This is a genomic window from Bacillus sp. FSL W8-0645 (genome assembly GCF_038007905.1).
In the GTDB taxonomy this organism is placed as follows: Bacteria; Bacillota; Bacilli; order Bacillales; family Bacillaceae; genus Bacillus; species Bacillus pumilus.
The window spans coordinates 57,672-115,342 of the sequence record NZ_JBBOYC010000001.1 but is presented as its reverse complement, the minus strand read 5'-3'; the positions used below and the strand labels follow the sequence as shown (position 1 = coordinate 115,342).

The following is a 57,671-nucleotide window of genomic DNA, read 5'->3' as shown; positions in this document are numbered from 1 at the left end:
AAGTGTTAACGCAACAACTTGATCAAGATCAAGTGCTTTCACGTATTGGTTATTCACCCATTTTAGTTTATGCATATCGAATAGAGCTGGTGACTTAGAAAGTCGGTTTACATCGAAAATGTCGATGAATTGCTCTTTTGTAAACAGTTCTTCTTCGCCCACTGGAGACCATCCAAGTAGTGCAATGAAGTTGAACAGGGCTTCTGGTAAATAGCCCAAGTTTTTATATTGCTCGATGAATTGAATAATGGATTCATCACGCTTGCTTAATTTCTTGCGGTTCTCGTTCACAATCAGCGTCATATGTCCGAATAGCGGAACATCCCAGCCAAATGCATTGAAGATCATGATTTGTTTAGGCGTATTCGAAATGTGATCCTCTCCGCGGAGAATGTGAGTCATTTTCATCAAATAATCATCCACTGCTACAGCGAAGTTATAAGTTGGCGTACCATCTTTCTTCACAATGACAAAGTCACCGATGCCGTCTGTCTCAAATGAAATATCGCCTTTGACCATGTCGTCAAATTTGATGATTTCTCCTTTTGGCACTCGGAAGCGGATGCTTGGCTCTCTTCCTTCAGCAATCAGCTTGTCCTCTTCTTCTTTTGATAAATGACTGCATTTACCAGAATATCGAGGCATTTCACTGCGGGCGATTTGTGCTTCACGCTCTTCCTCTAGCTCTTCAGCCGTACAATAGCACTTATACGCCAAGTCCTTCTCTAGCAGCTCGTCATAATACTTTTTATAAATATCATTACGCTCTGATTGTCTGTAAGGGCCGTAGCCGCCATCTTTATCAATGCTCTCATCCCACTCAATACCGAGCCATTGCAGGTGGCGAAGCTGGCTTTCTTCTCCGCCTTCTACATTACGCTTTTGATCCGTATCTTCGATTCGAATAATAAATTTGCCGCCTTGACTGCGTGCGAACAAATAGTTGAAAAGAGCCGTTCTAGCATTCCCAATATGTAAATGACCAGTTGGACTCGGTGCATAACGAACACGCACTTCATTTCCCATGAGTTTAACTTCCTTTCATCTGCATCATGTTGTCTGACACCAATTTTTTATAAACGTATTTTATCATCAAATCCCATTCTCATCAAAATGAGTTTTACTTTTTCTGAAGAAGCACCGTTGCCTGAGAGGCAATTCCTTCGCCTCTTCCTGTAAATCCGAGTTTCTCTGTCGTTGTTGCTTTCACATTCACCTGTGTGACATCTGCCTCAAGCGCTTCAGCAATCTTCTCACACATTGGTTGAATGTAAGGTGCCATTTTGGGCTTTTGCGCCATGATGGTGCAATCAATATTCACAAGTGTGTAGCCTTTTTCCTTTACTAGTGCCCACACATGCTGCAGTAATTTAAAAGAATCCGCATCCTTAAACTCAGGATCTGTGTCTGGGAAATGTCTGCCGATATCTCCTTCAGCAATCGCACCTAGGCAGGCATCTGCCACTGTGTGAAGCAGTACATCAGCGTCTGAATGCCCAAGCAGCCCCTTTTCATAAGGGATGGTGACCCCGCCGATAATCAAAGGTCTCCCCTCTGTTAATTGATGTACATCAAAGCCTTGTCCTATTCTCAACATGATCTAGTACCCTCTTTCCGCATCCATAATTGCCTTGGCAACCAATAAATCATCCGGTGTCGTCAGCTTAATATTGGTGTAATCTCCTTGGACAATATACACGTTTTCACCATGTAATTGTTCCACAAGACTGGCGTCGTCTGTTCCAAGGAAACCGGTCCGCTCTGCATATTCATGCGCCTCTTTTAAAATAGAATGACGAAAAGCTTGTGGGGTCTGGACTGCCCACAAGCTCTGACGTTCAATGGTTTGTTCCACTTTGCCTTCTTGAACGCGTTTGATTGTGTCTTTCACTGGTACCGCTACAACTGCGGAGCCTTTTTCAATCGCTGCTTTAACGAGCAAGTCAATCTGTGTATGCTTAATAAAAGGCCTTGCCCCATCATGAACAAGCACGATGTCCGCATCTTTCACAGCCTTTAATCCTTCGTATACACTTTGCTGACGTTCTTCACCGCCAGTGACAAGTGAAACAGGCGTTTGAAAAGCGTGTACCTTGAGTAGCCTTTCAAAGTCTTGACGCTCCTCTTCATTGATCGCTAGGATCATGCGTTTGCATTGCGAATGAGCGTCAAATACCTTTAGTGTATGAATAATGACCGGCATTCTTTTCAGCTCAATAAAAAGCTTATTGCGGCCGGCCTTCATTCGTTTCCCCTGCCCCGCAGCCGGAATAACTACTTCATAATACATGTTCGTTCTCCCTTTAGAGCGCCTTCTCCAGAAGTTTTGGCTTCGCAAAAATCATTCTTCCAGCAGCAGTCTGCAGCACACTTGTGACGAGCACATCGATGTCTTTTCCAATGTAATTGCGTCCTTCTTCGACCACAATCATCGTACCGTCATCTAAGTAAGCAACACCTTGGTTATGCTCTTTCCCATCTTTAATGACCTGTACCTTCATTTCTTCCCCAGGCAGCACAACCGGTTTCACCGCATTGGCTAGATCATTGATGTTTAACACTGCTACTTTTTGAAGTTCGCATACTTTATTTAAATTAAAATCATTTGTCACAACAACACCTGAAGTTAATTTAGCGAGCTTCACAAGCTTGCTATCAACCTCTTGAATGTCTTCAAAGTCACCTTCGTAAATTTCAACTTTGATATCTAATTCTTTTTGAATACGATTTAAAATATCAAGACCTCTTCGGCCTCTATTTCTCTTTAATACATCAGAAGAGTCTGCAATATGCTGTAATTCCTCGAGCACAAATTGAGGAATGACCATGACACCTTCTAAGAATCCAGTTTGACAAATATCTGCGATTCTTCCATCAATGATAACACTTGTGTCTAAAATTTTCAGCTTTTTATCTTCTATTTCAGGTTCATCATCGGCTGCTCCTTTTTTCTTGGTGACCTTTGCAGATCGGGAGAACAGCCCCATCATTTCATCCTTCTTTTTAAACCCTACCTGAAATCCAAGGTATCCTAAAAAGAAAGCCAGGAAAATCGGAATAATAGTACCAAAAATATGATATGGGATATTGTTTAGCGGGATCACGTTTACAATAAGATATGCTAGAATAAGTCCAAATACTAATCCGAAACTTCCAGAAATAAGATCAGGAAGAGGCGCCTTTAATAGAGAATCCTCGATCCATTTCACCCAATTAACCACATAGCCTGTGCACCATTTGCCGATGATAAAGAACACAGCGGCTCCTATTAGTGCTGAAGAGTAAGCATTTGTTATAAAAGGTATGTCCTTTACATTTAACAGCAGAAATAACTCTGGAATGATAAAAATCCCTACAACTGCACCAAAAATGATAAAAAACGCCTGAACCATTCTTTTTAACATACCTTCACCTCCTTTATTTTTCATCTGTCAATCCACCCTCACCTGACATTGATATATGTTTAAGTTTCCTATCATGATCAATAGAAAACAAAAGCATCATTAACATACCCATATTCATCCATTTTTAACCGTGTTTAGAGAAAATTTCTCTTCTTACAGCTGTCGGTCGATATAATGTTTTTCTTGCAGCCTCTTTAATCCTTTTTTTATCTTTTTCGCTCTTACTTCTCCAATTCCTTCTACTTCATCCAAATCTTGTACATCCGCTTCCATAATTCGATCTAACACACCGAACGCTTCAACCACGTTTTCGACGATTGGCATAGGCAATCTAGGGATTTTGTGAAGCAATCTATAGCCTCTTGTGTACACATATTCGTCAATATTTGTAGAAACTGGATAGCCAAGTAACTTGTACAGAATAGAGTCATCTAAAAGCTCAAAGCTAGACATATCTTGGAGCTGTTTAAGCAGAACATACGGATCTTTAATTTTTTCTTTCACGTAATCTTTAATAAATAAAGCCGCTTCATGCTCCATATCTGTAATCAATTCATTGACTTGCAGACGGATCAAATGTCCTTCTGTTCCGAGCTCTTTGATATACATATTGATTTCATTTTTGATTCTAAGCACCATCTCGTAACGATGCAGCACGGATAATACATCACCAAAGGTCACAAGCTCTTCAAATTCTAGGGCGCTTAGCGCAGAAATAGCGTGATCTAAAATGGTTTTATATTTCTCAAGTGTTTGTATGGCTTGGTTGGCCTTCGTTAAAATAAAGCCAATATCTTTCAGCGTGTAACGACGATTCCCTTGGTATAAGGTAATGACATTCCTCCGTTCAGAAATCGCAATGATTAAGCAACCTGTCTGCTTCGCTACACGTTCAGCAGTACGGTGCCTCATGCCCGTTTCCGATGAATGGATGGTTGCATCTGGCATGAGCTGTGTATTCGCATACAAGATCTTTTGACCAGAATCGCTTAAAATAATGGCCCCATCCATTTTCGCCAATTCATATAAGTGTGCTGGAGAGAAGGCAGAATTAATGTGAAATCCTCCATCGACAACACTCTTTACTTTGTCGTTATAACCAACAACAATAAGCCCGCCAGTATTGGCCCTCAGGACATTTTCGATCCCAGCCCGAAGAGGTGTCCCTGGTGCCACAAACTGTACGATATCTAAGAGATCGAGTTCTTTCGCTCCTTTTTTCTCTTTTTCCATTTCTATGATCCCCCTAGTGAAATTCGAAGTGCCTCCGCTACATTTTCTACACCGACTAACTCAATCCCTCTCGGCTTTTTCCATCCATCTATATTCGCCTGAGGAATAAACATTCGCTTAAATCCTAGTTTCGCAGCTTCCTGCACACGCTGTTCAATTCTTGATACTCTTCTGACTTCTCCCGTCAAACCGACCTCTCCTATAAAGCAATCCGCTTGATGCGGCGCTGCGTCTTTAAAGCTCGATGCAATGCTGACCGCAATGGCCAAGTCAATTGCTGGTTCGTCAAGCTTCACACCGCCTGCGACCTTTAAATACGCATCCTGGTTTTGCAGCAGTAGTCCAACACGTTTTTCTAAAACCGCCATGAGTAGTGACACTCGATTATGATCAAGACCAGTGGCCATTCTACGCGGATTTCCGAAGCTTGTCGGTGAAATTAATGCTTGTATCTCGACAAGAACAGGTCTTGTTCCTTCCATTGAGGCAACAACACACGAACCAGATACACCTGCCGAACGTTCTTCTAAGAAAATTTCGGATGGGTTTAATACTTCCGTGAGCCCTTCCTCTCTCATTTCAAAAATCCCTAGTTCATTCGTCGAACCAAATCGGTTTTTCACTGCACGCAAGATACGAAACGTATGGTGACGCTCGCCTTCAAAATAAAGAACCGTGTCCACCATATGCTCTAAAAGGCGTGGACCTGCGATCGAGCCTTCTTTGGTCACGTGACCAACGATAAATATTGGAATACCATTTGTCTTGGCAATCTTCATCAGCTGTGCTGTACATTCTCTCACTTGAGATACAGACCCAGGAGCTGACGTAATATCGCTTTGATAAACGGTTTGAATCGAATCCACCACGACAAAAGCGGGTTTCATCTCTTGTATAGCAGACGTTATATACTCCATATCGGTTTCAGCCAAAACATGTAAAGAGGTGCTTTTTATGCCAAGGCGGTCCGCTCTTAGCTTCGTTTGTTTAATGGACTCCTCACCAGATATGTATAATACATTCTGATTTTTGTCTGAGAGCTGTGCTGATACTTGTAATAATAATGTGGACTTCCCAATCCCAGGATCTCCGCCAATGAGAACAAGAGAGCCTTTGACAATTCCACTTCCTAATACTCGGTTAAATTCTTCTAAATTCGTTTTGATTCGGGGTTCATCAGATGTTTCAATTGCAGATATAGGTGAAGGTTTTTGAATGGTTTGAACAGAATGATTAAAAGCACTTCGACGGTTTGCCGGCTCTTTGCGAACGACCTCTTCTGTCATACTGTTCCACGTGCCGCAGCCTGGACATTTCCCCATCCATTTGGCTGACTCATAACCACACGATTGGCATATAAATTTTGATTTTGTCTTAGCCATAGATTGAAGAATACAACTCCTTATACTGGTCAGAAAATAAGTAAAGGGAGGCATACACCTGACTGGTATGCCTCACACTTTTTTCTTACTATATTAGTTCGTAGCAGCCGTCGTTTTTACGACAATTTCTCCATCTTCCACATCTAATACGATATGTTGACCTTTTTCAATATTACCCTTAAGAAGCTCCTCAGAAAGTCGATCCTCCACATGCTTTTGAATCGCTCTTCTTAACGGACGCGCACCGTACTCAAGGTCTACACCTTCGTCGGCAATCTTCGCTTTTGCTGCTTCTGTCAATTCAATTGAAAGGTCTTGTTCTTTTAATCGTTTCGTCAATTGATCAGACATGAGAGAAACGATCTCTTTTAAATGTTTCTTTTCAAGTGAATGGAAGACAATGATTTCATCAATACGGTTGATGAATTCTGGTCTAAACGCACGTTTCAACTCGCCCATCACTTTGCCTTTCATATCTTTGTAATTTTGACCTTCATCCTGCACGTTAAAGCCAACATATTTATTTCGCTTCAGTTCACTAGCTCCAACGTTGGATGTCATGATCAAAATCGTATTTCTAAAGTCAACGGTACGCCCTTTAGAATCAGTCAGACGACCATCCTCTAACACTTGCAGTAAGATGTTGAATACATCTGGATGCGCCTTTTCAATCTCGTCTAAAAGCACAACAGAATAAGGTTTTCTTCTCACTTTTTCAGTCAGTTGTCCGCCTTCTTCATAGCCAACATACCCTGGAGGTGACCCAACAAGTCTAGATGTAGAGTGTTTCTCCATGTATTCAGACATATCGATACGGATCATCGCTTCTTCATCACCGAAAATAGACTCTGCGAGTGCTCTTGCAAGCTCCGTTTTACCAACCCCTGTTGGGCCTAAGAAGATAAATGAGCCGATTGGACGTTTTGGATCTTTTAGACCAGCACGCGCACGTCTCACAGCTTTTGCTACAGCGACAACCGCTTCATCCTGCCCGATTACACGAGAATGGAGTAATTGTTCCATATTCAGAAGCTTATCTGTTTCTGTTTGGGCAATTTTTGAAACAGGCACTCCCGTCCAGCTAGAGACAACCATTGCGATATCATCAACTGATACCTCTGAATTCTCCTGTCCTTGCTTTTCTTTCCAAGATTTCTTGGTGACTTCTACTTTTTCACGTAAACGCTGCTCTGTATCGCGAAGAGAAGCTGCTTTTTCAAATTCTTGACTTTGAACAGCCGCATCCTTTTCTTTGCGTACTTCATCTAGCTTTTGCTCTAGTTCTTTTAGGTTAGGCGGTGTTGTGAAAGAACGTAAGCGGACTTTCGAACCTGCTTCATCAATTAAATCAATCGCCTTATCTGGAAGGAAACGATCAGAAATATAACGGTCAGACAGCTTCACCGCCGCCTCAATCGCTTCATCTGTGATGGACACACGGTGATGTGCCTCATAACGATCTCTAAGACCTCTTAAGATTTGAATACTTTCATCAACAGATGGCTGATCTACTTGAATTGGCTGGAAACGTCGTTCAAGCGCAGCATCCTTTTCAATATATTTACGGTACTCATCTAACGTTGTCGCCCCGATACATTGAAGTTCTCCACGTGCTAAGGATGGTTTGAGAATGTTAGATGCGTCAATCGCACCCTCTGCTCCACCAGCACCAATCAGTGTATGAAGCTCATCAATGAAGAGAATGATATTTCCTGCCTGACGAATTTCGTCCATGACTTTTTTCAAACGATCCTCAAATTCACCACGATATTTCGTACCCGCTACAACGGTTCCCATATCAAGTGTCATCACTCGTTTATCGCGCAGGATTTCAGGCACTTCATTATGAATAATTTGCTGTGCAAGACCTTCAGCGATGGCTGTTTTACCAACACCAGGCTCACCAATTAGCACAGGGTTATTTTTTGTTCTTCTGCTTAGTACCTCAATGACACGCTGAATTTCTTTGCTTCGTCCAATGACTGGGTCCAAGCTGTCTTCTTTCGCAATAGCTGTTAAATCTCTTGCCAAGCTATCTAATGTTGGTGTATTTGCATTGCTATTAGAACCAGCGGCAGATGCACCTGTTTCATTGCTGCCAAGCAGCTGCAGGACTTGCTGACGTGCTTTATTTAAGCTCACTCCGAGGTTATTTAAAACGCGGGCAGCTACACCCTCTCCCTCGCGAATAAGACCTAATAGAATATGTTCTGTCCCTACATAGGAATGACCTAGCTTTCTTGCTTCATCCATTGAAAGCTCCGTGACCTTCTTCGCTCTAGGCGTATAATGAGGAATAGCTTGAGACACCTCTTGCCCTCTTCCAATCAAGCTTTCGACTTCTTTTTGGATTTTATCTGAAACAAGGCCCAGTGCTTCTAACGCTTTTGCGGCGATGCCCTCACCCTCACGTACTAGACCAAGTAAAATGTGTTCAGTACCAATGTTCTTATGGCCTAGGCGAATGGCTTCTTCTTGTGCAAGTGCTAATACCTTTTGAGCTCTTTCAGTGAATCTTCCAAACATCATATCGTTTCATCCTCCTGTCCATTCCTATGCATTTCTAAACGCAGCCTTTCTCTAATAATCGCTGCTCGTTTTATATCTCGTTCATTTGGCTCCAAAGCTCCTCCAGAATATTGTTGAAGAAAGCCAGGCTGTGTCAAAATCATGAGTTCATTCAGTATATTACTTGAAAGCCCCTTAATGATACCTAAATCAATTCCAAGGCGCACATCTGACAAACACTTAGCTGTTTCCTTTGATTCAATCATGCGACAATTGGACAAAATCCCTAACGAACGGTACACTCTGTCCTCAAGTTCAATTTTAGATGTTTGATATAACGCTTTTCTTGCAGATCGCTCTTGTTCAATGAGCTGAGCGGTCACACTATTTAAATCATCTACAATATCCTCTTCTGATTGACCAAGTGTCATTTGATTTGAAATTTGAAAGATGTTCCCTATTGCTTCGCTGCCTTCACCATAAATTCCTCTGACGACAAGACCTAATTGATTAATCGCCGGAATTATTCGGTTCATTTGTCTTGTGAGGGCTAAAGCTGGTAAATGCATCATGACCGAAGCCCTAATACCTGTACCTACATTGGTTGGACAGCTTGTTAAGTATCCTCTTTTTTCAGAAAACGCATAATCCACTTGCTCTTCAATCCAGTCATCTACCTGGTTAGCCGCTTTCAGTGCATTGGCTAGTTGGAATCCTGGGAATAAGCATTGGATCCGAATATGGTCTTCTTCATTCAGCATCACACTGATTTCTTCATTTTCAGAAAGCAAACAACCACCAAATCTTGATTCTGCTAAGTTTGGGCTGATTAAATGCTTTTCAACAAGTACTCTCTTTGCTAAAGGCTGCGTTTCATTCATTCGAATCAGAACAAAGTTTCCGATGTCCTTCACTTCCTGGCTAGCAAACTTTTGCTCGAATTGCTTGAGAACAGCTTCAGCCTCTTCCTGAGAAAACTGAGTTGGGAAACGAACATGCTCTAGGTTTCGTGCTAGCCTGATTCGACTGCTTAGAACAATGTCACTTTCTGGTCCTTTTTGTTTCATCCATTGACTTAAAGCGTCTTGAATAAAATGCTGGAGCGACATGTTGTTAATCTCCCTCCCTCTGCTGAGATTGTTCATGCTCTAATGCACGAATTTGATCTCGAACTTCCGCTGCTTTTTCAAACTCTTCTTGTTCAATTAACTGCTTCAGTTCTTGCTGCATCAACTCAAGTTTCCGGCGCACATGAAGACTGCCGGCAATCCGTTTAGGCACTTTTCCATGATGGACTGTATTTCCACTATGGACTTTCCTTAAAACAGGGTTCAGATACTGATCAAATGAACGGTAGCATTCTGCACAGCCAAAACGGCCTGTTTTTCTGAATTGTTGAAAGGTTAAGCCACACTTAGGACATTGATCCACTTCTCTTGCTTCTTGAAAAATAGATGATCCCTTATTCGCACTTGTGGTAAAGCTAGGATCAATATTCAATAAACCCGATAATAAGTTGTGAATCGAGAAACCTTGGTTTCCACTCATAGCATATGAATCACTGTTTTCTTTTGCACATTGTTCACATATGTGCATTTCCTGTTTTTCTCCATTTATAACTTTCGTAAAGTGAAAAGTGGCTGGTCTCTCATTGCATTCTTGACAAATCAATCTTTTCACCCGCTTTACTTTAATTTCAAAGCATTTAACATCGCTTTCATCATCCGAGCCCGCAATTCATCCCGTTCAGGTAAATCAATGTGCAAAACAGAACGGTCCATGACACTGATCATCATCTTTGCTTCTCTTTCAGATAAAATGTTATTTTCGACAAGACGCATGATGATATGATCAGAGGCAGACTGTGATAAACGATGATATATTTGGGAAATAATGTTGTTCAATAAGTCGACTTCATCATTCATTTTGACTTTAATGATGCGGATATAGCCACCGCCGCCACGCTTACTTTCAACGATATAGCCTCTCTCGCTCGTAAAGCGTGTATTGATAACATAGTTAATTTGTGAAGGTACGCATTGAAACTTATCTGCAATTTCATTGCGCTTAATTTCTAATATTTCTCGACCATTCTGATCCAAGACTTCTTTCAAATACTGCTCGATGATATCAGAAATATTTTGTGCCACTCCGCCTCCTCCTCCATTGACTTTGACTATATTTGACTTTAATCTTACTATAAATTTTTTCGGTCGATTTTTCAAGATAATCGCTCAACTAAGAATATTATTTCCACATTTATATGGTGTCAAACCTCTCAAAAACACAAAAAAGACCAGTTCCTTATGGAACTGATCCTTAGAAAAGCTTGGCGGCGTCCTACTCTCACAGGGGGAGACCCCCAACTACCATCGGCGCTGAAGAGCTTAACTTCCGTGTTCGGTATGGGAACGGGTGTGACCTCTTCGCTATCGCCACCAAACCTGATGGAGAGAATGTTCTCTCAAAACTAGATAACAATGTTCAAGCTTCACATTAGAATATAGGTTAAGTCCTCGATCTATTAGTATCTGTCAGCTCCACGTGTCACCACGCTTCCACCTCAGACCTATCAACCTGATCATCTTTCAGGGATCTTACTTCCTTGCGGAATGGGAAATCTCATCTTGAGGGGGGCTTCATGCTTAGATGCTTTCAGCACTTATCCCGTCCGCACATAGCTACCCAGCGATGCCCTTGGCAGAACAACTGGTACACCAGCGGTGCGTCCATCCCGGTCCTCTCGTACTAAGGACAGCTCCTCTCAAATTTCCTGCGCCCGCGACGGATAGGGACCGAACTGTCTCACGACGTTCTGAACCCAGCTCGCGTACCGCTTTAATGGGCGAACAGCCCAACCCTTGGGACCGACTACAGCCCCAGGATGCGATGAGCCGACATCGAGGTGCCAAACCTCCCCGTCGATGTGGACTCTTGGGGGAGATAAGCCTGTTATCCCCGGGGTAGCTTTTATCCGTTGAGCGATGGCCCTTCCATGCGGAACCACCGGATCACTAAGCCCGACTTTCGTCCCTGCTCGACTTGTAGGTCTCGCAGTCAAGCTCCCTTGTGCCTTTACACTCTGCGAATGATTTCCAACCATTCTGAGGGAACCTTTGGGCGCCTCCGTTACATTTTAGGAGGCGACCGCCCCAGTCAAACTGCCCACCTGACACTGTCTCCCTGCCCGATAAGGGCAGCGGGTTAGAAGGTCAATACAGCCAGGGTAGTATCCCACCGATGCCTCCACCGAAGCTAGCGCTCCGGTTTCCAAGGCTCCTACCTATCCTGTACAAGCTGTACCAACATTCAATATCAGGCTGCAGTAAAGCTCCACGGGGTCTTTCCGTCCTGTCGCGGGTAACCTGCATCTTCACAGGTACTATAATTTCACCGAGTCTCTCGTTGAGACAGTGCCCAGATCGTTGCGCCTTTCGTGCGGGTCGGAACTTACCCGACAAGGAATTTCGCTACCTTAGGACCGTTATAGTTACGGCCGCCGTTTACTGGGGCTTCAATTCGCACCTTCGCTTACGCTAAGCGCTCCTCTTAACCTTCCAGCACCGGGCAGGCGTCAGCCCCTATACTTCGCCTTACGGCTTCGCAGAGACCTGTGTTTTTGCTAAACAGTCGCCTGGGCCTATTCACTGCGGCTTCTCGGGGCTTTAACACCCTAAGAAGCACCCCTTCTCCCGAAGTTACGGGGTCATTTTGCCGAGTTCCTTAACGAGAGTTCTCTCGATCACCTTAGGATTCTCTCCTCGCCTACCTGTGTCGGTTTGCGGTACGGGCACCTCTCACCTCGCTAGAGGCTTTTCTTGGCAGTGTGGAATCAGGAACTTCGCTACTAAATTTCGCTCGCCATCACAGCTCAGCCTTTACGGGAAACGGATTTGCCTATTTCCCAGCCTAACTGCTTGGACGCGGATATCCAATACCGCGCTTACCCTATCCTCCTGCGTCCCCCCATTGCTCAAATGGTGAGGAGGTGGTACAGGAATATCAACCTGTTGTCCATCGCCTACGCCTTTCGGCCTCGGCTTAGGTCCCGACTAACCCTGAGCGGACGAGCCTTCCTCAGGAAACCTTAGGCATTCGGTGGACGGGATTCTCACCCGTCTTTCGCTACTCATACCGGCATTCTCACTTCTAAGCGCTCCACCAGTCCTTCCGGTCTGACTTCACAGCACTTAGAACGCTCTCCTACCACTGTTCGTAAGAACAGTCCGCAGCTTCGGTGATACGTTTAGCCCCGGTACATTTTCGGCGCAGAGTCACTCGACCAGTGAGCTATTACGCACTCTTTAAATGGTGGCTGCTTCTAAGCCAACATCCTGGTTGTCTAAGCAACTCCACATCCTTTTCCACTTAACGTATACTTTGGGACCTTAGCTGGCGGTCTGGGCTGTTTCCCTTTCGACTACGGATCTTATCACTCGCAGTCTGACTCCCAAGGATAAGTCATCGGCATTCGGAGTTTGACTGAATTCGGTAACCCGGTAGGGGCCCCTAGTCCAATCAGTGCTCTACCTCCGAGACTCTTACCTTGAGGCTAGCCCTAAAGCTATTTCGGAGAGAACCAGCTATCTCCAGGTTCGATTGGCATTTCACCCCTACCCACACCTCATCCCCGCACTTTTCAACGTGCGTGGGTTCGGGCCTCCATTCAGTGTTACCTGAACTTCACCCTGGACATGGGTAGATCACCTGGTTTCGGGTCTACGACCACGTACTCATGCGCCCTATTCAGACTCGCTTTCGCTGCGGCTCCGCATCTTCTGCTTAACCTTGCACGGGATCGTAACTCGCCGGTTCATTCTACAAAAGGCACGCCATCACCCTTTAACGGGCTCTGACTACTTGTAGGCACACGGTTTCAGGATCTATTTCACTCCCCTTCCGGGGTGCTTTTCACCTTTCCCTCACGGTACTGGTTCACTATCGGTCACTAGGGAGTATTTAGCCTTGGGAGATGGTCCTCCCGGATTCCGACGGAATTTCACGTGTTCCGCCGTACTCAGGATCCACTCTGGAGAGAACAACATTTCAGTTACAGGGCTGTTACCTTCTTTGGCGGGCCTTTCCAGACCTCTTCGCTTATATCGTTCCTTTGTAACTCCGTATAGAGTGTCCTACAACCCCAAGAGGCAAGCCTCTTGGTTTGGGCTGTTCCCGTTTCGCTCGCCGCTACTCAGGGAATCGCATTTGCTTTCTCTTCCTCCGGGTACTTAGATGTTTCAGTTCCCCGGGTATGCCTTCTCATACTCTATGTATTCAAGTATGGATACTACTCCATTACGAGCAGTGGGTTTCCCCATTCGGAAATCTCCGGATCAAAGCTTGCTTACAGCTCCCCGAAGCATATCGGTGTTCGTCCCGTCCTTCATCGGCTCCTAGTGCCAAGGCATCCACCGTGCGCCCTTTCTAACTTAACCATTTCTTACTTTAGAAAGAATCACTATGTGTGATGAACTTTGCATTGCATTCAATGTGAATGTATTACTTATTGTTATCTAGTTTTCAAAGAACAATCCTGTCTCGCTAGAGACATGTCTTGAAGGAATGATCCTTCAAAACTAAACAAGACGAAAACGCACGCTGCTCCATATATCCTTAGAAAGGAGGTGATCCAGCCGCACCTTCCGATACGGCTACCTTGTTACGACTTCACCCCAATCATCTGCCCCACCTTCGGCGGCTGGCTCCATAAAGGTTACCTCACCGACTTCGGGTGTTGCAAACTCTCGTGGTGTGACGGGCGGTGTGTACAAGGCCCGGGAACGTATTCACCGCGGCATGCTGATCCGCGATTACTAGCGATTCCAGCTTCACGCAGTCGAGTTGCAGACTGCGATCCGAACTGAGAACAGATTTATGGGATTGGCTAAACCTTGCGGTCTCGCAGCCCTTTGTTCTGTCCATTGTAGCACGTGTGTAGCCCAGGTCATAAGGGGCATGATGATTTGACGTCATCCCCACCTTCCTCCGGTTTGTCACCGGCAGTCACCTTAGAGTGCCCAACTAAATGCTGGCAACTAAGATCAAGGGTTGCGCTCGTTGCGGGACTTAACCCAACATCTCACGACACGAGCTGACGACAACCATGCACCACCTGTCACTCTGTCCCCGAAGGGAAAGCCCTATCTCTAGGGTTGTCAGAGGATGTCAAGACCTGGTAAGGTTCTTCGCGTTGCTTCGAATTAAACCACATGCTCCACCGCTTGTGCGGGCCCCCGTCAATTCCTTTGAGTTTCAGTCTTGCGACCGTACTCCCCAGGCGGAGTGCTTAATGCGTTAGCTGCAGCACTAAGGGGCGGAAACCCCCTAACACTTAGCACTCATCGTTTACGGCGTGGACTACCAGGGTATCTAATCCTGTTCGCTCCCCACGCTTTCGCTCCTCAGCGTCAGTTACAGACCAGAGAGTCGCCTTCGCCACTGGTGTTCCTCCACATCTCTACGCATTTCACCGCTACACGTGGAATTCCACTCTCCTCTTCTGCACTCAAGTTTCCCAGTTTCCAATGACCCTCCCCGGTTGAGCCGGGGGCTTTCACATCAGACTTAAGAAACCGCCTGCGAGCCCTTTACGCCCAATAATTCCGGACAACGCTTGCCACCTACGTATTACCGCGGCTGCTGGCACGTAGTTAGCCGTGGCTTTCTGGTTAGGTACCGTCAAGGTGCGAGCAGTTACTCTCGCACTTGTTCTTCCCTAACAACAGAGCTTTACGATCCGAAAACCTTCATCACTCACGCGGCGTTGCTCCGTCAGACTTTCGTCCATTGCGGAAGATTCCCTACTGCTGCCTCCCGTAGGAGTCTGGGCCGTGTCTCAGTCCCAGTGTGGCCGATCACCCTCTCAGGTCGGCTACGCATCGTCGCCTTGGTGAGCCATTACCCCACCAACTAGCTAATGCGCCGCGGGTCCATCTGTAAGTGACAGCCGAAACCGTCTTTCATCCTTGAACCATGCGGTTCAAGGAACTATCCGGTATTAGCTCCGGTTTCCCGGAGTTATCCCAGTCTTACAGGCAGGTTACCCACGTGTTACTCACCCGTCCGCCGCTAACATCCGGGAGCAAGCTCCCTTCTGTTCGCTCGACTTGCATGTATTAGGCACGCCGCCAGCGTTCGTCCTGAGCCAGGATCAAACTCTCCGAGGTATGCAGGATGCATATCACACATGCGTTGCTACACGATGTAGCGAACTTAGCATGTGATCATTTCCTGCCTCGTCAGCGTTTGACTGACTACCTATGATGTTTCATAGGATTTTTTTATAAATCTCGAATTAACAGGTACGTTTTGTCTTGTTTAGTTTTCAAAGATCATATTGGTGGAGCCTAGCGGGATCGAACCGCTGACCTCCTGCGTGCAAGGCAGGCGCTCTCCCAGCTGAGCTAAGGCCCCATAAAAGATGGTCGGGAAGACAGGATTCGAACCTGCGACCCCTTGGTCCCAAACCAAGTGCTCTACCAAGCTGAGCTACTTCCCGATCTTAATGGCGCGCCCGAGAGGAGTCGAACCCCTAACCTTTTGATCCGTAGTCAAACGCTCTATCCAATTGAGCTACGGGCGCTTATTGTATAATGCCGAGGGCCGGACTTGAACCGGCACGGTAGTCACCTACCGCAGGATTTTAAGTCCTGTGTGTCTGCCAATTCCACCACCCCGGCGTGGATGGTATAAGCGGAAGACGGGATTCGAACCCGCGACCCCCACCTTGGCAAGGTGGTGTTCTACCACTGAACTACTTCCGCATTACAGGATTTCTTTATTTTGTTTGGCTATGCGGGTGAAGGGACTTGAACCCCCACGTCATAAAGACACTAGATCCTAAGTCTAGCGCGTCTGCCAATTCCGCCACACCCGCATGAAAATGGTGAGCCATGAAGGACTCGAACCTTCGACCCTCTGATTAAAAGTCAGATGCTCTACCAACTGAGCTAATGGCTCGCTTTAAAAGCGACTTGTCTATCTTACCATATGAAAGTGGTGCCGGCAAGAGGACTTGAACCCCCAACCTACTGATTACAAGTCAGTTGCTCTACCAGTTGAGCTACACCGGCTTTATCTATCCTAACATTATGTAAGAATAAATATGGTGGAGGATGACGGGCTCGAACCGCCGACCCTCTGCTTGTAAGGCAGATGCTCTCCCAGCTGAGCTAATCCTCCATATTGTGTTGTCATTTCGAATGTCTCTCGATCCGACAAGTAGTATTATATAATGATAAGATATTGTTTGTAAAGACTTTTTTAAAATAATTTTCGAATTTATTTTAACGTTGTTTTTTTCATCTTTTCATTAAGGCACCTAAAGAAGTTTACCACTTGTCTCATCATTTTAAAAGTCTTTTTTTCATTTTTTTATGTTTTTTTGTTAAAAACCGCTCTAATAAAGCTTTATTGGTGTGAAATGACCCTTTTCATGCTTTTTATATGCTTGTTTTATTCAATATATCTTCTCATACAAATCATCTAGAGAAGGGGAATCTTTTATTATTTTATTTTTCTGAGAAATCATTTTCGTGTAAAAATATCCGTAAATGATGCTGTTCTTTACTATCTTCAATATTAAAGTGTTACTGGGGCAACAAGTTGTTTGTTGATTCTTTCTTGTTCTTACTTAGAGCGGGTGAAAAAATTAACTGAAGGTGCTCTATGTTCTTTGGCAATACTCAGTTATCTAGTGTGTCTCTAAACAGCCCTCTGTATCTGGCTGCTTTCTATGTTTTGATCTTCATCCTAAACGAATTGAACGACCGATCCACACAACAGCTGCGTTGTTCAATGAGAATACATGAAAGTGAGACGAACGGAAGGATTAATTGATCGATAAGGCTTACTACATCATCACTTCTCACTTTACAAAGTGATTTAATAGAAGTAATTTTTTCAAAAACACAAAAAAGACCAGTTCCAAATGGAACTGATCCTTAGAAAAGCTTGGCGGCGTCCTACTCTCACAGGGGGAGACCCCCAACTACCATCGGCGCTGAAGAGCTTAACTTCCGTGTTCGGTATGGGAACGGGTGTGACCTCTTCGCTATCGCCACCAAACCTGATGGAGAGAATGTTCTCTCAAAACTAGATAACAATGTTCAAGCTTCACATTAGAATATAGGTTAAGTCCTCGATCTATTAGTATCTGTCAGCTCCACGTGTCACCACGCTTCCACCTCAGACCTATCAACCTGATCATCTTTCAGGGATCTTACTTCCTTGCGGAATGGGAAATCTCATCTTGAGGGGGGCTTCATGCTTAGATGCTTTCAGCACTTATCCCGTCCGCACATAGCTACCCAGCGATGCCCTTGGCAGAACAACTGGTACACCAGCGGTGCGTCCATCCCGGTCCTCTCGTACTAAGGACAGCTCCTCTCAAATTTCCTGCGCCCGCGACGGATAGGGACCGAACTGTCTCACGACGTTCTGAACCCAGCTCGCGTACCGCTTTAATGGGCGAACAGCCCAACCCTTGGGACCGACTACAGCCCCAGGATGCGATGAGCCGACATCGAGGTGCCAAACCTCCCCGTCGATGTGGACTCTTGGGGGAGATAAGCCTGTTATCCCCGGGGTAGCTTTTATCCGTTGAGCGATGGCCCTTCCATGCGGAACCACCGGATCACTAAGCCCGACTTTCGTCCCTGCTCGACTTGTAGGTCTCGCAGTCAAGCTCCCTTGTGCCTTTACACTCTGCGAATGATTTCCAACCATTCTGAGGGAACCTTTGGGCGCCTCCGTTACATTTTAGGAGGCGACCGCCCCAGTCAAACTGCCCACCTGACACTGTCTCCCTGCCCGATAAGGGCAGCGGGTTAGAAGGTCAATACAGCCAGGGTAGTATCCCACCGATGCCTCCACCGAAGCTAGCGCTCCGGTTTCCAAGGCTCCTACCTATCCTGTACAAGCTGTACCAACATTCAATATCAGGCTGCAGTAAAGCTCCACGGGGTCTTTCCGTCCTGTCGCGGGTAACCTGCATCTTCACAGGTACTATAATTTCACCGAGTCTCTCGTTGAGACAGTGCCCAGATCGTTGCGCCTTTCGTGCGGGTCGGAACTTACCCGACAAGGAATTTCGCTACCTTAGGACCGTTATAGTTACGGCCGCCGTTTACTGGGGCTTCAATTCGCACCTTCGCTTACGCTAAGCGCTCCTCTTAACCTTCCAGCACCGGGCAGGCGTCAGCCCCTATACTTCGCCTTACGGCTTCGCAGAGACCTGTGTTTTTGCTAAACAGTCGCCTGGGCCTATTCACTGCGGCTTCTCGGGGCTTTAACACCCTAAGAAGCACCCCTTCTCCCGAAGTTACGGGGTCATTTTGCCGAGTTCCTTAACGAGAGTTCTCTCGATCACCTTAGGATTCTCTCCTCGCCTACCTGTGTCGGTTTGCGGTACGGGCACCTCTCACCTCGCTAGAGGCTTTTCTTGGCAGTGTGGAATCAGGAACTTCGCTACTAAATTTCGCTCGCCATCACAGCTCAGCCTTTACGGGAAACGGATTTGCCTATTTCCCAGCCTAACTGCTTGGACGCGGATATCCAATACCGCGCTTACCCTATCCTCCTGCGTCCCCCCATTGCTCAAATGGTGAGGAGGTGGTACAGGAATATCAACCTGTTGTCCATCGCCTACGCCTTTCGGCCTCGGCTTAGGTCCCGACTAACCCTGAGCGGACGAGCCTTCCTCAGGAAACCTTAGGCATTCGGTGGACGGGATTCTCACCCGTCTTTCGCTACTCATACCGGCATTCTCACTTCTAAGCGCTCCACCAGTCCTTCCGGTCTGACTTCACAGCACTTAGAACGCTCTCCTACCACTGTTCGTAAGAACAGTCCGCAGCTTCGGTGATACGTTTAGCCCCGGTACATTTTCGGCGCAGAGTCACTCGACCAGTGAGCTATTACGCACTCTTTAAATGGTGGCTGCTTCTAAGCCAACATCCTGGTTGTCTAAGCAACTCCACATCCTTTTCCACTTAACGTATACTTTGGGACCTTAGCTGGCGGTCTGGGCTGTTTCCCTTTCGACTACGGATCTTATCACTCGCAGTCTGACTCCCAAGGATAAGTCATCGGCATTCGGAGTTTGACTGAATTCGGTAACCCGGTAGGGGCCCCTAGTCCAATCAGTGCTCTACCTCCGAGACTCTTACCTTGAGGCTAGCCCTAAAGCTATTTCGGAGAGAACCAGCTATCTCCAGGTTCGATTGGCATTTCACCCCTACCCACACCTCATCCCCGCACTTTTCAACGTGCGTGGGTTCGGGCCTCCATTCAGTGTTACCTGAACTTCACCCTGGACATGGGTAGATCACCTGGTTTCGGGTCTACGACCACGTACTCATGCGCCCTATTCAGACTCGCTTTCGCTGCGGCTCCGCATCTTCTGCTTAACCTTGCACGGGATCGTAACTCGCCGGTTCATTCTACAAAAGGCACGCCATCACCCTTTAACGGGCTCTGACTACTTGTAGGCACACGGTTTCAGGATCTATTTCACTCCCCTTCCGGGGTGCTTTTCACCTTTCCCTCACGGTACTGGTTCACTATCGGTCACTAGGGAGTATTTAGCCTTGGGAGATGGTCCTCCCGGATTCCGACGGAATTTCACGTGTTCCGCCGTACTCAGGATCCACTCTGGAGAGAACAACATTTCAGTTACAGGGCTGTTACCTTCTTTGGCGGGCCTTTCCAGACCTCTTCGCTTATATCGTTCCTTTGTAACTCCGTATAGAGTGTCCTACAACCCCAAGAGGCAAGCCTCTTGGTTTGGGCTGTTCCCGTTTCGCTCGCCGCTACTCAGGGAATCGCATTTGCTTTCTCTTCCTCCGGGTACTTAGATGTTTCAGTTCCCCGGGTATGCCTTCTCATACTCTATGTATTCAAGTATGGATACTACTCCATTACGAGCAGTGGGTTTCCCCATTCGGAAATCTCCGGATCAAAGCTTGCTTACAGCTCCCCGAAGCATATCGGTGTTCGTCCCGTCCTTCATCGGCTCCTAGTGCCAAGGCATCCACCGTGCGCCCTTTCTAACTTAACCATTTCTTACTTTAGAAAGAATCACTATGTGTGATGAACTTTGCATTGCATTCAATGTGAATGTATTACTTATTGTTATCTAGTTTTCAAAGAACAATCCTGTCTCGCTAGAGACATGTCTTGAAGGAATGATCCTTCAAAACTAAACAAGACGAAAACGCACACTGCTCCATATATCCTTAGAAAGGAGGTGATCCAGCCGCACCTTCCGATACGGCTACCTTGTTACGACTTCACCCCAATCATCTGCCCCACCTTCGGCGGCTGGCTCCATAAAGGTTACCTCACCGACTTCGGGTGTTGCAAACTCTCGTGGTGTGACGGGCGGTGTGTACAAGGCCCGGGAACGTATTCACCGCGGCATGCTGATCCGCGATTACTAGCGATTCCAGCTTCACGCAGTCGAGTTGCAGACTGCGATCCGAACTGAGAACAGATTTATGGGATTGGCTAAACCTTGCGGTCTCGCAGCCCTTTGTTCTGTCCATTGTAGCACGTGTGTAGCCCAGGTCATAAGGGGCATGATGATTTGACGTCATCCCCACCTTCCTCCGGTTTGTCACCGGCAGTCACCTTAGAGTGCCCAACTAAATGCTGGCAACTAAGATCAAGGGTTGCGCTCGTTGCGGGACTTAACCCAACATCTCACGACACGAGCTGACGACAACCATGCACCACCTGTCACTCTGTCCCCGAAGGGAAAGCCCTATCTCTAGGGTTGTCAGAGGATGTCAAGACCTGGTAAGGTTCTTCGCGTTGCTTCGAATTAAACCACATGCTCCACCGCTTGTGCGGGCCCCCGTCAATTCCTTTGAGTTTCAGTCTTGCGACCGTACTCCCCAGGCGGAGTGCTTAATGCGTTAGCTGCAGCACTAAGGGGCGGAAACCCCCTAACACTTAGCACTCATCGTTTACGGCGTGGACTACCAGGGTATCTAATCCTGTTCGCTCCCCACGCTTTCGCTCCTCAGCGTCAGTTACAGACCAGAGAGTCGCCTTCGCCACTGGTGTTCCTCCACATCTCTACGCATTTCACCGCTACACGTGGAATTCCACTCTCCTCTTCTGCACTCAAGTTTCCCAGTTTCCAATGACCCTCCCCGGTTGAGCCGGGGGCTTTCACATCAGACTTAAGAAACCGCCTGCGAGCCCTTTACGCCCAATAATTCCGGACAACGCTTGCCACCTACGTATTACCGCGGCTGCTGGCACGTAGTTAGCCGTGGCTTTCTGGTTAGGTACCGTCAAGGTGCGAGCAGTTACTCTCGCACTTGTTCTTCCCTAACAACAGAGCTTTACGATCCGAAAACCTTCATCACTCACGCGGCGTTGCTCCGTCAGACTTTCGTCCATTGCGGAAGATTCCCTACTGCTGCCTCCCGTAGGAGTCTGGGCCGTGTCTCAGTCCCAGTGTGGCCGATCACCCTCTCAGGTCGGCTACGCATCGTCGCCTTGGTGAGCCATTACCCCACCAACTAGCTAATGCGCCGCGGGTCCATCTGTAAGTGACAGCCGAAACCGTCTTTCATCCTTGAACCATGCGGTTCAAGGAACTATCCGGTATTAGCTCCGGTTTCCCGGAGTTATCCCAGTCTTACAGGCAGGTTACCCACGTGTTACTCACCCGTCCGCCGCTAACATCCGGGAGCAAGCTCCCTTCTGTTCGCTCGACTTGCATGTATTAGGCACGCCGCCAGCGTTCGTCCTGAGCCAGGATCAAACTCTCCGAGGTATGCAGGATGCATATCACACATGCGTTGCTACACGATGTAGCGAACTTAGCATGTGATCATTTCCTGCCTCGTCAGCGTTTGACTGACTACCTATGATGTTTCATAGGATTTTTTTATAAATCTCGAATTAACAGGTACGTTTTGTCTTGTTTAGTTTTCAAAGATCATTTTCGTTATCGCTCGTAAGCGACTTTAATATCTTAACATTTCGTATTGGTTAAAGTCAAGAAGTTTTTTTAATTTCTTTTTTTAACCTCGTTGCTGTTTTGCGGCAACGAATAATAATATACCATCTTGATTCTTTCCTTGCAATAGTTTTTTTAAAAAAAGTTTCATTTTATGAAAAATAAAAAGCGCCATAGTTAAAATGGCGCTTTAATTGATGTATTAGCGGTTTCTCATTTGTGGGAAAAGCAGTACATCTCTGATTGATGGAGAATTTGTTAATAGCATGATTAACCGGTCGATACCGATTCCTAGTCCGCCTGTTGGAGGCATACCATATTCTAATGCTTCAACAAAATCGTCATCCATTAGATGCGCTTCGTCATTTCCTTCTTCACGTTCTTTTAATTGAGCTTCAAATCGTTCTCTTTGATCGATTGGATCGTTTAGCTCTGTGAATGCATTAGCATGTTCACGACGTACGATAAATAGCTCAAAGCGATCAGTGAAGCGAGGGTCTTCAGGATTTTTCTTAGCTAATGGAGAAATCTCCACTGGGTGTCCGTAAATAAATGTAGGCTGTACCAATGTTTCCTCAACTTTTTGCTCGAAGAACTCATTGATGATATGACCTACTGTCATGTTTTTCGTAATTTCAATTCCGTGATCAGCTGCATGCTGTTTCGCTTCTTCTACAGACATCTCCTGCCAGAAGTCTACACCAGTTGCTTCTTTGACCGCTTCAACCATATGGAGTCTCTTCCATTCAGGCTTGAGATCAATTTCATCTTCTCCATATTGAATCGTGGTTGTTCCTAGTACCTCTTCGGCAATATGAGCAATCAGGTTTTCAGTTAGGTTCATGATGTCTTTGTAATCTGCGTAAGCTTCGTACAGCTCGATCATAGTAAATTCCGGGTTATGACGAGTTGATACACCTTCGTTACGGAATACACGTCCAATCTCGTATACTTTCTCTAGGCCACCGACAATGAGGCGTTTTAAGTGCAGTTCAATCGCAATACGCATATAGAGCGGCATATCCAGTGCATTATGATGAGTAATGAAAGGACGTGCTGATGCACCACCAGGGATGCTGTGCATTGTTGGTGTTTCAACTTCTAGGTATCCTTTAGAATCTAAGTATCTTCTCATAGATTGAATGATCTTGCTTCGCATGATGAACGTCTGCTTACTTTCTGGATTTACAATCAGGTCAAGGTAACGCTGACGATAACGTTGTTCAACATCTTTAAGTCCATGATATTTATCAGGAAGCGGGCGAAGTGCTTTTGTGAGAACCTCAAAGCTAGTCGCTTTAATAGAAAGTTCTCCTACATTCGTTTTAAATACCGTTCCTGTTACACCGATAATATCGCCTAGGTCTGAGCTTTTGAATAATTCGTAAGCTTCTTCTCCTACACTATCTTTACGAACGTAGATTTGAATTTGTCCTTCTAAGTCTTGTATATGCGCAAAGCCAGCTTTCCCTTTTCCACGCTTTGTCATCATACGTCCAGCGATTGTCACTTGGGCAGACTTCTCTTCTAAGTCTTCTTTAGAAAACTCATCGTATTCAGCAATAATTTGTGCAGATTGATGAGAACGGTCATATCGTTCACCGAATGGATCGATACCCTCTTCTCTCATTTTATTCATTTTGTCACGTCTGACCTGGAATTGGTCATTTAATTCTTCGTTATTAAGCCCTTCATTACTCATTTATATCACTCCAATAATGTATTTTGCAGAGAAAAGCAGAAAAACTGCCAGTACATGCACTAGCAGTGAGCTACAAAAAGAAAGATAGTCTTATCCTACTTTTATACTTTGAAGCTCTTTTGCCTCGGCTTCGACCGTAAAGTCATCAAGAACTTGTACAAGCTCCGCTCTCGTTTCGCTTTGATTGATTTGATTTCTCACGTCCGCATTGCCTCGGACACCTTTTAAGTACCATGCTGCGTGCTTTCTCATTTCTCTGACAGCCACATGCTCGCCTTTTAGATCAATGAGTCTGTCTAAGTGAAGCTTGCACACTGACATCTTCTCACGTACATTTGGCTCTTCTTTCAGTTCACCCGTTTCTAAATAATGAACCGTTCGATAGATCATCCACGGGTTTCCTAGTGCGGCTCTTCCAATCATGACAGCATCTACACCCGTTTCATCAAGCATACGTTTTGCATCTTGAGGGGTTTTGACATCTCCATTGCCGATGACAGGAATGGAAACAGATTGTTTGACCTCTTTTATAATATCCCAATTAGCTGTTCCTTCGTACATCTGCACACGTGTCCGTCCGTGAAGCCCAACCGCTCGGCCACCTGCTCGTTCAACAGCACGGGCATTGTCGATAGCGAAGATATGATCTTCGTCCCAGCCCATTCTCATTTTCACCGTAACAGGCTTATCTACAGCATCTACAACAGCAGAGACCATTTCATAAATCTTGTTTGGATCAAGCAACCATTTCGCTCCTGCATCACATTTCGTAATCTTCGGTACAGGACAGCCCATGTTGATATCAATAATGTCCGCTGTGGTATTCTGGTCTACAAACTTTGCCGCTTCAACGAGAGTGTCTTTTTCTCCTCCAAATATTTGAAGGCTCAAAGGCTTTTCCCGTTCATCAATGTATAGCATACCCATTGTTCTTGCATTGTTGATCAGGATTGCCTTGTCACTGACCATTTCAGCGCAGACTAAACCTGCTCCAAACTCTTTCACTGTCAGTCTGAAGGCAGAGTTGCAAACACCAGCCATAGGCGCGAGCACCACTTTGTTTTTAATGTCGATATCTCCGATTTTAAACATCATTTCCCCTCCTTCCTTCTTCAAGAATTGGCGATAGTTCTTCCACCGTTATATTTAAAGCATTTGCTATTTGACCAACCAATTGGTTTGTTGGTAATCGATTGCCTCGCTCAATTTCTCCTAAGACAGAGACAGAGATGCCCAGTCTTTTCGCGAACCCTTCCTGAGTATACCCTTTTAGCTTTCGGTATGCACGAATTCTTCTACCCCACATGTCTTTTTCCATATGCTTACACCTTCTTGGTCTGTTACGGCATTTATTTGCACTTCGCCGATTTCTGGGCAAATCTCACTCATCGGAACGAGAACGAATAAACGTTCGTACATTCTAGGATGTGGCACTACAAGCTGTTCTGTTTCAATATTTTCACGATTATAAAGTAAAATGTCAAGGTCAGCCGTTCGCGGTCCCCATCTCACTTCTCTTGTTCTGCCTAACTCTTGCTCGATTTTCTGAGTAAGTGTCAGTAGTTCATTTGGACGAAGCGAGGTGGAAATTTTCACAGCCATATTTAAAAAGTCATCTTGGTTTTCGTAACCTACAGGTGTTGTTTCATATATAGATGAGATTGATTCTACTTGAACCTCTGGATGTTCGTGCAGTTTTTTGACGGCTTCTTTTAAATAGGTTTCCTTTTTCCCTATGTTCGAACCTAAAGCGATGTATGCGGTATTGTTCATGCGCGCGATCTCGTCATTTCAATGGCAACGGACTGATAGTGTCCTGGAATTGGCGGATCTGGTTTGATCACCTTCACTGTACATTCCTGAACTGTCGGGAAGTCCTTTAACACTTGGATTGCAATTCTTTCTGTCAGTGTTTCAACAAGGTTGACGGATTCACCCTCTACAATGCTTTTGCAGATTTGGTAGAGCTCCGCATAATTGATGGTCTCATTGAGGTCATCCGTTTGTCCGGCTTTACTTAAATCAAGTGAAGCTGTTAAATCCACACGGAACCGCTGTCCTAATTTATTTTCTTCTGCAAATACGCCATGGTAGCCGTAAAATTCCATTCCATTTACATATACTTTATCGATGATAAGCGCCTCCCTTATTCAACATGGCATCCATCATTTTTGCCATTCTTGCGATTTCTTTTACATCATGTACGCGAACCATCGCACTGCCTTTTTGAATCCCAAGGCAGACCGTAGCCCCCGTTCCTTCAGTACGTTCTTCCGGTGGCAGGTCTAAGACAGCTCCGATGAATCGTTTTCGAGATGTAGCTAAGAGCAGTGGATACCCAAGGTGACAAAAATGTTCGAGCTCATTCATGACCATCAGGTTGTCCTCTTTATTTTTCGCAAACCCTACACCTGGGTCCAATATGATCATGTCATCACGGACACCGGCTTGTTTCGCAATTTGAACACTCTCTTTCAAATCTGCGATCATATCTGAAATTAGATGTGTGTAGTTTCGCTCTGGCCGATTGTGCATTAAAATAATCGGCACATTGTGCTTCGCTGCCACATGCGCCATTTGAGGATCTGCCTTCGCTCCCCATACATCATTAATGATGGAAGCTCCGGCTTTCACTGCTTCATCTGCCACATGGGCTTTATACGTATCAATGGAAATCGGTACATCCAATTCTTTTGTGATCTTTTCAATGACGGGAATGACTCTTGAAAGCTCCTCTTGTTCTGAGACAAATGCCGCTCCTGGGCGAGTCGATTCTCCGCCAATATCAATGATATGCGCCCCGTCTTCTATCAGCTGTGCTGCATGAGCCAGCGCTTTATCCACTTGATTAAACTTTCCTCCATCTGAAAAAGAGTCAGGTGTGACATTTAAAATGCCCATAACCAATGTCTTTTCTTCATAACTAAGGGTGTGGTGCTTGGCTTGTATGATTTTAGGCTGTTTTATCACTTGTTGTGTCATTGTGTCCACCTACTCTTTATGATCTAGACGTTCTTTTGTATATTGTGTTCGCAATTTTGTTGAGAATATCCGGCTGTTTTGGGAAAAGGAGATTTCCCCTATACTTCTGAAAGGCACAATCCCTTGAACAGAATTGGTCATCCATGCCTCATCAGCTGATAGCAAATGGGAGAACGGGTATCGCCCTACTTTTAGTGAAGCCTCCATCGCTTGGAGTGTTTCGATACAATATCGACGAGTGACCCCATTTAAAATGCCTGTATCAAGTGACGGTGTATAAATCACATCGCCTTTTCGCCAAAATACATTGGAGGTAATTCCTTCTGCCACATCATTTTCTTTTGTTAAAAAGATGCCTTCTAACGACGGATCATTTCCCACTTCTCTTTTTGCGAGCATGTTGTTCATATAATGATGAGACTTGAGGCGCCTTGGACCTTCTGGCGTATTTCTCCTTGTTTGAAGAATGACTCCCTGTTTCTCATCTAAAACAGATTCGGGCCGGAATGGAGAGATCATGACAAACACGACAGGCTCTTCATAAGGATCTGCAGAAAATCCATTGCCTCTGCCTGCAGAAACATTGAAACGAATTCTCGCATGACCACCGGCTATTTCGTTTTTATTCAGTAAGGTATGAATGATGTCGAGTACAAATGGTTTCTCTATTGTGGATTCGATGCAAAGGTCACGCAATGATTGATTGAGCCTTTCAAGGTGCCAATCTAACAGAAAGACTTGTCCTGCTAGGCTGGTAAATGTTTCGAATACACCGATGCCATATAGAAAACCATGATCAAAAGGAGAAAGAGTCGCGTCTTTCTCCTCTATATACTGACCGTTCAGATAAATGATCATGCGTTTACTTCATGCCCCTTTTTACGATAGGTTTCAATGAAATTTTTAAGCATTTCTTTTCCGAAGGACGTCATAATCGATTCAGGATGAAACTGTACACTTTCAATCGGCAGCTCTTTATGGCGAATGGCCATGAGCTCGCCTTCCTTTGTGCTGGCTGTTGCGTCAAAGCACCCCGGCAGCGTCTCGTTTTTGACAATTAATGAATGATATCTCGTTGCGACAAGCGGATTTTGGAGTCCAGTGAAGACACCTTTTCCGTCATGAGCAATCTCTGACGTTTTACCATGCATTAAGCGTTCTGCACGAATGACATCCCCGCCAAAAACTTGTGCGATGGATTGATGACCTAGGCACACACCGAAGATCGGAATACTTCCCGCAAAGTGCTTGATCGCCTCCATACTAATTCCCGCTTCATCAGGACTGCATGGCCCCGGGGAAATCATGAGAAAATCTGGCTTGAGTTCTTCGATTTCTTGAATGGTTACTTGATCATTCCGTTTCACAATCAATTCTTCTCCAAGCTCACCTAAATACTGGACCAAGTTGTACGTAAATGAATCATAATTATCAATCATTAATATCATGCTCTGCTCACCTCTAACTCAAAATAGTCTCTTCTTTGCTCAACTGTAATGCTTTTTTCACTGCATAGGCTTTTTTAATCGATTCTTTGTATTCGTGCTTTGGTACAGAATCGATGACGATCCCAGCACCCGACTGCATAAAGGCTTTGCCTTCAGTGCAGTACGCCGTACGAATGACGATGTTAAAGTGCATATCTTGATTGAATCCAAACCAGCCTATAGATCCAGTATAAAGCCCACGCCTTGTTGGCTCAAGCTCTTCTATGATTTCCATTGTTCTCACCTTTGGAGCACCTGTAATTGTTCCGCCTGGGAATACAGCTCTCATGACATCTACTGCATCACAATCATTACGCAGTTCCCCTTGTACGTTGGATACAATGTGCATCACGTGTGAATATTTCTCAATCGCCATAAATTCGTTCACTTTTACTGAGCCATAAGTGGACACGCGTCCAAGGTCATTCCGCTCTAGATCCACGAGCATCACATGCTCCGCGCGTTCTTTTTCATTTTCAATGAGCTCTTTTGCCAGCGCTTGATCCTCAGCATCGTCTTTGCCTCTTGATCTTGTACCCGCAATTGGTCTTGTTTCTAATTGAGTCCCCTTTTTCTTAATAAGCAGCTCTGGAGATCCACAAACGATTTGGAAATCAGGCGTGTGCAGATAAGACATATAAGGAGATGGATTGACTTGACGTAACGTTTTATATAAATCATACGGATGTGTGTGGAGCTGATCCTCTTGTCTGATGGACAAATTCACTTGGAACACATCACCGCTTGCGATATATTGCTTAATCTTCTCTACTGCTTCTCCAAAGGTTTCTTCGGTAAAAGGCGCTGCTGGTACACATTCTGCAGAAGATTCATGAACAGGTGATTGCGCTGATTCTTTTGCAGAGCTTGTCCACTTTTGCTTCAAATCTTCGAGTCTTTGATGAGTGTCACTCACGGGTTCCGCTCCCTCTGTGTGAGTAATCAGCCACAGCACGTTTTCTTCATGATCAAAGACCGCAACATCATTAAACACGAGAAAATAAAGATCTGGTGTTTTCAGGTCATCAATGGACAACATCTTAAAATGTTCAATATATCTAGCATAATCATAGCTTAAAAATCCAATCGCTCCGCCTTGAAAATCAGGGTAGTCCTCATTCGTTTCGGTTTGAAGGGTTTGGAACCAATCCGTAAACGCTCTGAATGGATCACCTTCTTTGAACAGCACCTCGTCTTGATAATGGATGGTTGTCATCCCGTCTTTACCCTTCGCTTTAGCGATTGGGTGAATGCCAGCAATGCTGTAGGAACCACCGCGAGCACTTTCAAGTAGAACATGGTGTGTTTCGCCAGCAGTTAATTGTTCGTATCTTTTCAAGAATGCATCTTTCGTAAAAGGAATTTTGATGCTCATCGGCCTGCGTTGTGTCATGTTATCATCCTTTTTCATTTTCATTAATCTTATTGTAATGCAATCCAATTTATTTAGAAAATAGTATTTGCTTTCCATCTACAGATTTCATAAAAAAACCCCAGCAAATGCTGGGGTAATTGGTTTAATCGAATTGATAAAGAGGTGTGCTGAGGTAACGTTCCCCATTACTTGGGATAATTGCCAGAACCTTTTTCCCTTTACCAAGCTTCTTCGCTGTTTGAAGTGCTGCGTAAATAGCTGCTCCTGAGGAAATACCGCCGAGGATCCCTTCCTCTTTCGCTGCTCTTCTTGCAAGCTCAAATGCATCTTCGTTTTTCACTTGGATAATGCCGTCATATACTTCCGTGTTCAAGATGGAAGGGATAAACCCTGCTCCAATCCCTTGGATTTTATGCGGGCCTGGCTTTCCGCCTGATAATACAGGAGAATCTGTCGGCTCTACCGCATAAAGCTGAATCGATGGGATGGCTTCTTTTAGGACTTCACCAGCACCCGTAATTGTGCCGCCCGTACCAACACCTGCAATAAATGCATCAAGCTCGCCGTCAAACTGTTCAAGAATTTCTTTTCCTGTAGTACGGCGGTGAATCTCCGCATTGGCTTCGTTGCTAAATTGCTGAGGCATGAAGTAACCGTGCTCTTCTGCCAATTCTTCTGCCTTTTTGATGGCACCTTTCATTCCTTCTGCACCTGGTGTTAATACAAGCTCTGCACCATAAGCGCGTAAAAGGTTGCGGCGCTCCTGACTCATTGTGTCTGGCATCACTAGAATTGCGTTAATTCCTTTAGCTGCCGCTACCATTGCAAGACCGATCCCTGTGTTTCCGCTTGTTGGTTCGATGAGCGTGTCGCCGGCTTTTAAAGTACCTTTCGCTTCAGCATCTTCGATCATCGCTAACGCAATCCGATCTTTTACACTGCTGCCCGGGTTCATATATTCAAGTTTCAAGTAGACATCCGCACTGTCTTCATCTACTAAACGGTTTAATTTAACGACTGGTGTATTTCCTATTAGTTCAAAAACTGAATTTGCAATACGAGCCATCACTAACACCTCTATCTCCGAGTAATTTTATTGTATTAATATTAAATTATCAATTTCGAAAAATTTTGTCAATGCTTTTAGTCCTGCTCGCCATCGTAAAACCATGTGACTTTTGCTTCTTTCCACAGGGTTTTGACATTCGCCTTTTCACCTAGATCTTCCATGGCAATCTGCCTTTTGATCTGATTTTTGACTTCTTCATAAGAGAAGGAGCGGCCATTTAATTTTTCTTTTAGTTGAATAATGGCATAACCATTTTTGGTCTCGATCGGTTCTTTAGTCCATTCATCTGGCTGAAGCTTTTGAGCTTCCTGTATGTATAGGGCTGGGATACTTTCTTGTTCTTCTGTCACAAACCCAAGATCTCCGCCATATGGAGAGGTGTAGCGGTCAATGGAGCGTTCAGCTGCCACCGCCTCGAAGCTAGATCCACCTTTCAGATCTTTCAATACATTTTCAGCTTCGCCTTTTGTCTTCACGACGATATGACGAATACGGTATGAATCATCATATTGATATAAGTCCTTGTTTTTTTCATAAAAGGATTTCGCTTCTTTTTCGGAAACGACAGCATCTCTCGTTAAAAGCTGCTCTAATAAAATTTGATAACGAATCTGTTCTGTCCAGTCCTTTTCACTCGTATGTCCATCTTCGTAGAAATTATTAGATACCGCTTTAAGCATCAGCAATTCACGATTGATTTCTTTTGAGGACACCTCAAGCTTGTTTTCTTTCGCAAGCTGATCGACCACCTTCTGATTAATCATTTGCTCAAGTGTTGCCTTTCCATAGCGGTCTTCCATCTTCTTTAACCATTCTTGACGTGTCACCTTCTCTTTTCCAATCGACGCAATTTCTTCACCGCTCTTCCCGCTTGAAGAAGCCTGTGACATTTGCGACTTTGTTAATACATATGCAATAACACCGGCATTGATCATAAGCAACACAAGGATAAATGTCCATACTACTCTTGCTTTCAGTCTCATCTTTCGTCTCCTTTCCATTCAAAAAAGAAAACCCGCTGCTTAGAGCTTAGCGGGTTATTTCTTCACGTAGCTCTTCTAGCTCTTCTTTTGTAAATACATACGTTTCGTTACAAAAATGGCATTGAGCTTCTGCTTGTCCCTCTTGTTCAATCATGTCTTCAATTTCGGCTTTTCCTAGGCTGATAATGCCATTAGCAAAACGTTCTTTTGAGCAGTTACAAGAGAATTCGACAGGTACAGTTTCTAAAATTTGAGGTTTTTCTCCGAGTACTTCTTCTAAAATTTCTTCTGGTGTCATCCCTTTTTCAATGAGTTTAGAAATGGGTTCAATGGTTGAGAGCCGCTTTTCTAGTCTTTCGATGACAGCATCTTCTGTTCCAGGCAGCAATTGAATGATGAAACCGCCAGCTGCGAGAATCGAGTTATCTGGATTGACGAGAACCCCTACACCAACAGAGGAAGGCACTTGCTCAGAAGAGACAAGATAATAAGTGAAGTCATCTCCAATTTCACCTGAGACGATCTCCGTTTGTCCTGTAAAGTGATCTTTCAGTCCGATATCTTTGACAACACTTAATGTTCCAGATGTCCCGACTGCACGTCTAACATCTAGCTTGCCATGTTCATTTAAGTCAAAGTGGACTTGTGGGTTTGAGACATATCCGCGCACCTGGCCCTTTGCGTTTCCATCAGCAATGATGGCACCGATTGGTCCACCGCCTTCAATTTTGACCGTTAGCTTATTTTCGCCTTTCAGCATAGCACCCATCATGACTGTAGCTGTCATTGTTCTGCCAATCGCTGCTGATGCTGTTGGCCATGTATGGTGTCTTCTTTGTGCTTCGTTGATTGTATCTGTTGTGTTTGCAGCATATGCTCGGACTTTTCCGTCATATGCTAACGCTTTAACTAAGTAGTCCATTCGATTTTAAACCTCCTATAGTACACCGACACGATTACGTTCATAAATGAGTTGAAGTCCTTTTAATGTTAAGAACGGATCGACAATATCAATGCAGTCTGATTCATTTCCAATCAATGTCGACAAACCGCCTGTTGCAATGACTTTCGGTGTTTGTTTCGCTTGCTGCTTCATCCGTTTCACTATTCCCTCGACTTGCCCGACATATCCATAAAGGATGCCGGATTGCATTGCACTGATGGTGTTTTTTCCAACAATGTGATCTGGACGGACAATTTCAATTCTTGGCAGCTTCGCCGCTCTTGTATATAAAGCTTCTGTTGAGATGGTAATACCAGGTGCAATTGCCCCACCCATGTATTGTTTTTGTTCATTGATATAGCAGTAGGTTGTCGCTGTGCCAAAGTCTACGACAATGAGAGGTGCCCCATATAGATGAATCGCCGCTACTGCATTCACAATTCGATCAGCCCCGACTTCCTTTGGATTGTCACACATAATGTTTAATCCAGTTTTCATTCCAGGCCCTACAATTTGGGGAGTTATGTGAAAGTACTTCTCGCACATTCTTTCTAATGCAAACATCATTGGCGGGACAACAGACGAAATGATAATTCCTTCTATTTGGTCAAACATCAGCCCGACATAATCAAATAAAGACCTGATAGCCATACCAAATTCATCTTCTGTTTTATGACGGCTTGTTTCAATTCGCCAATGGTAGTTTAGATCGCCATTATGATAAACACCTAAAACGGTATTTGTGTTCCCTACATCTATCACGAGTAACAACTTCATCACCACTTTGAATAGTTTCTCAAAAAGAGCATTTTTCGACTTTCTATCATACCATACACGAATTGAGTTCCATTTGTAAACAATTCGAAACCGATCCATTCAGGAATCGAAATAAAAAAAGCTGCCGGTGATCCCGGCAGCTTTCACAGAAGGAGATTAGATCTCCTCATCTTCTTCTTTTTTCTTGATGTTCACTTTCACATCATCGTTTTTCTCTTCGTCATCTGCGTATACACGCTCTGGAAGCTTTCCAGTTTCGTAAAGAGATTTAATTTGCTCAGCATCTAATGTTTCAACTTCTAGAAGGGCTTGTGCGATGATTTCTAGCTTATCTTTATTCTCAGTGAGAATTTGTTTCGCACGTTCGTAGCTGTCCTTGATGAAACGCTGAATTTCTTGGTCAATTTCGTAAGCGATCGCTTCACTATAATTCGGCTCGTTGTTAAAGTCACGGCCAAGGAATACTTGACCTCCTTGTGCTTGACCGAATTGAAGTGGACCAAGTTTATCAGACATACCGAACTCTGTAACCATTTTTCTTGCAATGCCAGTTGCACGCTGGAAGTCGTTGTGAGCACCTGTACTTACTTCACCAAACGTAATTTCCTCTGCAACACGACCGCCGAGCAAGCCGACAATTTTATCAAGAAGCTCTGGCTTCGTTTGGAAATAACGGTCTTCTCTTGGAAGCATGACCGCATATCCGCCTGCCTGACCACGAGGAACGATCGTTACTTTATGCACCATGTCCGCTTCGTCTAGGATAAGACCAATAACGGTATGACCCGCTTCATGGTAAGCCACGATATTACGTTCTTTCTTCGAAATGACGCGGCTTTTCTTAGCCGGCCCAGCGATGACACGGTCAGTCGCTTCGTCGATATCACGCATATCAATTTTCTTTTTGTTATGACGGGCAGCAACAAGTGCTGCTTCGTTTAGTAAGTTCTCAAGATCTGCTCCAGAGAACCCAGGTGTTCTGCTTGCAATGGCTTTCAAATTCACTGCATCATCAAGCGGTTTGTTTTTCGCATGAACCTTCAGCACTTCTTCACGGCCAATGACATCTGGGCGGTCAACCGTAATTTGACGGTCAAAACGTCCCGGACGCAGCAATGCAGGATCTAGGATATCTGCACGGTTCGTCGCAGCGATGATAATAATACCTTCGTTCGCACTAAAACCATCCATTTCAACAAGAAGCTGGTTAAGCGTTTGTTCACGCTCGTCATGACCACCGCCAAGACCGGCTCCACGCTGACGACCCACTGCATCAATCTCATCAATAAAGATTAAGCATGGTGCATTCTTTTTCGCATTTTCGAATAAATCACGTACACGTGATGCACCGACACCGACGAACATCTCGACGAAGTCAGAACCACTGATGCTGAAGAAAGGAACGCCTGCTTCTCCTGCAGATGCTCTCGCAAGCAATGTTTTACCTGTACCTGGAGGTCCTACTAGTAAAACCCCTTTAGGAATTCTTGCGCCAAGCTCCGCGAATTTACGTGGGTCCTTCAGGAATTCAACCACTTCTACAAGTTCTTGCTTTTCTTCATCTGCACCGGCAACATCTTTAAATTTCACACGTTTCTTCTCTTCTGTGTAAAGCTTCGCCTTACTCTTACCAAAGTTCATAACACGGCTTCCACCGCCCTGAGCTTGGTTCAATAAGAAGAAGAACAGGATAAAGATGATGATGAACGGAATGATGGTTGTCAGAACTTGCAACCATCCATTTGTTTCAGGTGCTGGTTCTACTTTTACATCTGTATTCTTAAGTGCACTGTAAATCTGGTCAACACCTTGACCATCTGGAACATGGGTAATGAAGTATTCATCTTTCTTCGCGCCATCTAATTGACCACGAATTTCATAAACCCCTCTTACAGGCTGAATGGAGATACTCTCCACTTTTCCCGCACTTAGATTTTGCGAAAATTTGCTGTAAGACATGTTCTCAGGCTTTTGATTAGGGGATCCTAACCAGCTGACTACCCCTATCACAAGTAATAAAATAAGTATATAAAAAATCGTATTACGAAAAACCCGATTCATTCCTTACCTCCTCCCACAGTAAGCACAACTATGGTCAATAGTATCATAGAAAATCATTCCAATACAACCAATAACCTCATGTATACGTATGCTGATTAGCCTTCGTAAACAGATGGTTTTAACACTCCAATATACGGGAGGTTTCGGTAACGTTCAGCGAAATCCAATCCATAGCCGACAACAAATGCATCTGGAACTTCAAATCCAACATAATCTGCTTTGATGTCTGCTTTACGACCGCTTGGTTTATCAAGCAATGTCACAATTTTTATGGAGTTTGCTTTACGGTATCGGAAAAGCTCTACCAGATAGCTCAAAGTTAACCCACTGTCGATGATATCTTCCATAATTAAAATATCTCTTCCTTCAACAGAAGTATCTAGATCTTTAATGATCTTTACTTCTCCTGAAGATACGGTAGATTTTCCGTAGCTAGATACATCCATAAAATCAAGTTCTAAATATGTATCAATGTGTTTGATCAGGTCTGCCATGAATGGAAGAGCCCCTTTCAAAACACCAATAGCCAGGGGAAATTTACCATCATAATCGCTGGTTAATGTTGCACCCAGTTCCTTCACTTTTTGCTGGATCTCTTCTTCTGAGATCAAAACCTTTTCAATATCTTGTTTCATGCTTTTGCTTGCCCCCTACAAATTTTCATGCTGTCTATATTGTAATACAATGAGATCGCTGTTTGTCATATCAATTTCTTCAAAAACGGATTTTTTCAGACCTGGGATCCAGATGATTTGATTCTCCGAGTCAGTGACGATCGGCCAGCTGTCTCTTTCTGCAAGAGGCACTTTTTTATCAATAAATATATCCTTCACCTTTTTTGATCCATTCATCCCTTTAAGTTTGATTCGATCACCATTTTTTCGTGAGCGAATGATCAAAGGGAAACGAACATGATCTTTTTGAAGCAAGAAAAAATGGTTTCCGTTCCGTGCATCCTTCGGAACATGATTTGATACCACGATAGACTGCCCATTTGGAAGGAAAAGCTTCTCTCCAAGCTCACCCTTTAAGTGAAGAGCATAAGACTGGTCTAGTACAAGCGATCGTTCAAAGGTAAACATACAGTAATCATAAGACTTGACAGCTTGTAAACCTTTTGGCAAATCTAATGATCCAGACGGTTGTTCAGTATGAGATAACCAGTCCAAAGTCCCTAGAATATGCTGGTTTGAAAACGCTGATTGAGTGTTTTCATAAAGATAGTTTAATATTAGTTGAATGCCTCTTCTTTGTAAAGGCAAAGGCAGGTCAAGCAAAGGCTTCGTTTTGATCTTAATTTGCTTAGGCGATTGATTCGTTATCACTTGGTTCATTTGTTCCTTTGTTATTGCCTGCAAGTATTGCTCATCTTCAGTCAGCATGTCACTTACAAACTGAAAGCTTTCATGTACATGAGGTGCCTCTTCTTTTAACACGGGAAGAATGTGTCTTCTTATCCGGTTTCTCAAGTAGTCATCTGTGTGATTACTTTGATCAATGACATAGGGAAGATGTTCTTTTTCACAAGCGGTCAGCACGTCATCCTTGGAATATCCAATGAGCGGCCGAATCAGCCATCCATCTTGATAAGGACGTTTTGCTTGGATACCTGCGAGTCCTATTCCAACAGTCCCTCTCACAAGCCTCATCATCATTGTTTCTACTTGGTCGTCTCCATGATGTGCAAGCGCTAGAAATTGAGCGTTGTATTGCTCCATCAATTGACGAAAGAAAGCATATCTGCACTCTCTTGCAGCTGCCTGTTTGTTTAAGTGGTTTTCTTTTGCATATTGGGTAACTTGTATGCGGGCCGATTCAAAAGGAATTCCTTGCTCCTTGCAGTACGCCTCAACAAATGCCAAATCAGCAAAGGATTCTTCTCCTCTGAACATGTGATCTACATGGGCTGCAATCAGCTGAAAGGAACCTTTTCGACGTTTGTTTAGTTCGTGCAGTAAAAGCATGGAATCTGGTCCGCCAGAAACCCCGACAATGACTGTCGTATTTTCAAGGTAAACATCATGTTTTTTCAAAAATGATTCAATTCTATTCACAACTTCCTCCTCACAAAGAGCAGGTAATTTAAAGATATACATATCCTATCACTTTCAGTAGCTCCAAGCAAAGATGAAGCCTGCTTTTTTACAGGGCTATAGCAGGAACAAAACTACATATGCACAGTAAAGAGCAAGTACACTGCACACAATAAGAACAGTTTCAAAAAGCCCACCTGATTTTTTGCGTACTGGTGTTCTTTTTGCTGCTGCAACTCTCGATCGTGAAGTCACCTGTTGATTTTGTTGAACAGCGGGCTTTTGCCCGTTTTTTTGCTGCTGCTTCTTTTGACTCGCTTTTCTTGAAGCGATCAGCTGTCCTTCTTTCAGCATCGCACTCTTCATAGCCGCCGCTGATTGATATTTACCTTGTAGAGCAGCCTTTAACACCCTTTCATATCGCTTTAATAAAGGATGTCCTTCAATGGCTCTATAAAGCTGCTTTTCCGGTTCTGCTTCTTTTTTGAATTCTTTCTTATACGCACAGTTCACCATCACCATGCTTAAGGCAAACAGATCATAAGATGGCTCTGCCTTTCTTGTGCCAAATCCCCAATAGCCTCGATCAAAAAACTCGGTATATTCCTTGATTGCCCTGCCTGCTTTTGTCGTTCCTCCTACATCAATGCACCGAATCGCGGCCGGTGGACCTGACACGATGAGATTATCTGGCTTCAAGTCACCAAAAATCCAGCCTTCTTGATGTAAATGAGCCAGGTTAGATAAAAGCTGAACCATTAAAACAACGATCCACTCATCACCTTTTTGTTTTACAAATTCAAGCAGTAATGGGCCTCTGACATACTCCATCACATAAAAGGAACGCTTTTGAAGCATGCCGGGATAAATCGCATCATCCATATCATAAAAAGAAGGCCCCATGGTTTTCACAGGAGCCTTAGAAAAGGATTTTAATACATTGACTTCAGATGCAATGAGCATACTGTCATCACTCACTTTAAGGGCTACTTGACCATTTGGCGATTCGGCTAGATAGACAATACCGTTCGCCCCTTTTCCTAGCTCTTTTACAATGCGGTAATGATGGTGATGCCATTTCCCTTGAATCACCGTGCCTAACGGAATGTTAGAAGCCGAATTCATCATGCTCTTCCTTTGATTCAAGCAGCCCTTTACGTGAACGAACTGATTTGAAATGCTGGAGTGCTTCTCGAAGCGCTGGTCCAGTTGGAGTAATTCCTCCCGTGGTCAGTTTCGGGAAAATAGATGACAGTGAATCGAATCGAGGCGTCCAATTCAACACAATTTCAGCATCTGAGTTTTTCCCGGGAAATATACACATCCCAAACTGATTTTCACCAATTCTTGAATTTAAACTAATGGAGAGGTCAATGAGTGCTTCTTTAACGGTAGGCAGCTTCGGTTTCATACTTGCACTTGTATCAACAAGCACAAGTACTTGAAGGTGAACCGTCTCTCCTAACTCATCGACTACTTCCATCACTTCCCCGCGCTTATCAGGCGGAAGCTCTTCAATTTCAGTATCTTTGCCAAGTATTTGCTGCAATTCTTTATTCACAACACCTTGTAAAGTTTGTGTCATCGCTTTTTTTGTAACCATTTGTACTGTTTGAGATAACTGCTGGACGTAGACAACTTGATGAATGCCCCCACCTGCGAGAGCAATCCCCTCGACTTCTTTCATTGCTTCATGATCGTGTCTGTTTTCCTCCATAATGCCAATGACATTGACTGTAATCCCTTGTTCCTTTGCCAATGAGGCAATCGCAAGTGGATCTTCCCCGTGATTTGAGCAGCCATCTGTAATCAATAAGATTTGGTTTACGTGACCTTTTCGCATCTTCATTCCTCCTGGGATCGTAACTGAATGCTTTATATCTCCATCATCGCCAGAAGAAATTCATATTATACGATATTTCAAGAAATCTCTTGTTTCTCAAGATAGAATGTACCCGTCGGAATGGATGCCCATTTTGGTGTATTGTGATCAAGCCTGATGACAACAACCGTCATATCGTCGTCAATTTGACCCGATCTTGTTCGAATGACCTCTTCCATTAATAGATCAGCAATCTCTTGCGGATCTTCTGTTTTAAAGCTTTTCATTTTGCGCTTCACCCAGAGATCATGATTTTCAATATGCTTTGGTCCTTCAAAAATGCCATCACTCATCATAATCAGCAGATCTCCTGCCTTCATCTGTTCACTCACAACCTCCACTTCAAATTCATCAATAATCCCAATCGGCAAGTTGCTCGCTTGTACCTTCATCACCTGATCACCCCGTTTAATAAAGCTGGGTGTTGAACCGATCTTAAGGAACTTACAGCTCGCATCCTGTAAATCAATAATGGATAAATCTAATGTTGAATAGATTTCATCTGTCGTTCGTAAAGATAAAATACTGTTAATGGTTTTGATCGCCACTTTTTCATTGATACCTGATGCTAATATTTTTTCTAACAGCTTAATCGTTTCATTGCTTTCAAAATGAGCCCTTGCTCCATTGCCCATTCCATCACTAATAGCCGCGGCATATTTGCCCGCACCCAGCTCCATCATGCTGTAGCTGTCTCCAGACACTAATCCTCCGCCTTTTGCTGCATGCGCTACGCCTGTAGCCACTCGATATGATTTTGCAGAGCCAAATACAACGTGGCAATAGCCTGTTGGGTGCTCTGCACACTGCTCTGCTTTGACTAAAATCTGTTCTTCTAAAATATCTGAGAGCATAGGGGCGATGATTTTTTCACATTCACCATGTCCTTGGCAATATGGGATTCTCATTTCAATATCGACATTCCCCTGCTCCAAGCTATAAATTTCTACTTGCTGAATTTCAATTCCAAAGTGCTGAAGTGCTTCTATCATCTGCTCTTCTTGAATAAAATGCTGTTCTCTTTCCCGTTTTATTTCCCGGGAAAAATCCTCCATCACTTGTGAGACACCCATCAGTTGTTCAGCTACCAGTCGTCTGCTGTCTTGGACTTTTTTCTTCAGGGTCTGGTTGGCTTTATAGTAAGCGATCTCCTCTTCAATCAATTCCTCGACATGTTTTGATTTTGAGCAGTGCTGGCTAAATTTCTTCTTCAATTTCCGGTTTTGCTCGTAGGTTTTTTCATCAGATTCATGCATAACTTGTTTCATCAGTTCATAGGTTGTATCAAAGTTCTGCACCCAGCATTTATTTTTCTTATAGCACGTTTGACAGGATCGTTCTGTGATCGTACTTAAAAAAAGATCTACATCCTCTTCCTGTTTCTTTTCTTCAGGAATGGAATCGTAAAATGTCGCAAAACTCTCAGACAGCGCATGAAATACGTTAGAAAATTGGTCTACCTTTTTTGCTGTCACATCTCGTACTTTCCGGGCGTATTGCTGCTGTTCCTGTACATGCTCTACCGTACCAGGAATATATTTCGCTACCTTAGAGGTCACTGATTGTGGCGTGAGCAAGAAGAGCGCAACCGCAATCAGTGATTCGTATAGCGTGGTTATGAGTCCTGCTGATCCTTCTCCGTACAAGGAAATAAGTAAGGAACCCACAATTAAGCCAATGGCTGCGCCTGCTTTCTTCCCCTCTTTCAGCAATCCCCCTAATAAACCTGAAAAGGCAAGAAGACTCATCTGATAAAGGTTTCCGATGTTAGCGAGACCGAGAATTAATCCAGTCACGACACCCACTGTACAACCAATACTCGCTCCTCCAATAAAGGCAAAGCTCAGCACTACATATCGTGACAAAATATGCTCTGCCTGCATTCCTTGAAATGTGATGCCAGCCAGACCTGTTAAAACTGAGGCAATCAAAATCATAAAGCAAATAATTTCTTCAACCTTTAAGGAGTGTTTGATTTTCCTGACTGTAAAAATCGGCAGGCTTTGAAGGAAAATCAGTGTCAAAATGAAGGCAAGTCCTGCTTCGACACCCGCCATGACGTAATCGTAGCTTTGCACAGCACCTTGCTCTAGATAAACAAATGCTCCTCTGGTGATCAGCATTGACAGCACAATGACAACCGGCAATGTTTTCACTGGGTCTTTGATGATGAAAGAAACCACCTTGGACATAAGAAGGAATACGATCAGCGACGCAAACACAAACAATGCATTTTGAGGTGATATCGTCATGGCTCCAGCAAGTAAAGCGAGACAAGCAAGCATGGACTTATCTCTTTTGATAAGCAGCATGGAGCCAAAGAAAGGCAGAGCAAACGGCATAATTTCAGATAATATAAAGGCTCGTCCTAATAAAAAACCAAGAACGACATAAATAAACCCTCTATAGAAAAAAAGAGAATGCGTATGATGAAGAAACAGGTTTTTCATCTTTTTTAACCCTGCACTGATTCTTTCAAACCCCGCTCCTGTTAAATCAGTTCTTCTTTCTAGTTTTTCCATCTTTTCATCCCCCACCTGATATTCGTTGCTTGTCATTATAGCGAAGGTGAAAAAGAAATTTTGTCAAAAGAAGTTGTCGTTTCCATAAAACGTTCGACGCTTTATTCGTCAAAGAGGCATACTTTCTTGAAAGTCGATGTCTTTCATCAGAATTTTACGAAGACACAAAAAAACAGCTTTCCTAAAGAAAGCTGTTTTCGAAGATGACCCGTACGGGATTCGAACCCGTGTTACCGCCGTGAAAGGGCGGTGTCTTAACCGCTTGACCAACGGGCCTTGCTTTTATGTTCTAATAAAAAGGATAGCGGCGGAGGGGATCGAACCCCCGACCTCACGGGTATGAACCGTACGCTCTAGCCAGCTGAGCTACACCGCCATAATAAAAATGCGCTAAGAAGCACAAGATCTATAATACAAAGGAATCGCTTGTCCGTCAATAGGAAGTTTTAAATTAAATGACGAAATCTCAAAAAATGTCGTATGGATCAAGAAAAAAAGCACCTGCGGACAGCAGGTGCTTTGTTGTGAAAGATATATAGAAAGCAGCAACAAGTTAACCTCTTCTTGCTCCGCGTCCCCCACGTTTTGATTCCGTGTTACGTTTTAAAGATGTTAAGCGGTCTTCACTATCTTTTAAGAATTTGTTCATTTTTTGCTCAAACGATTCCTTTGGACGGAAATCATTTCTGACCGGTCTTGATTGTTGTTGAGGACGATCTTTTGCTTTTTTAATGGACAAGCCGATTTTACCGTCTTTTTCAACGTTAATCACTTTCACTTCAACTTGTTCACCGACTTTTAAATGCTCATTAATATCTTTTACATAGTTATCGGCTACCTCACTGATATGAACGAGACCAGTTGAACCGCCTGGCAACTCCACAAAAGCTCCAAAATTTGTAATGCCCGTAACTTTCCCTTGTAACTTGCTGCCAACTTCAATCGACATAAAAAAAGTGCTCCTCCTTAGACTTATAAAAAAATCTCATTTGTTCAATTATACATAAACTGAATTTTAAGTGTCAACAAGGCTAATCGCTCTTATTGCCCACATCAAAGATTTTTTCGCCTTTTTTGGACATATAATAGTCTCGTCGTGCCAGTTCGAGTACGTATTCCTTGCTTTTCAGCTTTTTAATTTCATCAGAAATATCTTCCTGCTTTGTTTGTAATTGCTTTAATTCTTTTTCGAGCGCAACCTTCTTCTCTTCTTTTTCCTTTAATGAGGACGATTGCGACCAGAGGGCACTTGTTACCAAGACAGCAAACATGAGCACGATCACACCAAACACAGTAAGCCTTCTAAGGAGTCCTCGGCGTTTGCGTTTTAAGCGCTGTGCTTGCTGTTCCATTTGTTTTTGGTAATCATTTTGAATTTGTGCGATATTTCTTTTTCTCTTGTTCAAGGTTGAAGGCCTCCTCTCTTACTTTGTCCAGAATTGTTTCCATTTCGTTTTGATGGTACCAGATAATTTCTTGGTCCCTTGTAAAATTCCTGCTCCTTTAGAGAAAAACAATCTCATTGATGTTCGCCATTTTTCGGGAATCCGATGAATAATGGTCACATTAAGTAACCAGATGAGCGGATAACAAACAATGGACAGCACCTTCCACACGAGCCGAAACGTAAAACGAACAAGACGTAAGAGCGAGTGGAACAAGAACAGTATAACACTTATGACCATTGTGACAATCCAACGGATCGGCTGGAAGACGATCGACATGACCAGCCTTTTAAGGATGAGAACGGTTTGATAAATACACATCGTGATAAACTTGAGAATATTCATATACAGCTGTTTCATCAATGCCTGATACATCGAGAAACCTAGTGCAACGGCTAGAAAGATATAAAGCCTGAATTCTCCCTCATTTGTCAGCAGCAGAACATAAAAGAATAAGAGACCCTGTACCAGCCAAAAAAGGAGATCATGTATAATCAAAAGCCATTTTGCTGTCTTTTCCCGATTCACAAACAGCTTGTACGTATCAAGCGATGCGCCCAGCCAGATGCCCATCGCTACCATCGAAAGCATCGTATAAAACTGGACTGTCAGCGTCATTTAAACAGCTTGCTAAAAAACCCTTTAGCTTTCTCCCCGTGCTGCTCATCTACATAAATTAAGTCAAAGACACGTCCTTTAATCGACACAACGCCTTTTTCGACGTCTAGGTTTTTCATTTGCAGATTTTCTCCGCGGATAGCGAGAATTCCCATGACCGTCTCAAGCAGAAATTCTTCATTATCAAAGCTTTCCACCTGTTTGACGCCGGTAATATCTAAATGCTTTCTGTTTCGCATTGTGATATTGTGTTCCGCTTCTGATGACAGCTTCGTGCCTTGAGGTTGATTATAATATTGATTCATTTATACATCCCCCATATCTCATACTTGCATTGTTACTGCATTGTATGTGACAGGAGGATCATTTAGAACAAGCCCTATTCTGCTGTTTTTTCTTCTTTTAGCACAGTATACATGCCAGCGGCTTCTTCTTTTTTCGTCGTGTCCTTTAACTCATTGACTTGAACCGTCACAAGTTTTTGACCAAAACGGATTTTAAGCTCGTCTCCTTCTTTCACGTCAGAGCTGGCTTTCGCCTGTGTGCCGTTAATCGAAATTCTGCCTTGATCAGCTACTTCTTTTGCCAATGTTCTTCTTTTGATTAAACGGGACACTTTTAAAAATTTATCTAATCTCATGTATGCTCACCTCTTTCTATACGTTTGGCTTCGTTCCATAGATCGTCCATTTCCTCTAGCGTTAAGTCCTCTAATGAACGTCCCATGTCCTTTGCTTTTTGTTCAATATGCTGAAAGCGTCGCATGAATTTTGTGTTGGCGGAAGCGAGCGCCGTTTCAGGCTCTAGCTGATAGAACCTTCCAATGTTGACGAGAACAAACAAAAGATCTCCAAATTCGTCTTTCATCTGCTTCGTTGCACTTTCGTCCGGCTTCTCTGCCACTTCAACGAGAAATTCCTGCTTTTCTTCTTCGTATTTGTTCCAAATATCTTTCACATCTGTCCAATCAAAGCCTACTTTGGCGGCTTTCTTTTGGAGCTTATATGCCTTTGTTAATGCTGGAAGCGTCGCCGGGATGGATTGCAACATGGAGGCTGCCCGCTCCGGTTTCTCCTGCTGCTTGATTTTTTCCCAGTTGACGACCACTTCTTCTGCTTCAGACACATTTGTGTCGCCAAACACATGGGGATGTCTACGAATCATTTTTTCTGTGACATGCTGGATGACGTCATCAATTGAGAAAAAGCCGTCATCTTCACCAATTTGAGCATGAAGTAACACCTGCAGCATCACATCTCCGAGCTCTTCCACCATATGGTCTGGATCATCTTCATCTATCGCTTCAAGCAGTTCATAGCATTCTTCAATTAAATAGGGTTTAAGTGACTCATTGGTTTGTTTTTGATCCCATGGACAGCCGCCCGGACCTCTTAATGTTCGGATGACGTCACGGAAGGTGTCAAATTGTTGATAAAGCAGCTGTTCATCTTGAATCGGAGGCACATAAACACTCGTTAAGTTATTTATCGACACATCTCGATCAAGTTCAAATAAAGGAACGGCAGTAATCTGTTCCAGGCTGCTTCCAGCCGCCGTCACAATATAGACTTCATAATCGTCTGGAAGCTTTTCCATCAGCGTGAGTTTCACATTCGAAGCGGTGATCTGATCATATACCTGACAAATGAGGACATGCTGGGTCAATTTCAGATCGTCCGCTCTCATATCTCCTGCATCAACGAATTGGAATCCCTCGATTGGGTCGATCTGCAAGGAGTTAAACGTCGCATCCAAAAAGCTTTGTCCACCAGCAACAGACACCTCAATCCCGCGCTCTTGCTGTTGAGAAACTAATAGCTGGACGGTCTTTTCTGCGACAAATGGGTGACCTGGTACTGCGTACACAATCTCCTTTTCCGCAGCCTCTGCAAATAAAATTTCCGTGATTTCCTGATAGACCGAATCAAACTGATCGTGCTTTTCATAAATTTCATCAAAAAAGGTCAGCGATGGGACCTCCTGCATCAACTCTGCGGTAAGCGGATGGTCCTGCGTTCTCATAAATACTTCTTTCGCCTGCTTCAGCTGCTTGTATACACCGAGCGTCAGCTGATCCATGTCGCCTGCCCCAAGACCGACGACGGTAATCTTACCTGCCATTTTGATTCCCTCTCATCTGTTTAAAATATAAAATCTTTTCTCCTAATGGAATGAGTCTCCATTCCTCGTCCGTAAATACTTCTAGCTTAAGAATACTATATAAAAAGGCGAAACCACCAATAAAAACTGACGTCAGGCTCTCTAAAACGGAAAAAGGACGTTTTTCAAAGGGAATGACCCAAGAAAACAGTGCCTGATACCCTATTAAGACGATGGCCATGAAAGCGGCCGATAAAAGAATTTTCACTGGAAACAGCTCTCTCAACGAAATCCATCCTTTATATCTCAAATAAACGGCATTGAGCAGAGCGGCAGCGAGGAAACCGCACACGGTTGACCATGCGGCACCATAGATGCCAAATAGCGGCACAAGTGCAAGCGTGAGTATCCATTTCACCAGCACACTGAGAATCACCACAACAGCCGGATACACAGTATGCCCGAGACCTTGAAGTAAAGCTGCTTGCGTAATCGCAATCGATGTAAATGCGATGGAAATACAGAATATTTGCAGCGCATCGGTACCTAAATCATTACGAAAAAGCATGGTATTGACTGGCGAAAGAATACAAATCAGCCCAACTGCTGAACCAATCCCTAAAACCGACGTGGTTTTAAACGATGTACATACTTTTTGCCTGATCGCTTCATGCTCTCCATTCCTCATGGCCGCTGATAAAAATGGCACAAGAGAGGTCCCGATGCTAATGGCAAACACTGTCCCTAGCTGTAAAAACGGCTGCCCTCGGTCATACACACCTTTTGCCGCCTTTGCCGCGGCTTCACTCAGTCCCTCACTGCGCAGCAACGCATACAGATGAAAGGCATCAATCATTTGCATCCATAAAATGAGCAGTCCGCTGACACAAATCGTGAATGTATACAGCACCAAACTCTTCAAAACATCCTTTTTCCGAAGTGTCGCCTGCTTGACTGTCATAGGTGCAGAAGACTGTTTTCGGTAAGTCAGCCAAAGAAAAAGAAGTAGTACAAGCGAGGACGCGCTTCCCGCTATGGAGGAGAAGACCGCACCCGCACCCGTTTCATAAAGCGAATAACCGTGCCTGACGAAATAGAAGGATAAAACAAGCAGGACGCCTACCCTGATGAGCTGCTCAACCAATTGTGAAACAGCCGTTGGAAGCATCATACCGTCACTCTGAAAAACGCCTCTCAGCATCACGGTAAGCGGCAGGAATAAAAACACGAAAGCACTCATTTGGATGAGCAGGATTAATTGACTGTCCGTCATAAGGCTCGCAATTCTACCTGCTCCTATGTAAAGACAAAGAAATAAGACCAGGCTCAGTAAAGTGATATAGACCAAAGATACCCTTGTAATGATCCTTCGATTTTCTTCCCCATGCTCACTCAGAAGCTTGGACACCATGACAGGAAACCCTGTGGTGCCGAGCATGATCGCAATACCGAGGAAGGGGTACACTTGCTGATAAATATAAAACCCTGTGTCTCCTACGATGTTCTGGAACGGAACACGATAAACGGCACTTAGTACCTTTGATAACAAGCCTGCGATGGTCAAAATCACCGCACCTTGGAAAAGCCAATGCGGCTGATTCACAGCATTTTTCATGGATGACTCCTTTAAAAATAGATCTACAGTTAAACGCACTCATTATATCATACGTGAATGAAAAGCCGTTTCTTTCTAAGGAGTAGACGGCATATTCCCCGTTTTGTTTCATTCCATATAAAAAATGCCGACAAAATCAAATGATTTCATCGGCATTCTTTCGTTTCATCAAAATGATATAGAATTATTAGACCTAGTGTTCCATTTGACGGGCTAAGAAGCCAGCTGCTGTTTCTGCCGCTTTATGCTCCACTTCCCCCATTGAACGCTCTTTAGAAAATAAGACGACGGCGCCAATCGGATCTCCGTTTGCAACAATAGGTGCAATGGTATAAGCAGATACGTCATCATCAATACCATCGACAAGTTGAATTTCTTTTTTGCTTTCTTCTAATACAGAATTACGCTGGTCCATTGTTCGTTCAAGTAAATCACTGATGGATTTGTTTAAGTACTCTTTTTTCGAACTGCCGGATACAGCAATATACGTATCTCGATCACAAATCAGGATGGAATGACCCAAACTGTCGAATAATGCATCAGCATATTCCTTCGCAAAGTCTCCTAGCTCACTAATCGGCGAATATTTCTTCAAAATGACTTCTCCATCGCGGTCGACGAAAATCTCAAGCGGGTCTCCTTCCCGGATGCGCAATGTTCTGCGAATCTCCTTCGGAATAACCACTCTACCTAGATCATCGATGCGGCGTACAATTCCAGTTGCTTTCATTCACTGCTGCCTCTCTTTCGTTAGATGATGTGTTGGGTGAATGGAGCAAAAGCGTCCACTTTATGCAACATTCACCACTTGACTCTGAGATTAGTATCCGTCACATCAACCGTAATATACACGAGAGACAAACAAATTTTTATGAAGATGGAATGGTTTCTTTTTTCACATCTTGAAGACCTCGAAGCATATTCAGAACAATATCTAGCCATTCTTCCGTCTTCTTGCCTTTCGTTTGGACAGAAATAATTAGCTTGCTGCCTTCCATTCCTAGGCCAATATCACGGCCATATTTACTGCCGAGGGCAAATAATTTTTGACCGTCGATTTCACTGCTTGATTGCTCTTCAAGGGTGAGTCTGACAATGCCTTTCTCCATCTTGATCAATTCGACACGTTCCTGCACTGCGTATACTTTCATCGTCGCAATTGTAAACAAGTCCGCCACTTCTTGCGGATATTCACCGAATCGGTCGATCATTTCATCTTGAAGCTCTTTTCGCTCTTCAATTGATCCAATCGCTCTGAATTGTTTATACATCTCGATCTTTTGCTTCCCATCCGAAATGTAAGTGTCCGGGATGTAAGCATCGATTTGCAGATCGATTTCCGGTTCGAATTTATCTTGAGCCGTTGTATCGCCTCTTCTTTCTTCAATGGCTTCTTTCAGCATTTGAGAATAGAGGTCGAATCCAACAGAATCAATGAATCCATGCTGCTGTGCACCAAGTAAATTGCCTGCTCCTCGAATCGTTAAATCACGCATCGCAATTTTAAATCCTGATCCGAGCTCTGTGAATTCTTTAATAGCTTGAAGTCTCTTCTCTGCTACTTCAGACAAAACTTTATCTTTTCTATACGTGAAATAAGCATATGCGACACGATTCGAGCGTCCTACTCGTCCTCTTAGCTGGTACAGCTGAGAGAGCCCCATTTTATCCGCATCGTGGACGATGAGCGTGTTCACATTTGGAATGTCGACTCCCGTTTCAATGATGGTGGTACTGACCAATACATCTGATTCACCTTCAAGGAAATTGATCATCACTGATTCCAGCTCGTTCTCACTCATTTTCCCATGTGCATAGCTGACTTTCGCATCTGGAACTAGCATGGAGATTTCATCTGCTTTGCGTTCAATATCCTCGACACGGTTGTACAGGAAGTACACTTGGCCACCACGTGCTAGTTCTCGCTCAATCGCTTCTCTGACTAAAGCGCCATTGTACTCGACCACATAGGTTTGAACAGGGAAACGGTTTTCAGGCGGTGTTTCAATAACCGATAAATCCCGTACGCCAAGCATAGACATATGCAGCGTACGCGGAATTGGCGTAGCCGTTAATGTCAGTACATCGATATTGGCTTTCATCTGTTTAATTTTCTCTTTATGGGTCACGCCAAAACGCTGCTCTTCATCAATAATCAACAGACCTAAGTCCTTATAGACAATATCTTTAGAAAGCAAACGATGTGTACCGATAACCATATCTATCGTTCCATTTTTCAACCCTTTTAACGTTTCGGTTGTTTCTTTTCTTGTACGGAAACGGCTCAGCTGAGCAATTTTGACCGGATAGTCTTGGAATCGGTCCATAATCGTGTCAAAATGCTGCTGCGCTAAGATGGTTGTTGGCACAAGCAGAGCAACCTGCTTCCCGTCAGCAATCGCTTTGAAGGCGGCTCGAATCGCCACTTCTGTTTTTCCGTATCCCACATCTCCACAAAGCAGGCGGTCCATTGGACGCTCCCGCTCCATGTCTTGTTTGATTTCATGAATTGAACGGATTTGATCATCTGTTTCCTGGTAAGGGAACGCTGATTCAAACTGGCGCTGCATCTCATGATCAGGTGAGAAGGCATACCCTTTGCTTGCCTCACGTTCTGCATACAGCTTAATGAGATCATCTGCAATGTCCTGAACAGAAGTTTCTACTTTTTTCTTCACGCGTTTCCATTCACTACCGCCTAGTTTGTACAGCTTTGGTTCTTTTCCTTCTGATCCTACGTATTTCTGCACCTGATCAATTTGTTCAACCGGTACATAAAGCTTGTCGCTTCCTTGATAATGAATATTTAAATAATCTTTATGAATGCCGCCGATTTCAAGCGTTTCAATTCCTAAATACTTACCGATCCCGTGGTTAATGTGCACCACATAATCGCCGACTTGAAGCTCTGAATAGCTCTTAATTCGCTCTGCATTGGTCAGCTTTTGCTTACGTGCCTGCTTCTTCACACGTTTCTTGAAGAGCTCGCCTTCTGTGATCACGGCAATTTTTGATAACGGCAGTTCAAAGCCTGTTTGCAGCTCACCTTGTAAAATATACACCTGTCCGCTTACAAGATCTGCGTCCGGCTTGGCAAGAGCAGCTTCAATGTCATAATCATGTAAAACAGAAGACAGTTTGTCTGTCCGTTCTTCATCCGCACCTAAGAAGACAACTGTGTATTGTTGTTTTTTGTAGCGTTCAATTTCACTCGCAAGCACATTCATCTGCCCGTGGAAATTCTGCATTTGCTTACTAGATACATTGACGATATTTTGCGGATTTGTCTGCTGGACATGTCTCAGGAACAAGGAGTAGTACAGAATCGACCGCGATTGCTGATTGATTAGTTGTTGAAACGGGAAAGAAAGGGATAAATCATGAAGAATATTGCCTTCTTCAAGCAGGCTAATTGTCCAATCCGCTTCTTCCTGCTCAAGCTGTTCTTCCATCTCCTGAATTCTGCTAATTTCATCTAAAATAATAATCGTATCCTGTGATGTGTAATCTAGCAAACTAGCAGGTTTTTCATAGAAATAACACAGGTACTTCGTCATTTCCTGTGTCACGATACCTTCTAGCAGCTTCTCTCGATCAGCAGAAATATGTTGATGCAGCAATTCTTTTTGCTGGTCCGAGTTGAATTTCTTTAAGCTCTTCGCAAGTCCTTGATCAAGCTGTTCAATGGCTCTCACTCGTTCAGGCCCTCTCACAATCAGCTCTTTTGCGGGACCGATTTTAATTTCTTGAAGTGTTTCTAATGAACGCTGTGTATCAGAGTGGAACGTTCGAATTGAGTCTACTTCTGTATCAAACAGCTCAATACGAATTGGATGATCTTCCGTTAACGAATAAATATCAATGATTCCTCCGCGCACACTAAAATCTCCGGGCGCAGCAACCATCGACGTCCGGTCATAACCGATTTGTACAAGTTGTTTTGAAAACGCCTCCAAATCAATTTCTTCACCAAGCTTTAAATGGATCTGACTCTCCTTCCAGAGCTCAACTGGCGGAAGCATTCGACGCACCGCAGCAGCTGGGGTGACGATAATGGGGTTTTCTCCATTCGCCAGCCGGTTCAGAACATCTAGACGCTGTGCTCTGAGCTCAGGGCTCGCAACGGCAATTTCTGAAGCAATGAGTTCATTCACAGGATAAAGAAGGACCGAGCGATCTGACAGCACACTGGCAAGATCATCTGTTACCTTCTGCGCTTGATACAAGTTGTGAGTCACAATAAACATCGGCCGCTTAAGTTCGTCTGATATAGCGGCTGTAAATAAAGATCTGACGGAGCCTGATAGTCCGGCGAGCAGCTGTGCTTTTAACCCTTCCTTTAGCCCATTAAAAATGGACTGAAAATCATCACTTTGTTTGATAAATGATTGTATATTTTTCATTTGGCTCCTCCTCCCTGCTTGTTTAAAACAGAAAAACGCTTTGGTCTATTATCTACACCAAAGCTTTTTATTGAATAAAGGTATGATACTGATGGTAATCAGGATTTCTTTCGAGCGCCTCTTGGCAATCCTCACAAATGGTTTGTACATGTAAATCACCATTTTCCCTATAAGAAATCATATCGTTTCTTTCCTCATTTGTTAAGTGATGAAATCCAAGTGCTTCACTTTGAACAGCGGATTCATCTAGACTGCCAACCTTTACACCACAGTGCCGGCAGTAATAATGCAAAGCCATACGTGATCCTCCCATGCTGAGATTTTATGATCAGTATGTGCTTTGCTTATCATTCTTATACCTTTTTGTTAAAATCATTCATCACTTCCAAAAATGGCTTAGTTAAAGCCGCCTCACAAGCTTCGACAGACGCCTGAATGGCTGATGCAATGTCAGGCTGCTCCTCTTCTGAAAAGCGTCCTAGCACGTAATCGACGACCTTCATGCCATTTTGAGGGCGTCCAATGCCGATACGGAATCGATCAAACTCAGGTGACCCTAAATGCTGAATCAACGATTTGATTCCATTATGCCCGCCAGCACTTCCTTTTGTACGCAAACGAATCCGGCCAGTTGGCAAATCAAGATCATCATAGATGACTTTCAAATGTTCAAGAGGAATATCATAGTAATCCATTAGCGGACGCACGCATTCTCCTGATAAGTTCATATATGTAAGCGGCTTTACAAGTAGAACCTTTTGCCCTGAAACAAACCCTGTTCCAAACAGTCCATTGAATTTTGATTGATTTAAAGGGATGTCCCATTTTTTCGATAATTCATCTATTGTCATAAACCCGACATTATGTCTTGTTTTTTCATATTCTTTTCCTGGATTACCTAATCCAACGAATGCAATCATGAAACCAATAACCTCCTTTGTCACAAAGCACACGCCTAAAAAATGAGCCAATAGGATTGCCTCATGTAAAACGTATGAATTCTTTTCATTCTAGCACAAAAGACGCAACCGCGGGAGGGTTACGTCTCTAAATGCCCAGTTATTCTCCATCGTTATCCTTTTCTTTAATGGCCTCAGGTTCTTTTGGTTCCTCTGCGCTATCTGGTTCAGGAACCTCTGATTGCTGAGGCGGTAAAATGGATGCCACGACTTCTTCTGGATCGTTATTCACTTGATATGATGACTGAACAGACAAATCAGCGACTGTTAGGACATCATTCACTTCTAAGTTTGTAATATCTGCTTCAATATGCTGAGGGATATCTTTTGGTTTCGCTGTAATGGATAGTTCAAATAGTGGCTGCTGAAGCACACCGCCATCTTTAACTCCTTTAGATTCGCCAATCAGCTGTACAGGTACATCCGCTTCAATTTCACGCTGTAAATCGACCACTTGGAAATCTGCATGGACAAGCTCATTTTTCAGCGGGTCTGTTTGTAATTCTGTGACCATCACAGATTTTGTTTCACCATTCACGTCTAGTGTGATGATTGTATTCTTCCCTTCATCACGTAAGGTCTTTAATAAATCGATGCTGTCTAGTGAAACAGCCAGGTTGTCTGTATTTTTTCCGTATATGACACCAGGAACGTGTCCTGAATGACGGATTTTTTGCAGTGTGGAACGTTTGAAATCAGTTCTTTTATTTGCTTTTAAAGTTGCCATATTCAGCACCATCCTATTTCATTTTTGTCACTACTCTCATAATTACCCATAACCGAATCATTTTAAACTTATTTGCTGTGAATGATGATAGCAAAAAAGACCCCAAGCGGATGCCTAGGGCCTTTTTTAATCAGAAAATTAACTGAAAAGGTAGCTCACAGATTCTTCTTCATGTACACGGATGATGGCTTCTGCAAGCAAAGGCCCAACTGAAAGCGGAATGAATTTTCCAACTTTCTTGTCATCTGTTAAGTGAATACTGTTTGTCACAACTAATTCTTTAATTTTAGAATTTGTGATACGTTCTACTGCTGGTCCAGACAATACTGGGTGAGTACAGCAAGCATATACTTCAGCCGCTCCATTTTCCACAAGTGCATTTGCAGCAAGTGTAATGGTACCAGCTGTATCAATGATATCATCGATGAGAATCGCCGTTTTGCCTTCAATGTTACCAATGATGTTCATCACTTCAGCAACGTTTGGCTTTGGACGACGTTTGTCGATAATTGCGATTGGCGCTTTCAGGCGATCTGCCATTTTACGCGCACGTGTTACACCACCGTGGTCAGGAGACACAACGACGATATCATTCAAGTTTTTCTGTTCGAAATAGTTTGTTAAGATTGGCACAGCCATTAAGTTATCGATTGGAATATCAAAGAAACCTTGGATTTGCGGCGCATGAAGATCAAGTGCAATGACACGTGTAGCACCCGCTGTTTCAAGTAAGTTCGCAAAAAGCTTCGCAGTGATTGGCTCACGAGGTTTTGCCTTACGATCTTGACGTGCATATCCGTAATAAGGGATCACAATATTGACCGTTTTCGCAGAAGCGCGTTTTAGTGCATCTACCATAATGAGCAGCTCCATGATGTGCTCATTCACTGGCGCACTAGTGGATTGAATGACATAACAATCACAGCCACGAATACTTTCTTCAATATTGATTTGGACTTCACCGTCACTAAAGCGTTTAACAGAGCTCTTTCCTACATCAACTCCGATACGATCGGCAATTTCTTTCGCAAGTTCAGGGTTTGAATTCAAAGAGAATATCTTTAAATTCGCATCAGCATAACGATTAGACATGGTAAACCTCCGGGTATTTGGATTATTTTTTATGAATATTTTTCACATAATCTTCTTTATTGACTTGTCTTGCTCTAGCAATAGACAATGCATCCTGCGGTACATCTTCTGTAACCGTTGAACCAGCTGCAACATATGCCCCTTTTCCGACAGTGACTGGTGCCACGAGATTAGAATTACAGCCAATAAAAGCGCCATCTTCAATCTTCGTTAAGAATTTGTTCTTCCCATCATAATTGACTGTAATAGAGCCACAGCCAAGGTTTACATCAGTTCCGACCTCTGCATCTCCAATATAGCTTAGATGAGATGCTTTGCTGCGGTCACCGAAAACCGTTTTCTTGATTTCGACAAAATTCCCGATCTTCACTTCATCGCCAATTTTCGACAACGGGCGAATATGAGCAAACGGCCCAATTGTCACATCGACTCCAACCTCACTATCGCAGACGACAGATTGCTTAATCACTGTGCGGTCTCCGACGATGCTGTCAACAATTTCAGTGTTTGGTCCAATAGTTGCGTCTGCACCGATTTTCACATTCCCTTTGATGACCGTCCCAGGATAAATCATTGTATCTTCACCGATAACTGCATCAGGTGAAATATACGTGTTCTCAGGATCAATCAAGGTCACACCATTCTTCATATGCTGATGATTAATACGTCGCTTCATGAATTGCTCTGCTTGTGATAGAGCGATACGATCATTGACTCCAAGTGTTTCTTCAAAATGCGGTGTTTGATATGCAGCTACTGTTTGCCCTTCATTCTTTAAGATTTCAATGACGTCTGGCAAATAGTATTCGCCCTGTGCATTTTCATTCGACACTTGCTCAATCACACGGAAGAGATCTTCATTTGAAAAACAATAAGTCCCTGTATTAATTTCATTCACTTGACGTTCCGCATCATTCGCATCTTTATGCTCCACAATTTTCACGACAGCACCGGTTTCGTCACGAATAATACGACCATAACCTGTCGGGTCATCCGCATGTGCTGTTAAAATAGTGACTTTCGCTTGATGTTTTTGATGCTCGCTCAACATAGCTTCCATTGTCTCCGCTGTCAATAATGGCGTATCACCACAAATGACAATGGTTGTTCCCTTTTCCTGCGCAAGGAACGACTTTGCTTGTTTGACGGCATGTGCTGTTCCCAGCTGTTCTTCTTGAAGTGCATACTCACTTCTGTCTCCAAGCTGCTCTTTAACGTTCTCTGCTCCATGACCGACAATCGTCACTAGCTTGGCTAAAGAAAGCTTTAACGCTTCATCTGCCACATGCTCGACCATTGGCTTTCCGCAAACTGGATGAAGTACTTTGTATAGCTTTGACTTCATTCTCGTTCCTTTTCCCGCTGCTAAAATCACTGCGAACCGCTTATCCATTGATTGGCCTCCAATATCCCTATTATCCATAGAAAAATATATCCTAAATAAGGACTGATTTCAAGGATACATGAGGAAGTACAATATTTTTCTAACGGATGAAACATATAAGACACATGAGGAAAAACGCAAAAAAGACAGCATTTAAAAGAAAACATTCCATTTTCTCTTAAAGCTGTCTTTTTGGTTTTACTTATGGTTAAGAAGCTCCAGCTTCTTCATATTCAATTGTTTCTTCCTCTTCGCCTAAGCGATGATATTCATTTAATACAGCATCTTGGATTTTCCCCCGAGTACCTGAATTAATTGGATGTGCAATATCGCGAAACTCTCCATCAGGCGTGCGTTTGCTAGGCATTGCAACAAACAACCCATTGTTTCCATCAATCACACGAATATCATGAACAACAAATTCGTGGTCCAGCGTGATGGATGCAATCGCCCTCATGCGACCATCGGTATTCACGCGGCGTAATCTTACGTCAGTAACTTCCACAGTAGTTCACCACCTTTTCCCAATATAAAAGCATTACTTAGGTATTCAACGATTGTGGTGATTCTCCTGCTCTTTTTTTAAACTTTTTTTGAAATATCGGGATATTTATACATTTTTTGTCATTTTAGTGACGGCGCTTACATTCTTTGCGTGAAAAAAAGACATCATAATGATGTCTTTTCCTGCATATGATGAAACCAAACGGCTTTCGTTAAGATTGCCTGTTTACTTTACTAATGCAATCACTTCAATTTCTACAAGTGCATCCTTAGGAAGTCTTGCTACTTCCACACAAGAACGGGCTGGCTTATGTGTATGGAAATACTCACCGTACACTTCATTTACTTCTGCGAATTGTTCCATATCCTTGATAAAAACTGTTGCTTTCACAATTGTCTCAAAGGAAGCACCTGCTGCTTCAAGTACGGCCTTAAGATTACGGAACACTTGATGAGTTTGTTCTTTAATATCTCCATTTACAAAGTCTCCAGCTGCTGTTAATGGA

44 protein-coding genes, 11 tRNA genes, 6 rRNA genes and 1 pseudogene (2 of these 62 cut by a window edge) are annotated in these 57,671 nt (G+C 43.8%); all 62 read right to left on the bottom strand.

The genetic code is table 11. From position 1 onward, the window contains the following. Positions 1–1,026: the 5' portion of a glutamate--tRNA ligase gene (gene gltX / locus NST39_RS00615; protein ID WP_044139661.1), read on the bottom strand. 426 nt of this gene lie to the left of the window's left edge; only the first 1,026 of its 1,452 coding nucleotides appear in the window; it begins with the start codon at positions 1,024–1,026; its stop codon lies off the left edge, out of view. A gap of 94 nt (positions 1,027–1,120) precedes the next feature. Then, positions 1,121–1,597, bottom strand: a complete 477-nt coding sequence (gene ispF, locus NST39_RS00610; RefSeq protein ID WP_003216928.1) for a 2-C-methyl-D-erythritol 2,4-cyclodiphosphate synthase — start codon at positions 1,595–1,597, stop codon at positions 1,121–1,123. 3 nt (positions 1,598–1,600) lie between these two features. After that, positions 1,601–2,290, bottom strand: coding sequence for a 2-C-methyl-D-erythritol 4-phosphate cytidylyltransferase (gene ispD / locus NST39_RS00605; protein ID WP_034665643.1), 690 nt, complete (start codon positions 2,288–2,290; stop codon positions 1,601–1,603). A 13-nt stretch (positions 2,291–2,303) separates the two neighbouring features. Continuing rightward, entirely contained in the window at positions 2,304–3,404 is a 1,101-nt protein-coding gene (locus tag NST39_RS00600; RefSeq protein ID WP_282062376.1) for a PIN/TRAM domain-containing protein, read from the bottom strand. A gap of 153 nt (positions 3,405–3,557) precedes the next feature. After that, positions 3,558–4,637, bottom strand: a complete 1,080-nt coding sequence (disA, locus tag NST39_RS00595; protein WP_106067675.1) for a DNA integrity scanning diadenylate cyclase DisA — start codon at positions 4,635–4,637, stop codon at positions 3,558–3,560. A gap of 2 nt (positions 4,638–4,639) precedes the next feature. Next, complete coding sequence (gene radA / locus NST39_RS00590; RefSeq protein ID WP_034620767.1) at positions 4,640–6,019, bottom strand: DNA repair protein RadA; 1,380 nt, start codon at positions 6,017–6,019, stop codon at positions 4,640–4,642. A gap of 93 nt (positions 6,020–6,112) precedes the next feature. Beyond that, the gene (gene clpC, locus NST39_RS00585) at positions 6,113–8,548 is read right to left on the bottom strand and encodes an ATP-dependent protease ATP-binding subunit ClpC (protein WP_034665649.1); all 2,436 of its coding nucleotides are present in this window, start codon (positions 8,546–8,548) and stop codon (positions 6,113–6,115) included. Further along, positions 8,545–9,636, bottom strand: coding sequence for a protein arginine kinase (locus NST39_RS00580; protein ID WP_065097645.1), 1,092 nt, complete (start codon positions 9,634–9,636; stop codon positions 8,545–8,547). The genes clpC and NST39_RS00580 overlap by 4 nt, the downstream gene beginning before the upstream one ends. 4 nt (positions 9,637–9,640) lie before the next feature. After that, complete coding sequence (locus tag NST39_RS00575; protein ID WP_034620770.1) at positions 9,641–10,198, bottom strand: UvrB/UvrC motif-containing protein; 558 nt, start codon at positions 10,196–10,198, stop codon at positions 9,641–9,643. Between the two features lie 14 nt (positions 10,199–10,212). Continuing rightward, positions 10,213–10,677 (bottom strand): CtsR family transcriptional regulator, encoded by a 465-nt coding sequence (locus NST39_RS00570; RefSeq protein ID WP_319610845.1) that lies wholly within the window; start codon positions 10,675–10,677, stop codon positions 10,213–10,215. 177 nt (positions 10,678–10,854) lie between these two features. Then, positions 10,855–10,970, bottom strand: a 5S ribosomal RNA gene (gene rrf, locus NST39_RS00565). Positions 10,971–11,031: 61 nt separating this feature from the next. Beyond that, positions 11,032–13,962 (bottom strand): 23S ribosomal RNA (locus NST39_RS00560). Between the two features lie 182 nt (positions 13,963–14,144). Beyond that, positions 14,145–15,693: ribosomal RNA gene (locus NST39_RS00555) — 16S ribosomal RNA — on the bottom strand. A 171-nt stretch (positions 15,694–15,864) separates the two neighbouring features. Further along, positions 15,865–15,940, bottom strand: a tRNA-Ala gene (locus NST39_RS00550). Between the two features lie 8 nt (positions 15,941–15,948). Next, a tRNA-Pro gene (locus NST39_RS00545) sits at positions 15,949–16,025 on the bottom strand. A 7-nt stretch (positions 16,026–16,032) separates the two neighbouring features. Beyond that, positions 16,033–16,109 (bottom strand) — tRNA-Arg (locus NST39_RS00540). A gap of 11 nt (positions 16,110–16,120) precedes the next feature. Next, a tRNA-Leu gene (locus NST39_RS00535) sits at positions 16,121–16,206 on the bottom strand. A 12-nt stretch (positions 16,207–16,218) separates the two neighbouring features. Then, positions 16,219–16,290: transfer RNA gene (locus tag NST39_RS00530), tRNA-Gly, on the bottom strand. 30 nt (positions 16,291–16,320) lie between these two features. Beyond that, positions 16,321–16,403 (bottom strand) — tRNA-Leu (locus NST39_RS00525). 7 nt (positions 16,404–16,410) lie between these two features. Continuing rightward, a tRNA-Lys gene (locus NST39_RS00520) sits at positions 16,411–16,486 on the bottom strand. A gap of 37 nt (positions 16,487–16,523) precedes the next feature. Beyond that, positions 16,524–16,599, bottom strand: a tRNA-Thr gene (locus NST39_RS00515). 33 nt (positions 16,600–16,632) lie between these two features. Then, a tRNA-Val gene (locus tag NST39_RS00510) sits at positions 16,633–16,708 on the bottom strand. Positions 16,709–17,477: 769 nt separating this feature from the next. Continuing rightward, positions 17,478–17,593 (bottom strand): 5S ribosomal RNA (gene rrf, locus NST39_RS00505). Positions 17,594–17,654: 61 nt separating this feature from the next. Further along, a 23S ribosomal RNA gene (locus NST39_RS00500) occupies positions 17,655–20,585 on the bottom strand. A 182-nt stretch (positions 20,586–20,767) separates the two neighbouring features. After that, positions 20,768–22,316 (bottom strand): 16S ribosomal RNA (locus tag NST39_RS00495). Together the 16S, 23S and 5S rRNA genes with 9 tRNA genes alongside form the textbook arrangement of a ribosomal RNA operon. 388 nt (positions 22,317–22,704) lie before the next feature. Further along, positions 22,705–24,204, bottom strand: coding sequence for a lysine--tRNA ligase (gene lysS / locus NST39_RS00490; RefSeq protein ID WP_044140420.1), 1,500 nt, complete (start codon positions 24,202–24,204; stop codon positions 22,705–22,707). A 90-nt stretch (positions 24,205–24,294) separates the two neighbouring features. After that, a complete protein-coding gene (gene dusB, locus NST39_RS00485) occupies positions 24,295–25,296 on the bottom strand; it encodes a tRNA dihydrouridine synthase DusB (RefSeq protein ID WP_341026480.1) in 1,002 nt (333 codons plus the stop codon). Then, on the bottom strand, positions 25,289–25,522 hold the full coding sequence (locus NST39_RS00480) for a helix-turn-helix domain-containing protein (protein ID WP_044140418.1): 234 nt from the start codon (positions 25,520–25,522) through the stop codon (positions 25,289–25,291). The genes dusB and NST39_RS00480 overlap by 8 nt, the downstream gene beginning before the upstream one ends. Further along, positions 25,474–25,977 carry a 2-amino-4-hydroxy-6-hydroxymethyldihydropteridine diphosphokinase gene (gene folK, locus NST39_RS00475; RefSeq protein WP_065097647.1) on the bottom strand — a complete coding sequence of 168 codons (504 nt, stop codon included), beginning with the start codon at positions 25,975–25,977 and terminating at the stop codon, positions 25,474–25,476. The genes NST39_RS00480 and folK overlap by 49 nt, the downstream gene beginning before the upstream one ends. Further along, a complete protein-coding gene (gene folB, locus NST39_RS00470) occupies positions 25,974–26,336 on the bottom strand; it encodes a dihydroneopterin aldolase (RefSeq protein WP_080772974.1) in 363 nt (120 codons plus the stop codon). The genes folK and folB overlap by 4 nt, the downstream gene beginning before the upstream one ends. Next, entirely contained in the window at positions 26,329–27,186 is an 858-nt protein-coding gene (gene folP / locus NST39_RS00465) for a dihydropteroate synthase (RefSeq protein WP_044140415.1), read from the bottom strand. Before folP ends, folB begins: the two co-directional genes overlap by 8 nt. 9 nt (positions 27,187–27,195) lie before the next feature. Then, complete coding sequence (gene pabC / locus NST39_RS00460; protein WP_065097648.1) at positions 27,196–28,044, bottom strand: aminodeoxychorismate lyase; 849 nt, start codon at positions 28,042–28,044, stop codon at positions 27,196–27,198. Further along, positions 28,041–28,634: an aminodeoxychorismate/anthranilate synthase component II gene (gene pabA / locus NST39_RS00455; protein WP_341026479.1), complete on the bottom strand. Its 594-nt coding sequence runs from the start codon at positions 28,632–28,634 to the stop codon at positions 28,041–28,043. The genes pabC and pabA overlap by 4 nt, the downstream gene beginning before the upstream one ends. 13 nt (positions 28,635–28,647) lie before the next feature. Continuing rightward, on the bottom strand, positions 28,648–30,066 hold the full coding sequence (locus tag NST39_RS00450; protein ID WP_341026478.1) for an anthranilate synthase component I family protein: 1,419 nt from the start codon (positions 30,064–30,066) through the stop codon (positions 28,648–28,650). A 124-nt stretch (positions 30,067–30,190) separates the two neighbouring features. After that, positions 30,191–31,114, bottom strand: coding sequence for a cysteine synthase A (gene cysK, locus NST39_RS00445; protein ID WP_044140410.1), 924 nt, complete (start codon positions 31,112–31,114; stop codon positions 30,191–30,193). Between the two features lie 77 nt (positions 31,115–31,191). Beyond that, positions 31,192–32,094 (bottom strand): peptidyl-prolyl cis-trans isomerase, encoded by a 903-nt coding sequence (locus NST39_RS00440; RefSeq protein ID WP_341029923.1) that lies wholly within the window; start codon positions 32,092–32,094, stop codon positions 31,192–31,194. 52 nt (positions 32,095–32,146) lie between these two features. Beyond that, positions 32,147–33,022: an Hsp33 family molecular chaperone HslO gene (gene hslO / locus NST39_RS00435; RefSeq protein ID WP_044140408.1), complete on the bottom strand. Its 876-nt coding sequence runs from the start codon at positions 33,020–33,022 to the stop codon at positions 32,147–32,149. A gap of 15 nt (positions 33,023–33,037) precedes the next feature. After that, positions 33,038–33,814: a type III pantothenate kinase gene (locus NST39_RS00430; RefSeq protein ID WP_008341820.1), complete on the bottom strand. Its 777-nt coding sequence runs from the start codon at positions 33,812–33,814 to the stop codon at positions 33,038–33,040. A gap of 162 nt (positions 33,815–33,976) precedes the next feature. Next, a complete protein-coding gene (gene ftsH, locus NST39_RS00425; RefSeq protein WP_341026477.1) occupies positions 33,977–35,881 on the bottom strand; it encodes an ATP-dependent zinc metalloprotease FtsH in 1,905 nt (634 codons plus the stop codon). 95 nt (positions 35,882–35,976) lie between these two features. Beyond that, positions 35,977–36,516 (bottom strand): hypoxanthine phosphoribosyltransferase, encoded by a 540-nt coding sequence (gene hpt / locus NST39_RS00420; protein ID WP_003217950.1) that lies wholly within the window; start codon positions 36,514–36,516, stop codon positions 35,977–35,979. Further along, positions 36,513–37,935, bottom strand: a pseudogene (tilS, locus tag NST39_RS00415) (tRNA lysidine(34) synthetase TilS). The gene hpt and the pseudogene tilS overlap by 4 nt, the downstream one beginning before the upstream one ends. 96 nt (positions 37,936–38,031) lie before the next feature. Then, positions 38,032–39,039: a protein kinase domain-containing protein gene (locus NST39_RS00410; RefSeq protein WP_111913494.1), complete on the bottom strand. Its 1,008-nt coding sequence runs from the start codon at positions 39,037–39,039 to the stop codon at positions 38,032–38,034. After that, entirely contained in the window at positions 39,023–39,757 is a 735-nt protein-coding gene (locus tag NST39_RS00405; protein WP_106066818.1) for a vWA domain-containing protein, read from the bottom strand. The genes NST39_RS00410 and NST39_RS00405 overlap by 17 nt, the downstream gene beginning before the upstream one ends. A gap of 77 nt (positions 39,758–39,834) precedes the next feature. After that, positions 39,835–42,318 (bottom strand): stage II sporulation protein E, encoded by a 2,484-nt coding sequence (spoIIE, locus tag NST39_RS00400; RefSeq protein WP_065097654.1) that lies wholly within the window; start codon positions 42,316–42,318, stop codon positions 39,835–39,837. A 204-nt stretch (positions 42,319–42,522) separates the two neighbouring features. Next, positions 42,523–42,594: transfer RNA gene (locus NST39_RS00395), tRNA-Glu, on the bottom strand. Positions 42,595–42,620: 26 nt separating this feature from the next. Beyond that, positions 42,621–42,694: transfer RNA gene (locus NST39_RS00390), tRNA-Met, on the bottom strand. A 177-nt stretch (positions 42,695–42,871) separates the two neighbouring features. Further along, positions 42,872–43,267, bottom strand: coding sequence for a S1 domain-containing RNA-binding protein (locus NST39_RS00385; protein ID WP_044140403.1), 396 nt, complete (start codon positions 43,265–43,267; stop codon positions 42,872–42,874). An 82-nt stretch (positions 43,268–43,349) separates the two neighbouring features. Further along, positions 43,350–43,724, bottom strand: a complete 375-nt coding sequence (locus NST39_RS00380; RefSeq protein ID WP_003217952.1) for an FtsB family cell division protein — start codon at positions 43,722–43,724, stop codon at positions 43,350–43,352. Between the two features lie 18 nt (positions 43,725–43,742). Next, positions 43,743–44,381, bottom strand: a complete 639-nt coding sequence (gene yabQ / locus NST39_RS00375; RefSeq protein WP_003217942.1) for a spore cortex biosynthesis protein YabQ — start codon at positions 44,379–44,381, stop codon at positions 43,743–43,745. Next, positions 44,378–44,686, bottom strand: a complete 309-nt coding sequence (gene yabP, locus NST39_RS00370) for a sporulation protein YabP (RefSeq protein WP_003217974.1) — start codon at positions 44,684–44,686, stop codon at positions 44,378–44,380. The genes yabQ and yabP overlap by 4 nt, the downstream gene beginning before the upstream one ends. 74 nt (positions 44,687–44,760) lie before the next feature. Beyond that, positions 44,761–45,021, bottom strand: coding sequence for an RNA-binding S4 domain-containing protein (locus NST39_RS00365; protein ID WP_003217975.1), 261 nt, complete (start codon positions 45,019–45,021; stop codon positions 44,761–44,763). Further along, positions 45,018–46,502 (bottom strand): nucleoside triphosphate pyrophosphohydrolase, encoded by a 1,485-nt coding sequence (gene mazG / locus NST39_RS00360; protein ID WP_341026473.1) that lies wholly within the window; start codon positions 46,500–46,502, stop codon positions 45,018–45,020. The genes NST39_RS00365 and mazG overlap by 4 nt, the downstream gene beginning before the upstream one ends. Next, on the bottom strand, positions 46,492–48,096 hold the full coding sequence (locus NST39_RS00355) for a putative polysaccharide biosynthesis protein (protein ID WP_341026471.1): 1,605 nt from the start codon (positions 48,094–48,096) through the stop codon (positions 46,492–46,494). The genes mazG and NST39_RS00355 overlap by 11 nt, the downstream gene beginning before the upstream one ends. Positions 48,097–48,289: 193 nt before the next feature. Then, the gene (spoVT, locus tag NST39_RS00350) at positions 48,290–48,826 is read right to left on the bottom strand and encodes a stage V sporulation protein T (protein WP_003217990.1); all 537 of its coding nucleotides are present in this window, start codon (positions 48,824–48,826) and stop codon (positions 48,290–48,292) included. 139 nt (positions 48,827–48,965) lie between these two features. Then, positions 48,966–52,499, bottom strand: coding sequence for a transcription-repair coupling factor (gene mfd / locus NST39_RS00345; protein ID WP_341026469.1), 3,534 nt, complete (start codon positions 52,497–52,499; stop codon positions 48,966–48,968). Between the two features lie 67 nt (positions 52,500–52,566). Further along, complete coding sequence (locus tag NST39_RS00340) at positions 52,567–52,797, bottom strand: anti-sigma-F factor Fin family protein (protein ID WP_003217967.1); 231 nt, start codon at positions 52,795–52,797, stop codon at positions 52,567–52,569. A 55-nt stretch (positions 52,798–52,852) separates the two neighbouring features. Beyond that, on the bottom strand, positions 52,853–53,419 hold the full coding sequence (pth, locus tag NST39_RS00335) for an aminoacyl-tRNA hydrolase (RefSeq protein ID WP_044140398.1): 567 nt from the start codon (positions 53,417–53,419) through the stop codon (positions 52,853–52,855). 139 nt (positions 53,420–53,558) lie between these two features. Further along, positions 53,559–54,185 carry a 50S ribosomal protein L25/general stress protein Ctc gene (locus tag NST39_RS00330; RefSeq protein WP_003217956.1) on the bottom strand — a complete coding sequence of 209 codons (627 nt, stop codon included), beginning with the start codon at positions 54,183–54,185 and terminating at the stop codon, positions 53,559–53,561. Between the two features lie 138 nt (positions 54,186–54,323). Next, complete coding sequence (locus tag NST39_RS00325; RefSeq protein ID WP_003217907.1) at positions 54,324–55,277, bottom strand: ribose-phosphate diphosphokinase; 954 nt, start codon at positions 55,275–55,277, stop codon at positions 54,324–54,326. A 22-nt stretch (positions 55,278–55,299) separates the two neighbouring features. Next, positions 55,300–56,670 (bottom strand): bifunctional UDP-N-acetylglucosamine diphosphorylase/glucosamine-1-phosphate N-acetyltransferase GlmU, encoded by a 1,371-nt coding sequence (glmU, locus tag NST39_RS00320; protein ID WP_065097659.1) that lies wholly within the window; start codon positions 56,668–56,670, stop codon positions 55,300–55,302. Between the two features lie 199 nt (positions 56,671–56,869). Then, positions 56,870–57,166 (bottom strand): septation regulator SpoVG, encoded by a 297-nt coding sequence (spoVG, locus tag NST39_RS00315; RefSeq protein ID WP_034324487.1) that lies wholly within the window; start codon positions 57,164–57,166, stop codon positions 56,870–56,872. Positions 57,167–57,391: 225 nt separating this feature from the next. Further along, positions 57,392–57,671, bottom strand: the 3' portion of a protein-coding gene (ridA, locus tag NST39_RS00310) for a 2-iminobutanoate/2-iminopropanoate deaminase (protein ID WP_065097660.1). It continues 98 nt past the right edge of the window; the window shows 280 of its 378 coding nt (coding positions 99–378); its start codon lies off the right edge, out of view; the stop codon is at positions 57,392–57,394.

What these genes read in the sequence shown, in the direction of transcription:
- ispF (WP_003216928.1), bottom strand. Translation starts at nt 1,597, where the DNA reads ATGTTGAGAATAGGACAAGGCTTTGATGTACATCAATTAACAGAGGGG.
- ispD (WP_034665643.1), bottom strand. Translation starts at nt 2,290, where the DNA reads ATGTATTATGAAGTAGTTATTCCGGCTGCGGGGCAGGGGAAACGAATG.
- NST39_RS00600 (WP_282062376.1), bottom strand. Translation starts at nt 3,404, where the DNA reads ATGTTAAAAAGAATGGTTCAGGCGTTTTTTATCATTTTTGGTGCAGTT.
- disA (WP_106067675.1), bottom strand. Translation starts at nt 4,637, where the DNA reads ATGGAAAAAGAGAAAAAAGGAGCGAAAGAACTCGATCTCTTAGATATC.
- radA (WP_034620767.1), bottom strand. Translation starts at nt 6,019, where the DNA reads ATGGCTAAGACAAAATCAAAATTTATATGCCAATCGTGTGGTTATGAG.
- clpC (WP_034665649.1), bottom strand. Translation starts at nt 8,548, where the DNA reads ATGATGTTTGGAAGATTCACTGAAAGAGCTCAAAAGGTATTAGCACTT.
- NST39_RS00580 (WP_065097645.1), bottom strand. Translation starts at nt 9,636, where the DNA reads ATGTCGCTCCAGCATTTTATTCAAGACGCTTTAAGTCAATGGATGAAA.
- lysS (WP_044140420.1), bottom strand. Translation starts at nt 24,204, where the DNA reads ATGAGTAATGAAGGGCTTAATAACGAAGAATTAAATGACCAATTCCAG.
- dusB (WP_341026480.1), bottom strand. Translation starts at nt 25,296, where the DNA reads ATGTTTAAAATCGGAGATATCGACATTAAAAACAAAGTGGTGCTCGCG.
- NST39_RS00480 (WP_044140418.1), bottom strand. Translation starts at nt 25,522, where the DNA reads ATGGAAAAAGACATGTGGGGTAGAAGAATTCGTGCATACCGAAAGCTA.
- folK (WP_065097647.1), bottom strand. Translation starts at nt 25,977, where the DNA reads ATGAACAATACCGCATACATCGCTTTAGGTTCGAACATAGGGAAAAAG.
- folP (WP_044140415.1), bottom strand. Translation starts at nt 27,186, where the DNA reads ATGACACAACAAGTGATAAAACAGCCTAAAATCATACAAGCCAAGCAC.
- pabC (WP_065097648.1), bottom strand. Translation starts at nt 28,044, where the DNA reads ATGATCATTTATCTGAACGGTCAGTATATAGAGGAGAAAGACGCGACT.
- pabA (WP_341026479.1), bottom strand. Translation starts at nt 28,634, where the DNA reads ATGATATTAATGATTGATAATTATGATTCATTTACGTACAACTTGGTC.
- NST39_RS00450 (WP_341026478.1), bottom strand. Translation starts at nt 30,066, where the DNA reads ATGACACAACGCAGGCCGATGAGCATCAAAATTCCTTTTACGAAAGAT.
- cysK (WP_044140410.1), bottom strand. Translation starts at nt 31,114, where the DNA reads ATGGCTCGTATTGCAAATTCAGTTTTTGAACTAATAGGAAATACACCA.
- hslO (WP_044140408.1), bottom strand. Translation starts at nt 33,022, where the DNA reads ATGGACTACTTAGTTAAAGCGTTAGCATATGACGGAAAAGTCCGAGCA.
- ftsH (WP_341026477.1), bottom strand. Translation starts at nt 35,881, where the DNA reads ATGAATCGGGTTTTTCGTAATACGATTTTTTATATACTTATTTTATTA.
- hpt (WP_003217950.1), bottom strand. Translation starts at nt 36,516, where the DNA reads ATGAAACAAGATATTGAAAAGGTTTTGATCTCAGAAGAAGAGATCCAG.
- NST39_RS00410 (WP_111913494.1), bottom strand. Translation starts at nt 39,039, where the DNA reads ATGAATTCGGCTTCTAACATTCCGTTAGGCACGGTGATTCAAGGGAAA.
- NST39_RS00405 (WP_106066818.1), bottom strand. Translation starts at nt 39,757, where the DNA reads ATGCGAAAAGGTCACGTAAACCAAATCTTATTGATTACAGATGGCTGC.
- spoIIE (WP_065097654.1), bottom strand. Translation starts at nt 42,318, where the DNA reads ATGGAAAAACTAGAAAGAAGAACTGATTTAACAGGAGCGGGGTTTGAA.
- NST39_RS00385 (WP_044140403.1), bottom strand. Translation starts at nt 43,267, where the DNA reads ATGTCGATTGAAGTTGGCAGCAAGTTACAAGGGAAAGTTACGGGCATT.
- yabQ (WP_003217942.1), bottom strand. Translation starts at nt 44,381, where the DNA reads ATGACGCTGACAGTCCAGTTTTATACGATGCTTTCGATGGTAGCGATG.
- yabP (WP_003217974.1), bottom strand. Translation starts at nt 44,686, where the DNA reads ATGAATCAATATTATAATCAACCTCAAGGCACGAAGCTGTCATCAGAA.
- NST39_RS00365 (WP_003217975.1), bottom strand. Translation starts at nt 45,021, where the DNA reads ATGAGATTAGATAAATTTTTAAAAGTGTCCCGTTTAATCAAAAGAAGA.
- mazG (WP_341026473.1), bottom strand. Translation starts at nt 46,502, where the DNA reads ATGGCAGGTAAGATTACCGTCGTCGGTCTTGGGGCAGGCGACATGGAT.
- NST39_RS00355 (WP_341026471.1), bottom strand. Translation starts at nt 48,096, where the DNA reads ATGAAAAATGCTGTGAATCAGCCGCATTGGCTTTTCCAAGGTGCGGTG.
- spoVT (WP_003217990.1), bottom strand. Translation starts at nt 48,826, where the DNA reads ATGAAAGCAACTGGAATTGTACGCCGCATCGATGATCTAGGTAGAGTG.
- mfd (WP_341026469.1), bottom strand. Translation starts at nt 52,499, where the DNA reads ATGAAAAATATACAATCATTTATCAAACAAAGTGATGATTTTCAGTCC.
- NST39_RS00340 (WP_003217967.1), bottom strand. Translation starts at nt 52,797, where the DNA reads ATGGCTTTGCATTATTACTGCCGGCACTGTGGTGTAAAGGTTGGCAGT.
- pth (WP_044140398.1), bottom strand. Translation starts at nt 53,419, where the DNA reads ATGATTGCATTCGTTGGATTAGGTAATCCAGGAAAAGAATATGAAAAA.
- NST39_RS00330 (WP_003217956.1), bottom strand. Translation starts at nt 54,185, where the DNA reads ATGGCAACTTTAAAAGCAAATAAAAGAACTGATTTCAAACGTTCCACA.
- NST39_RS00325 (WP_003217907.1), bottom strand. Translation starts at nt 55,277, where the DNA reads ATGTCTAATCGTTATGCTGATGCGAATTTAAAGATATTCTCTTTGAAT.
- glmU (WP_065097659.1), bottom strand. Translation starts at nt 56,670, where the DNA reads ATGGATAAGCGGTTCGCAGTGATTTTAGCAGCGGGAAAAGGAACGAGA.